64 protein-coding genes (1 of these 64 running past the window's edge) are annotated in these 53,870 nt (G+C 58.4%); 38 read left to right on the plus strand and 26 right to left on the minus strand.

Features of this window, described 5'->3' with window-relative positions; genetic code table 11:
* Positions 1-334 precede the first annotated feature (334 nt).
* Positions 335-817, plus strand: a complete 483-nt coding sequence (locus QQF73_RS04460; protein ID WP_285367377.1) for an FKBP-type peptidyl-prolyl cis-trans isomerase — start codon at positions 335-337, stop codon at positions 815-817.
* A gap of 20 nt (positions 818-837) precedes the next feature.
* Complete coding sequence (locus QQF73_RS04465) at positions 838-1,293, plus strand: metallophosphoesterase family protein (RefSeq protein WP_219866653.1); 456 nt, start codon at positions 838-840, stop codon at positions 1,291-1,293.
* Positions 1,294-1,365: 72 nt separating this feature from the next.
* Here the strand turns inward: QQF73_RS04465 and QQF73_RS04470 are convergent, their stop codons facing one another.
* The 3 genes from QQF73_RS04470 to QQF73_RS04480 all read right to left on the minus strand — a co-directional run bounded on the left by QQF73_RS04470 (position 1,366) and on the right by QQF73_RS04480 (position 3,417).
* Complete coding sequence (locus tag QQF73_RS04470; protein WP_219866652.1) at positions 1,366-1,794, minus strand: c-type cytochrome; 429 nt, start codon at positions 1,792-1,794, stop codon at positions 1,366-1,368.
* 225 nt (positions 1,795-2,019) lie between these two features.
* Positions 2,020-2,622: a DUF938 domain-containing protein gene (locus QQF73_RS04475; RefSeq protein WP_219866651.1), complete on the minus strand. Its 603-nt coding sequence runs from the start codon at positions 2,620-2,622 to the stop codon at positions 2,020-2,022.
* A 54-nt stretch (positions 2,623-2,676) separates the two neighbouring features.
* Complete coding sequence (locus QQF73_RS04480; protein ID WP_219866650.1) at positions 2,677-3,417, minus strand: NYN domain-containing protein; 741 nt, start codon at positions 3,415-3,417, stop codon at positions 2,677-2,679.
* 241 nt (positions 3,418-3,658) lie between these two features.
* Here QQF73_RS04480 and QQF73_RS04485 point away from each other — a divergent pair, with 241 nt between their 5' ends.
* Positions 3,659-4,423, plus strand: a complete 765-nt coding sequence (locus QQF73_RS04485; protein ID WP_285367378.1) for a hypothetical protein — start codon at positions 3,659-3,661, stop codon at positions 4,421-4,423.
* Positions 4,424-4,468: 45 nt separating this feature from the next.
* On the opposite strand, the gene QQF73_RS04490 is transcribed toward QQF73_RS04485, so the two are convergent.
* The 4 genes from QQF73_RS04490 to QQF73_RS04505 all read right to left on the minus strand — a co-directional run bounded on the left by QQF73_RS04490 (position 4,469) and on the right by QQF73_RS04505 (position 7,676).
* A complete protein-coding gene (locus tag QQF73_RS04490; protein ID WP_219866648.1) occupies positions 4,469-4,918 on the minus strand; it encodes a hypothetical protein in 450 nt (149 codons plus the stop codon).
* A gap of 315 nt (positions 4,919-5,233) precedes the next feature.
* Positions 5,234-5,773: a pyridoxamine 5'-phosphate oxidase family protein gene (locus tag QQF73_RS04495; RefSeq protein WP_285367379.1), complete on the minus strand. Its 540-nt coding sequence runs from the start codon at positions 5,771-5,773 to the stop codon at positions 5,234-5,236.
* A gap of 712 nt (positions 5,774-6,485) precedes the next feature.
* Positions 6,486-6,614 carry a hypothetical protein gene (locus QQF73_RS04500; protein ID WP_285367380.1) on the minus strand — a complete coding sequence of 43 codons (129 nt, stop codon included), beginning with the start codon at positions 6,612-6,614 and terminating at the stop codon, positions 6,486-6,488.
* A gap of 69 nt (positions 6,615-6,683) precedes the next feature.
* Positions 6,684-7,676 carry an MBL fold metallo-hydrolase gene (locus tag QQF73_RS04505; RefSeq protein ID WP_285367381.1) on the minus strand — a complete coding sequence of 331 codons (993 nt, stop codon included), beginning with the start codon at positions 7,674-7,676 and terminating at the stop codon, positions 6,684-6,686.
* Positions 7,677-7,861: 185 nt separating this feature from the next.
* On the opposite strand from QQF73_RS04505, the gene QQF73_RS04510 reads away from it, so the two are divergent.
* The 5 genes from QQF73_RS04510 (at position 7,862) to QQF73_RS04530 (ending at position 13,049) form a co-directional block, all read left to right on the plus strand.
* Positions 7,862-9,178 carry a ferredoxin reductase family protein gene (locus QQF73_RS04510; protein ID WP_285367382.1) on the plus strand — a complete coding sequence of 439 codons (1,317 nt, stop codon included), beginning with the start codon at positions 7,862-7,864 and terminating at the stop codon, positions 9,176-9,178.
* Between the two features lie 293 nt (positions 9,179-9,471).
* The gene (locus QQF73_RS04515; protein ID WP_219866645.1) at positions 9,472-9,630 is read left to right on the plus strand and encodes a hypothetical protein; all 159 of its coding nucleotides are present in this window, start codon (positions 9,472-9,474) and stop codon (positions 9,628-9,630) included.
* 323 nt (positions 9,631-9,953) lie between these two features.
* Positions 9,954-10,778: a substrate-binding periplasmic protein gene (locus tag QQF73_RS04520; protein ID WP_219866644.1), complete on the plus strand. Its 825-nt coding sequence runs from the start codon at positions 9,954-9,956 to the stop codon at positions 10,776-10,778.
* 96 nt (positions 10,779-10,874) lie between these two features.
* Positions 10,875-11,339, plus strand: a complete 465-nt coding sequence (locus tag QQF73_RS04525; protein ID WP_285367383.1) for an AtaL-like protein — start codon at positions 10,875-10,877, stop codon at positions 11,337-11,339.
* 138 nt (positions 11,340-11,477) lie between these two features.
* A complete protein-coding gene (locus tag QQF73_RS04530) occupies positions 11,478-13,049 on the plus strand; it encodes an inorganic phosphate transporter (protein ID WP_219866642.1) in 1,572 nt (523 codons plus the stop codon).
* On the opposite strand, the gene QQF73_RS04535 is transcribed toward QQF73_RS04530, so the two are convergent.
* From QQF73_RS04535 to QQF73_RS04555, 5 genes are all read right to left on the minus strand, one after another.
* On the minus strand, positions 13,027-13,272 hold the full coding sequence (locus tag QQF73_RS04535; protein WP_219866641.1) for a hypothetical protein: 246 nt from the start codon (positions 13,270-13,272) through the stop codon (positions 13,027-13,029). The two genes, QQF73_RS04530 and QQF73_RS04535, sit on opposite strands and share 23 nt — an antisense overlap.
* Before the next feature lie 42 nt (positions 13,273-13,314).
* Positions 13,315-15,123, minus strand: coding sequence for a Na/Pi cotransporter family protein (locus QQF73_RS04540; protein WP_219866640.1), 1,809 nt, complete (start codon positions 15,121-15,123; stop codon positions 13,315-13,317).
* Positions 15,120-15,611, minus strand: coding sequence for an MOSC domain-containing protein (locus tag QQF73_RS04545; protein WP_219866639.1), 492 nt, complete (start codon positions 15,609-15,611; stop codon positions 15,120-15,122). Before QQF73_RS04545 ends, QQF73_RS04540 begins: the two co-directional genes overlap by 4 nt.
* 23 nt (positions 15,612-15,634) lie before the next feature.
* On the minus strand, positions 15,635-15,838 hold the full coding sequence (locus QQF73_RS04550) for a hypothetical protein (RefSeq protein ID WP_219866638.1): 204 nt from the start codon (positions 15,836-15,838) through the stop codon (positions 15,635-15,637).
* 84 nt (positions 15,839-15,922) lie between these two features.
* Positions 15,923-16,108 carry a hypothetical protein gene (locus tag QQF73_RS04555; protein ID WP_219866637.1) on the minus strand — a complete coding sequence of 62 codons (186 nt, stop codon included), beginning with the start codon at positions 16,106-16,108 and terminating at the stop codon, positions 15,923-15,925.
* Between the two features lie 229 nt (positions 16,109-16,337).
* On the opposite strand from QQF73_RS04555, the gene QQF73_RS04560 reads away from it, so the two are divergent.
* The gene (locus QQF73_RS04560; protein WP_219866636.1) at positions 16,338-16,781 is read left to right on the plus strand and encodes a cupin domain-containing protein; all 444 of its coding nucleotides are present in this window, start codon (positions 16,338-16,340) and stop codon (positions 16,779-16,781) included.
* A gap of 29 nt (positions 16,782-16,810) precedes the next feature.
* Here QQF73_RS04560 and cls read toward each other — a convergent pair whose 3' ends face one another.
* The 5 genes from cls to QQF73_RS04585 form a co-directional block, all read right to left on the minus strand.
* Positions 16,811-18,223: a cardiolipin synthase gene (gene cls / locus QQF73_RS04565; protein ID WP_219866635.1), complete on the minus strand. Its 1,413-nt coding sequence runs from the start codon at positions 18,221-18,223 to the stop codon at positions 16,811-16,813.
* Between the two features lie 213 nt (positions 18,224-18,436).
* A complete protein-coding gene (locus tag QQF73_RS04570; protein ID WP_219866634.1) occupies positions 18,437-19,039 on the minus strand; it encodes an NUDIX hydrolase in 603 nt (200 codons plus the stop codon).
* 168 nt (positions 19,040-19,207) lie between these two features.
* Positions 19,208-19,414, minus strand: coding sequence for a cold-shock protein (locus tag QQF73_RS04575; protein ID WP_070964605.1), 207 nt, complete (start codon positions 19,412-19,414; stop codon positions 19,208-19,210).
* A 318-nt stretch (positions 19,415-19,732) separates the two neighbouring features.
* On the minus strand, positions 19,733-20,401 hold the full coding sequence (locus QQF73_RS04580) for a glutathione S-transferase family protein (protein WP_219866633.1): 669 nt from the start codon (positions 20,399-20,401) through the stop codon (positions 19,733-19,735).
* 123 nt (positions 20,402-20,524) lie between these two features.
* The gene (locus QQF73_RS04585; protein ID WP_285367385.1) at positions 20,525-21,046 is read right to left on the minus strand and encodes a hypothetical protein; all 522 of its coding nucleotides are present in this window, start codon (positions 21,044-21,046) and stop codon (positions 20,525-20,527) included.
* 257 nt (positions 21,047-21,303) lie between these two features.
* On the opposite strand from QQF73_RS04585, the gene QQF73_RS04590 reads away from it, so the two are divergent.
* A complete protein-coding gene (locus QQF73_RS04590; protein ID WP_219866631.1) occupies positions 21,304-22,896 on the plus strand; it encodes a BCCT family transporter in 1,593 nt (530 codons plus the stop codon).
* Positions 22,897-23,016: 120 nt separating this feature from the next.
* Positions 23,017-23,472, plus strand: a complete 456-nt coding sequence (locus tag QQF73_RS04595; RefSeq protein ID WP_285367386.1) for a GatB/YqeY domain-containing protein — start codon at positions 23,017-23,019, stop codon at positions 23,470-23,472.
* A gap of 17 nt (positions 23,473-23,489) precedes the next feature.
* Here the strand turns inward: QQF73_RS04595 and QQF73_RS04600 are convergent, their stop codons facing one another.
* Positions 23,490-24,452, minus strand: a complete 963-nt coding sequence (locus QQF73_RS04600; RefSeq protein ID WP_285367387.1) for a DUF6635 family protein — start codon at positions 24,450-24,452, stop codon at positions 23,490-23,492.
* A gap of 92 nt (positions 24,453-24,544) precedes the next feature.
* On the opposite strand from QQF73_RS04600, the gene QQF73_RS04605 reads away from it, so the two are divergent.
* Positions 24,545-24,904: a rhodanese-like domain-containing protein gene (locus QQF73_RS04605; protein WP_219866628.1), complete on the plus strand. Its 360-nt coding sequence runs from the start codon at positions 24,545-24,547 to the stop codon at positions 24,902-24,904.
* Positions 24,905-24,932: 28 nt separating this feature from the next.
* On the opposite strand, the gene QQF73_RS04610 is transcribed toward QQF73_RS04605, so the two are convergent.
* Both QQF73_RS04610 and QQF73_RS04615 read right to left on the minus strand, forming a co-directional pair.
* Complete coding sequence (locus QQF73_RS04610) at positions 24,933-25,826, minus strand: patatin-like phospholipase family protein (RefSeq protein ID WP_219866627.1); 894 nt, start codon at positions 25,824-25,826, stop codon at positions 24,933-24,935.
* A 47-nt stretch (positions 25,827-25,873) separates the two neighbouring features.
* The gene (locus QQF73_RS04615; protein WP_285367388.1) at positions 25,874-26,758 is read right to left on the minus strand and encodes a hypothetical protein; all 885 of its coding nucleotides are present in this window, start codon (positions 26,756-26,758) and stop codon (positions 25,874-25,876) included.
* Positions 26,759-26,867: 109 nt separating this feature from the next.
* On the opposite strand from QQF73_RS04615, the gene QQF73_RS04620 reads away from it, so the two are divergent.
* The 14 genes from QQF73_RS04620 to QQF73_RS04685 all read left to right on the plus strand — a co-directional run bounded on the left by QQF73_RS04620 (position 26,868) and on the right by QQF73_RS04685 (position 38,952).
* Positions 26,868-28,004, plus strand: a complete 1,137-nt coding sequence (locus tag QQF73_RS04620) for a 4Fe-4S dicluster domain-containing protein (protein WP_219866625.1) — start codon at positions 26,868-26,870, stop codon at positions 28,002-28,004.
* Positions 28,001-28,471 (plus strand): cyclic nucleotide-binding domain-containing protein, encoded by a 471-nt coding sequence (locus QQF73_RS04625; RefSeq protein ID WP_219866624.1) that lies wholly within the window; start codon positions 28,001-28,003, stop codon positions 28,469-28,471. The genes QQF73_RS04620 and QQF73_RS04625 overlap by 4 nt, the downstream gene beginning before the upstream one ends.
* Positions 28,471-29,298, plus strand: a complete 828-nt coding sequence (locus QQF73_RS04630; protein ID WP_285367389.1) for an FAD/NAD(P)-binding protein — start codon at positions 28,471-28,473, stop codon at positions 29,296-29,298. Before QQF73_RS04625 ends, QQF73_RS04630 begins: the two co-directional genes overlap by 1 nt.
* A 1-nt stretch (position 29,299) precedes the next feature.
* Entirely contained in the window at positions 29,300-30,082 is a 783-nt protein-coding gene (locus QQF73_RS04635) for an NADH-quinone oxidoreductase subunit B family protein (protein WP_285367390.1), read from the plus strand.
* Positions 30,072-31,361, plus strand: coding sequence for a Ni/Fe hydrogenase subunit alpha (locus QQF73_RS04640; RefSeq protein WP_285367391.1), 1,290 nt, complete (start codon positions 30,072-30,074; stop codon positions 31,359-31,361). The genes QQF73_RS04635 and QQF73_RS04640 overlap by 11 nt, the downstream gene beginning before the upstream one ends.
* Complete coding sequence (locus QQF73_RS04645; RefSeq protein ID WP_285367392.1) at positions 31,354-31,833, plus strand: hydrogenase maturation protease; 480 nt, start codon at positions 31,354-31,356, stop codon at positions 31,831-31,833. The genes QQF73_RS04640 and QQF73_RS04645 overlap by 8 nt, the downstream gene beginning before the upstream one ends.
* Positions 31,826-32,107 carry a hydrogenase/urease maturation nickel metallochaperone HypA gene (locus QQF73_RS04650; protein ID WP_285367393.1) on the plus strand — a complete coding sequence of 94 codons (282 nt, stop codon included), beginning with the start codon at positions 31,826-31,828 and terminating at the stop codon, positions 32,105-32,107. Before QQF73_RS04645 ends, QQF73_RS04650 begins: the two co-directional genes overlap by 8 nt.
* Positions 32,104-34,443 (plus strand): carbamoyltransferase HypF, encoded by a 2,340-nt coding sequence (hypF, locus tag QQF73_RS04655; RefSeq protein ID WP_285367394.1) that lies wholly within the window; start codon positions 32,104-32,106, stop codon positions 34,441-34,443. Before QQF73_RS04650 ends, hypF begins: the two co-directional genes overlap by 4 nt.
* Entirely contained in the window at positions 34,416-34,682 is a 267-nt protein-coding gene (locus QQF73_RS04660) for a HypC/HybG/HupF family hydrogenase formation chaperone (RefSeq protein ID WP_219866617.1), read from the plus strand. Before hypF ends, QQF73_RS04660 begins: the two co-directional genes overlap by 28 nt.
* Positions 34,679-35,785: a hydrogenase formation protein HypD gene (hypD, locus tag QQF73_RS04665; RefSeq protein ID WP_285367396.1), complete on the plus strand. Its 1,107-nt coding sequence runs from the start codon at positions 34,679-34,681 to the stop codon at positions 35,783-35,785. The genes QQF73_RS04660 and hypD overlap by 4 nt, the downstream gene beginning before the upstream one ends.
* Before the next feature lie 25 nt (positions 35,786-35,810).
* Positions 35,811-36,824, plus strand: coding sequence for a hydrogenase expression/formation protein HypE (hypE, locus tag QQF73_RS04670; protein ID WP_345782957.1), 1,014 nt, complete (start codon positions 35,811-35,813; stop codon positions 36,822-36,824).
* A 117-nt stretch (positions 36,825-36,941) separates the two neighbouring features.
* Complete coding sequence (locus QQF73_RS04675) at positions 36,942-37,637, plus strand: vWA domain-containing protein (protein ID WP_219866615.1); 696 nt, start codon at positions 36,942-36,944, stop codon at positions 37,635-37,637.
* A gap of 715 nt (positions 37,638-38,352) precedes the next feature.
* Entirely contained in the window at positions 38,353-38,445 is a 93-nt protein-coding gene (locus QQF73_RS19260) for a hypothetical protein (RefSeq protein ID WP_425607950.1), read from the plus strand.
* A gap of 129 nt (positions 38,446-38,574) precedes the next feature.
* Positions 38,575-38,952 carry a DUF1622 domain-containing protein gene (locus QQF73_RS04685; protein WP_219866613.1) on the plus strand — a complete coding sequence of 126 codons (378 nt, stop codon included), beginning with the start codon at positions 38,575-38,577 and terminating at the stop codon, positions 38,950-38,952.
* Here the strand turns inward: QQF73_RS04685 and QQF73_RS04690 are convergent, their stop codons facing one another.
* The gene (locus QQF73_RS04690; RefSeq protein ID WP_219866612.1) at positions 38,953-39,576 is read right to left on the minus strand and encodes a TetR/AcrR family transcriptional regulator; all 624 of its coding nucleotides are present in this window, start codon (positions 39,574-39,576) and stop codon (positions 38,953-38,955) included.
* A 208-nt stretch (positions 39,577-39,784) separates the two neighbouring features.
* Between QQF73_RS04690 and QQF73_RS04695 the strand changes: the two genes are divergently transcribed.
* Positions 39,785-40,735 carry a homocysteine S-methyltransferase family protein gene (locus tag QQF73_RS04695; RefSeq protein ID WP_219866611.1) on the plus strand — a complete coding sequence of 317 codons (951 nt, stop codon included), beginning with the start codon at positions 39,785-39,787 and terminating at the stop codon, positions 40,733-40,735.
* On the opposite strand, the gene QQF73_RS04700 is transcribed toward QQF73_RS04695, so the two are convergent.
* Positions 40,712-41,683: a ribonuclease Z gene (locus QQF73_RS04700; protein ID WP_285367401.1), complete on the minus strand. Its 972-nt coding sequence runs from the start codon at positions 41,681-41,683 to the stop codon at positions 40,712-40,714. The genes QQF73_RS04695 and QQF73_RS04700 overlap by 24 nt on opposite strands.
* A gap of 183 nt (positions 41,684-41,866) precedes the next feature.
* Here QQF73_RS04700 and ybiA point away from each other — a divergent pair, with 183 nt between their 5' ends.
* Positions 41,867-42,352, plus strand: coding sequence for a riboflavin biosynthesis intermediates N-glycosidase (gene ybiA / locus QQF73_RS04705; RefSeq protein WP_219866609.1), 486 nt, complete (start codon positions 41,867-41,869; stop codon positions 42,350-42,352).
* Here ybiA and codA read toward each other — a convergent pair.
* The 3 genes from codA to codB are packed head-to-tail and all read right to left on the minus strand — an operon-like array spanning position 42,341 to position 45,534.
* Positions 42,341-43,597, minus strand: a complete 1,257-nt coding sequence (codA, locus tag QQF73_RS04710) for a cytosine deaminase (protein WP_285367402.1) — start codon at positions 43,595-43,597, stop codon at positions 42,341-42,343. The two genes, ybiA and codA, sit on opposite strands and share 12 nt — an antisense overlap.
* A 29-nt stretch (positions 43,598-43,626) precedes the next feature.
* A complete protein-coding gene (locus tag QQF73_RS04715; protein ID WP_285367403.1) occupies positions 43,627-44,250 on the minus strand; it encodes a PucR family transcriptional regulator in 624 nt (207 codons plus the stop codon).
* A complete protein-coding gene (gene codB, locus QQF73_RS04720) occupies positions 44,251-45,534 on the minus strand; it encodes a cytosine permease (RefSeq protein ID WP_219866606.1) in 1,284 nt (427 codons plus the stop codon).
* A 282-nt stretch (positions 45,535-45,816) separates the two neighbouring features.
* On the opposite strand from codB, the gene QQF73_RS04725 reads away from it, so the two are divergent.
* Positions 45,817-46,464, plus strand: a complete 648-nt coding sequence (locus QQF73_RS04725) for a DUF1294 domain-containing protein (protein ID WP_219866605.1) — start codon at positions 45,817-45,819, stop codon at positions 46,462-46,464.
* A gap of 20 nt (positions 46,465-46,484) precedes the next feature.
* Here the strand turns inward: QQF73_RS04725 and QQF73_RS04730 are convergent, their stop codons facing one another.
* Positions 46,485-47,399, minus strand: coding sequence for a DMT family transporter (locus tag QQF73_RS04730; protein ID WP_219866604.1), 915 nt, complete (start codon positions 47,397-47,399; stop codon positions 46,485-46,487).
* 123 nt (positions 47,400-47,522) lie between these two features.
* Here QQF73_RS04730 and QQF73_RS04735 point away from each other — a divergent pair, with 123 nt between their 5' ends.
* The 9 genes from QQF73_RS04735 to QQF73_RS04775 form a co-directional block, all read left to right on the plus strand.
* The gene (locus QQF73_RS04735) at positions 47,523-48,419 is read left to right on the plus strand and encodes a LysR family transcriptional regulator (protein ID WP_219866603.1); all 897 of its coding nucleotides are present in this window, start codon (positions 47,523-47,525) and stop codon (positions 48,417-48,419) included.
* A 135-nt stretch (positions 48,420-48,554) separates the two neighbouring features.
* A complete protein-coding gene (locus QQF73_RS04740) occupies positions 48,555-48,779 on the plus strand; it encodes a hypothetical protein (protein WP_219866602.1) in 225 nt (74 codons plus the stop codon).
* A complete protein-coding gene (locus QQF73_RS04745) occupies positions 48,779-49,405 on the plus strand; it encodes an NAD(P)H-dependent oxidoreductase (RefSeq protein ID WP_285367406.1) in 627 nt (208 codons plus the stop codon). Before QQF73_RS04740 ends, QQF73_RS04745 begins: the two co-directional genes overlap by 1 nt.
* Positions 49,406-49,473: 68 nt before the next feature.
* On the plus strand, positions 49,474-49,623 hold the full coding sequence (locus QQF73_RS04750; RefSeq protein ID WP_285367407.1) for a hypothetical protein: 150 nt from the start codon (positions 49,474-49,476) through the stop codon (positions 49,621-49,623).
* 81 nt (positions 49,624-49,704) lie between these two features.
* Positions 49,705-50,700 (plus strand): NADP-dependent oxidoreductase, encoded by a 996-nt coding sequence (locus QQF73_RS04755; RefSeq protein ID WP_219866600.1) that lies wholly within the window; start codon positions 49,705-49,707, stop codon positions 50,698-50,700.
* A gap of 150 nt (positions 50,701-50,850) precedes the next feature.
* On the plus strand, positions 50,851-52,152 hold the full coding sequence (locus QQF73_RS04760; RefSeq protein WP_285367409.1) for an MFS transporter: 1,302 nt from the start codon (positions 50,851-50,853) through the stop codon (positions 52,150-52,152).
* Positions 52,153-52,219: 67 nt separating this feature from the next.
* The gene (locus tag QQF73_RS04765; RefSeq protein WP_285367410.1) at positions 52,220-52,675 is read left to right on the plus strand and encodes a DUF4112 domain-containing protein; all 456 of its coding nucleotides are present in this window, start codon (positions 52,220-52,222) and stop codon (positions 52,673-52,675) included.
* A gap of 121 nt (positions 52,676-52,796) precedes the next feature.
* On the plus strand, positions 52,797-53,237 hold the full coding sequence (locus QQF73_RS04770; RefSeq protein WP_219866597.1) for a universal stress protein: 441 nt from the start codon (positions 52,797-52,799) through the stop codon (positions 53,235-53,237).
* 106 nt (positions 53,238-53,343) lie between these two features.
* A protein-coding gene (locus tag QQF73_RS04775) for an alpha/beta fold hydrolase (protein WP_285367412.1) crosses the window boundary here: on the plus strand, positions 53,344-53,870 show its 5' end (the start). It continues 1,399 nt past the right edge of the window; 527 of the gene's 1,926 nt are visible here — the first part of the coding sequence; it begins with the start codon at positions 53,344-53,346; the stop codon falls past the right edge of the window.

Below are 53,870 nucleotides of genomic sequence, written 5' to 3' on the forward strand. Positions count from 1 at the left end.
AAAGGATTCTGTGTTCTTCAAGCAAGGAGAGGCTGATTGCCGGAGTGCGAAATGATTAAGCCTAGTTGTTACAGCTGTCGGAAAAAATTTGAGCCATCGGCGCTGAGGGTTTCCTACTCCAAAAACTACTGTGAGGGCTGCGGGGTGGGGTTGTTTGGTGAGGATTACTTCAGTTTCACCAGAAAGCCCTCCCCAACTACCCGGAAGAACCTGGCTGTCCATTTTTCAGTGCTGCTTTTCGGGGTTGCCTGCTTTTCGTTATGGTTTTTTCTCCCCTGAAGTCGGCGCCGCTGCCGGCTATAATGGCGTACTTTAAACCGTCGCAGAGAACCCTATGCCAATCGAAAAGAACCAAGTCGTCATGTTTCACTACAGCGTCCGTGATGATCAGGGCAACGTCATTGAAGACTCCCACGGCGGCGAGCCGAACGCCTACCTGCATGGCCACGGCGGCGTTATCCGGGGCCTGGAAGAAGCCCTGGAAGGTCGCGATGCCGGCGATACGTTCAGCGTTACCGTCACTCCGGAAAAAGCCTACGGTCCGCGCAAGGACGATGCCCTGCAACGTATGCCAATCAAGCATCTGGTCGGTGCCAAACGCTGGAAGAAGGGCATGATCGCCCAGGTGCAAACCGAGTACGGCCCTCGCCATGTGGTTGTCGTTAAGGTCGGCCACAAGTTTGCCGATGTCGACACCAACCATCCGATGGCCGGTAAAACCCTGACCTTTGATATCGAAATCCTTGAAGTCCGCGCTGCCGATCCGGAAGAGCTGGCGCACGGCCATGTGCATGGGCCGGGTGGGCATCATCATTGAGGAATTAAGGGGGCGTAAACATGCAAATCGGCGTCATCGCAGACACCCACAGCAAGATGCGCCCCGAAGCCCTTGAGGTATTGAAGGGCGCGGACGTGATTCTTCACGCCGGTGACGTCGGGCGCGACGAGGTTATGGAAGCGCTGGAGTCCATCGCGCCGGTGGTGGCGATTCGCGGCAATATCGACACAACAGGCCGTGCCGCGAAGCTTCCCGATGTTCAGGATCTGGAATTCCTCGGCCACGCTTTCTACATGCTCCACGACGTCAAAACCCTCGACATCGATCCGCAAGGCCGTTATCGCGTGGTGATCGCCGGCCATTCCCACAAACCCCGTAACGAGTGGATCGGCGACGTGCTTTATTTCAATCCCGGTGGCGCCGGGCCCCGGCGTTTTACCCTGCCGATCACGGTAGGGCGGCTGGAAGTGAGCGAAGACGGCGTGGCGGGTGAAATCATCGAACTGCCGGTTTGATCAATCCGGCCCGCAGCGTCAGTTCAGTTTCGATCCAGATTTGTCTGCACTCTCAATCAGCCAAGCAGCGGCTCAATGTGAATGTTCACCGAGCAGATAGTGAACCAGCGCATTCAGGCTTTCTTCGGACATTCGCCACCGTGGCATCGTATCGTCTAATGGCTCCCCGTCGGGACCGATGCCGTTCACGATGGCGTCTTTAAGCGATGATTCGTCGTAGGATGCATGGTCGTGGCCGTCGTTATGCTCTTGCTCCAGTGCCTCTTCCGTTAAAGCCGGAGCCACCACCCAGAATCGAGGCCACATGATTGCGCCGCCTTGCTTGTCCGCACTGTGGCATGTGGCACAGCTGCCACCATGCATCTGCATATGATGGTGCCCACCCACAGGACGGATCCGCTCACCGGAGTTTGAGACGCCGGTAAAATAGAGGCGTTCCCCTTCACTAGTAAAGCTACTGGGAGCGTTCTCGACGCTGTCCCAACCGCGATTGGTATCCATGCATCCGGAAACTCCCACTGCGACCAGGGCAAGCCCCACGAAACTCCCGATCCAATTGTATTTCACTGTTTCAGTTACCCCTTTTGCCTAAGGAAATGCTCGATGCCCAAATTTTTGCGTATCGTAACTCTGGACTGGGCGTGATAGAGAGCAGAAGTCGTGAATCGGGCCAGGTCTGTGGTGCGACAACAAGGAGAACCTGAAGATCAGCCAATGGCTGTAATCTCATGGCATTCGTTGAAACACGAGTAGCCGGTTGTTGGCAGGCATGGGGTGATTTTCGGCAAGCGTCATCCCGGCCGATTCCGCCAGAGCGCTGAGGTCCAGCAGGTCCCGGATGCCCATATGAGCGGCCTGGGATCTCAGGTGCTGATCAAAACGGCGGTTGCTGTCACTCGAGTATTCGCCACGGTTATTGAACGGGCCGTACAGGCAGAAGGCACCGTCCTCTGGCAAGCGCTCACCGATACCCCGGAACATCTGTTCGACTTCGCTCCAGGCCATGATGTGCGCGGTATTTGCGGAGAAGGCCCAGGTGAAGGATTCAACGGGCCAGTGGTCAGTACCAACGTCCAGATCAATGATCGGTAGAATATTGGGTAGTGCGGCCCGTTCCAATCGAGGGCGACTTATGTGTGTAGCATCGGGATGGTCGGTCGGTTGCCACTGCAGGTGGGGCATGGCCTTTGCGAAATGCACGGCGTGCTGTCCAGTGCCTGTCCCCACCTCCAATACTTTGCCCGGTGCCTCAAAAACCTCACGCAGTCTTCCCAGGATCGGGGCTTTGTTGTTCTCGCAAGCTTGAGAGAAGGGCAGGTTGGTCGTCATCGAGTCATACTCTCCTTTCTTTGAACGCCATGAAAACCGGGACAGATCTGCTTTCTAGGGGCTTTTGATGTAAAAAACGTTCTTGTCCCGGACGCTCATCTCGAATAATTCACTGGCGCGAATGAGGTCACTCAGCTTTTTGTACCCGTAGTTCACGGGGGAGAAAGAGCTGTTGTTGGAAATGTACTGGCCAACCTTGCCGAGATGCGCCCAGCCATCGTCATCAGCCGTTTGTTCCACCGCCGTTCTGAGAGTCCGCACCAGAATGGTGTCACCCCGCAATTTGTTGCGGCCCCATTTGGTTTCCACAGTTGGTTTGGGCGCACCTTCGTCGCTGGCGCTATCGGTTTCCTCACTGCTTTCGCGCAGGTTCTCTGTGTAAATAAATTGGGAGCAGGCGTTCACAAAGGGCATGGGAGTTTTGCGCTCGCCGAAACCGAATACCGGTAGCCCGGCCTCGAGAATGCGCATGACTAAGGGCGTAAAGTCAGAGTCGCTGGTCATGAGTGCGAAGGCATCGACATTTCCGCTGTAGAGTAGATCCATGGCGTCGATGATCATTGAGGCGTCAGTGGCGTTTTTGCCAGAGGTGTAGGCAAATTGCTGAACTGGCCGAATGGCGTTCGCGTGCAGTTTTTCGATCCAGCCACCCAGTTGCGGACCATTCCAGTTGCCGTGGGCATGGCGTACGTTCACTGCACCGTACTTGGCAAGTTCCTGAAGCACTCCTTCAATCGATTGGTGGCTGACGTTGTCACAGTCGATGAGGAGGGCGATTTTGTAGTTAGTGTTCATCTTCTCTGAGCTGTCCCTGTCTTGGATGGTTCATTGCCATGTTAGCAGTAATAAAAACGGGACAGCTTTATTTTGGATCGAAAATCAGGAGTCGGTCTTCCTCGTTTACACCAAAAGCGAGAGTGGCATGAAATTTCTGAGCGCCTTATTTTTACCTCAGGCAAAAACGCGGAAGTGAAGATGAGCCGGTGTTTTGGTGTTAAATTGATAGAGCAGAAACCCTTTTGGGGGAAGGTCTGTCATGTCACTCCAGAACAAAAAAATGAGTTTGCTGAACCGGACATTTATAGGTGGCTGCAAAAGGATCTTTAAGCCAATTTTTCGCCGATCCGCCCGTCAGGTTCTGAAGGGCCGGCTACTGGATCTTGAAGAGCCGGAAAGGGGGCGGTGGCTTGAGTCAGATGTAAAAGAGTATCTCAAGCAAACATGGACTCGGTCTGACTTGCTGATGCCAATTGCCGAACTCGATCATTTGCCTACCTTTGGCAACCGTCTTACCGTATTTCTCTCAGTAATCACGACAGCCGCGTACCAGGAGATGATGGCCCGCGGAGTGCCTTCGGAGTATGCCAAAACACTGGTGGGCGATCTGGGCTGGAAGGTTTATAACTGGATGCTAACGGCCGTATCTATGCCTTTTCGTGTCACTAGCCGCAATCCTGCAAGGCGCATGGAGAGGGTTCTCCGGGCGCTAATGGTTTTCCCGTTCAGCGCGCCGGGTGCTCCAGGTTATGAAGTGAAAGTATGGACGGAAGGAAGCAATACCCATACGCACTGGACCCACTGCCCACCGCAAACCTTTGTTCGTCGCGTCATCGAATTGAATGGCGACCAGGGCGAGCTCGATGCCTTCTTTAAGTCCTGGTGTCTTTATGATTGGCCGGGCGCGGATGTAATCGCCAACGACGGTCAGCACGGACATTACACTCGCCTGCATACCCTCTCCAGAGGCGGTTCGGTTTGCGATATGTGCTGGCATGGTTGTGCGAAGTCTGGAAAGGAGTGAACGTGAAAAGCGGGCTGATCGACTCAGCCCGCTCTCAGCTTTACCTTACTTTACGGGAAGCAAGGGACACTGGAAGTAGACCGGCGGGCCGTCCGGAAAAGATCCCGGAGTGATGACCAGGTGACCCATGGCTTCGTGATAGTCGATGTCCTCATCGGAGGTCAGAACCGGCACGATGCCATGATACATAAACCCGGGTCCGGTCCATTCTACAGTGTGTGTGAACCAACGGCCCCCATTATAGGCCGGATTGCCAGGCGCTGCTTCGGAGACTGGCAGCTGACCTTCCGGGTTATTGGAATTGGTCACCACATAGAGGGCGTCAAAGGATTGAACGTTGTTGGTCCCGGGGGCCGGCAAGGTGGTGGTTCCTTTGGTGCCCCAGACTTCGCCATCACCCCAAAGGGCGGGCATGAAATTCGGCTGGCCGGGGTCTGCGTGAGCCAGACTGGTCATGAGAAAGCTTCCCAGTAAAAGCAGAGCGATACGTGACATGGTGGATTCTCCTTGGCAGTATATTTGTCGCGTTTTGCCTTCCAGCCCGCAAGATTTCCAACGGACTTAGTTTAGCTTCTGCCATCCCTAACGAGAGTTCCTCATATAACGATAACGACATGATCACCATTTCATAACGACGATGGTGTTTGCGGCATGCAAGCCCTGAAAAAGGAGATAATGGACAATCAGAACACCAGCTGTTCCATCTTGGCCAGAAACCGTTCACGTCGGGGATTCGATTTTGCCAAAGCATGGACTCAAGCCGAAGTAATCAGCGTTTCCTCAGATATCTCCGGCTACCCGATTAATAGATTACTTGAGTAATCCCGTAGGCTTGCCGTCAAGACTCAAGGTGTTGTTCTCTTCCTGATACTCCCTCATTCCCTCTGAGCCAAGGCGATCAGCCCATTTAATGAGTGTTTTGCGCTGACCAATAAAATCATAAAGCGGCACCCCATATCCGCATGATGTCAGCACCAAATCTACAGAAAGGTCATGGATTTGTCGCAAACCAGGCGTATCGGGGAAAAGCCTATATAGTTCATCCCATTCTGAGTTTCTAGGGTGTACCGATGTTGCTTTCCCGTATGCCCTTAAAATTAAAGGTTTCCGATCAAACGAGCACCACATCAAAGTCATGCGAGGGTTTTCAAGAAGGTGTGCCGCTGTCTCATTCTCAGCGCCCGTAAGATTGAGCCAAACAATTCGATTGGGGCCTAACACTCTGAGCGAATCCATTCCTTTCGGAGCAATATTCACTCGTCCTTCGTGAGCAGCAGTTGCTACGAAAAACATCTGTTGCTTCTCAATAAAACTACGATGTCTCTCGTCAATCCCTTCAAATCTCACCACCTAGGTCTCCTTTTTGCCACTACTTTTAACGCCAAGGGCATCCGCCTGCCGCGCTTGCGATTTATTATTCGGGGTTAAGCGTATCACGGACGCAGCCCTGGTCCGGCCACGCCGTATCATTCTGCGAACCCAGCTTGGCTTTCAATATGCTATCCAATTAATAGCGCTATTTTTAAGATAGTGGCAGCGTCTTAACAAAAGACCAAAACACCTTTACCGACTCAGGCACCTCCTGTTTCTGCAACCTTGGAAATGATGGATTCGGGCGGCGTGGATAAATGCCTCATTTCCGCATGGGCGGCTCCGGGAAAAATTATGATATCCAACGACGAGGTCGCATCTTTTGTGGAAGAGGCACCAGAACGGCTAGTAAGGGTTCTACCCTGGTTGTGGGATTTGCCTCTTACTGATCGCAGGTTTTATCCGGTGTACACAGCCTGCGCCGAACTGGGCATACCCTTCTGCACACAGATCGGCCACACCGGCCCCCTAATGCCCAGTGAAGTAGGGCGTCCGATTTATTTGGACCAAGTGGCACTGGATTTCCCTGGAAATATCCAAGGAAGAACAAAACGTAAAAATGCGAGAGCAGTACATTTCGCAACGCTGCCATCACCGGTGACAGAACTGCAGCGAAACGGAGGTGACCTGCGCGCCAGCTTGGCCAGGGAGTTGCCCGCCAGAGCGGTGCCATGAACCAGGGGCAGGTCAGTCAGTGGCTGCAATCGAAAGCTATTGCCTGAAAACCAGCAGCCGGTTGTTGGCTGGCATCACGCAGTCTCTCCGGGATCGGCGCTTTGTTGTTCTCGCAAGCTTGAGAGAAGGGCAGGTTGGTCATCATCGGGTCATACTCTCCTTTCTTTGAACGCCATGAAAACAGAGGAAGCCAGCGCGGTGTTTTTCACGCCAATTATTGCGGCGACCACACTTCCCCGTGGTGCATCACCCGGAAAGCCGACTCACTGATGCCCTTGCTCTCCAACGCCAGCCGCAGTCGCCGGGGTGGCTCGTCCATGGGTTCATCGGTCAGCACGAACGTGCCCCAGTGCATGGCTACCGACTGGCGGGCGCCGATATCCTGGTGAATCTTCACCGCCTCTTCCGGCGCCACGTGCACCGGGGCCATGAACCAGCGCGGGTCGTAGGCGCCGATGGGTAGCAACGCCAGATCAATGGGCGCAAACAGCTCGCCGACGTCGCGAAAGACCTGGCCATAACCGGTATCGCCGCCGAAATAGAACCGAAAGCCGTCCAGTTCGAGGAGCCAGCTGCACCAGAGCGAGGTGTTGGTGTCGGTGGCGGTGCGTCCGCTGAAGTGCTGGGTCGGCAGGCAGAACACTTCGTTTTCGGAGGCCAGGGGCGTCGATTGCCACCAGTCCAGTTCCACCAGGTTGTGGACGCCGCGCTTCTCGAACCATGGTCGAAGCCCCATGGGAATACAGAAGCAGAGGTCATCCCCGAAGCGTCGGTGCAACTTGCGCACGGTTGCTTCGTCGAGATGGTCGTAGTGATTGTGGGAAATCAGTACCAGGTGGATCGGCGGCATTTCGGCCACCGTCAGGGCCGGCGGCGTGAAGCGCTTGGGCCCAACCAATTGGAAGGGACTGGCACGGTCTGACAACACCGGGTCGGTCAGTACGTTCAGGCCCCGATACTGGAACAGAAATGATGCATGCCCCAGCCAGGTCAGTTGTGGCTCTGCCGGCGGGTTCAAGAGTAAGTGGCCATCCGGACGCAGCAGCGTGTAGCGTTTACCCTGCGGGAAACGGCGGCCGGGGGCCAGTTGCCAGCGCAGGAAATCCCCCAGTCCATGGCGGGGCACGGGCTCCAGGTTTCGATACCTGCCCCGGTGAAAGTGGGGCTCCGCGGCAAGGGCGGCGAGGCGTTCACGGTCGATGGTCATGGCTGGAACTCATCTTCATTTTCGGGTGCCGGGAGGCATGCGCCAGGGAAGTTGCCTCTGATGATTGAGGGCTACAGTAAAACACATCCTGCAGGGTCAGGGGCGGTGTTCGTTGCGGCCGCGTTGCCAAGGGCTCAGGGGAGAGCTAGATTGAATGGCCAGAGGACGTGAAACAGGCTGGAAGGATGAAGCCACTGTTTTTGATCGTTGTTTACCTTGTCGCTGTCACATTGCCGTTGGTTTTGTCCTCCTGGGTCGGAGGGCCGCCACGCCAGTTCCACCAGGAACTGGCATCGGGCCTTGGCATTCTTGCCTTTTCGATGGTCCTCGTGGAGTTCATTCTGTCCGGCCGTTTCAAGACCATTTCAAATGGCGTCGGACTGGATGTGACAATGCGGTTTCACCAGATCATGGCGCGCACGGCACTGGTTTTTGCCCTGTTGCACCCGTTTCTGTACCAGGGGACGCCGTCAGGTGGTCTACGCCCGTGGGACCCCACGCGCGAACTGACGCTCACGAGCGATTTCTCCGCTCTGTCGACAGGCATTGCCGCGTTTCTGCTTCTTCCAAGCCTTGTGCTACTGGCGATCGGTCGCACCCAACTGGACTACAAATACGAGACATGGCGCCTGTTACATGGTATCGGCGCGCTCCTGATCGCGGTTCTTCTGTTGCATCACACCGTGTATGCAGGGCGTTACGGATCGCAGCCTGTGATGACCTGGGTGTGGCTGGCAATGACTGGAGTGGCGGTCGGGTCACTCCTGACGGTTTACCTGCTGGTTCCCCTTCTGCAGAAGGCCCGACCCTGGCGCGTGACCTCCGTGGTCCGGTTGACGCCAAAGCAATGGGAAGTGACGGTGGAGCCAGACGGTCATCGTGGTCTTGATTACAAGGCCGGCCAATTCGTCTGGCTAAATGTGGGGCACACCCCCTTCTCGATGAAAGAAAATCCGTTCTCCATCTGCTCAGCGCCGGCGGCTGGACCCGAAATATCCTTCATGATCAAAGAGCTTGGCGACTTCACACGAACAGTTGGCCAGATAAAAGACAGAACGGTCGCCTATCTTGACGGCCCTTATGGCAATCTTTCTGTCGATGGTCGCGCAGAACCCGGGGTCGCTCTCATCGCGGGTGGCGTTGGCCTTGCTCCCCTGCTGGGCATACTCAGGCAAATGCGCCTGACCGGCGATTCGCGCAAGGTGAAGCTGATCTACGGAAATCGGATCGTTGATCAGATTGCCTATCGTGAGGAATTGGATGAGGAGCTGGGTGCGGAGGACGTAGTCTATGTGCTGTCAGAACCGCCAGAAACCTGGCACGGAGAGACAGGCTTCATAGATGCAGCGCTGATAGATCGCGTCTTTTCAGAGAAAGAGTTCAGCGAATGGGTCTTCGTGATGTGCGGACCGGCGATCATGATGGATATCATTGAAGATCACCTGATTAAGAACGGTACGCCCTCTCACCATATCCTATCGGAGCGGTTCAACTATGACTAATCCAATCAGGCGGTTGAGCCAGCGGCAACGGGTTTCTTTGATAATCTGGGTTCTGAATATCACGTTATGCCTGAGCCTTTTCGTTTTTGTGTTGCGCTGATTCATGGCTTTGCATTTCCCCGTAACATTCAGGCATCCGATAAAAAGGTTTTTCAGAAATATATTGTGGCTGGCAGATGAGGCAGAGACTGCCTTTCCAGCTTGCGACGCTTACGCCAAACAATTTAATTCTATTTCGGTTATTATGGTTGTTTGAAGTTGGTGAATAAGCCGACAGTTACCTGGAGATCATAATGAGCAAGAAACTCGAAAAAGTTACGTTAACGTCTGCCGCAATTGAGGAGCAGACTGCTGCTTATTTAAAGTCGGGCGGTGCCGTTGAGTATGTAGGCAAGGGTAAAAGTGGACAGTTCGCGTCCCAGAATTCAAAGCAGGTTAACGCGAAAAAGTAACAGGGGCAGATTGATCTGGCCCCGATTTAAATTAAAGATTATCCCGAATATCTTCTGGTGCATTCGAGTCGTGTCGGACAAAACGAAGACGACCCTTTTTCAAGAAAGGGTATAAGACTCGAACCTGGCCGATCAACCGAAACCGCTCTATCTTGCGAGGGTCTCCCCGGCCTTCGGTTTTCGGATTTTCCCCACTTATTGTCGGATTCAGCGATGTGACTTAGTCTGTCGGTGAATTGAACCCTGGCCTTACAGTACTACCCTTAGAGATTCGAGGGGTGTTTGGCTTTTAATTGCGTGCTCCAAGGAGAGGCAGCAAAGTAATGAGAATTGCCGCTAAAACTCTCATATGGACGTTATGGGCAGTGGCGGTTTCGCCTGCCTGGCCTGAAACTCAGGCGAGGGGATCACTTACCGTCTCGGTTGCTGCACCCGCCTACTGGTGTCCGTACGCCTGTGACGTCACAGGACCACGTTCTGGCTTCACAGTGGACATCGCCCGTGCCGCGCTTGAGTCCGAAGGGTACAAGGTCGTGTACGAAAACCTGCCCTATGACCGGGCACTTTTTGAGGCAAAGCGGGGGCGTGTTGACGCCATAGTGCCTGCGTTCAGGGCGGAGGCCCCCAGTTTTATTTTTCCCTCCTACGCGGTTTCTCTGACCGAATATTGCTTCTACGTCCCGCAGAACGAACCACACCGCTATCACGGCCTGGCTTCACTCGAGAACATGCGGTTCGTGGCCACTTCGGGCTACAGCTACGGCGCCGAGATGGATGCTTATATTTCTGATAATCAGGGCAAGCGCGTCACCCTGATAGGAGGCGGTGACGTATCCAATCGCCTGCGAGAGCTGGTAAGAAGGGAACGCTTCGATGCATTGCTCGATGATCGGCTTCTGTTCGAATCCAGTCAGAACCGCGAGGGTCTTCTGAATGCCGGCTGTCTCGACGAACGCCATGCCGGTTACCTGGCACTCTCCCCGGAAGACCCGGACCGATCAAGTGCCATTGCCCAGGCCTTCGAGCGCGGTTTCAAGAAGCTCCAGGAGAACGGGCAGCTTTGCAGGATTCTGGAAAATTACGGGTTAGGCAGCGATGCCGTGCCCGGCCTGGGCGGGGAGTACTGCCCACCCACCCATCGTCGTTAGTCGTTTGTTCCACGATGGTAGGCGAGCTGCATCTTTTCGAAAGGTCTTGTGGCTGGCACGGTGTCTGATAGATGGCATCACCAAGCAGGAGGCCAAATGACGTTTGAGCACATCGTTCAGATAAACGACCTGACGAAGCCAGAGCTGCCGATCCTGACCCGATTCCAGATCTGGGAAGGTTTGGTACTCAGAGCCCGGCGCCCGGACAAGTTCCTGGTAGGCGTTGACGAGTATGAGATTCTTGAGCAGGAACCGGCTTACATGAAACGGTGCCTGCAACTGCCAGGGCTGCAGATAGTCGACGAAGTAAGGTTTTTACCGGAGTCGAGAATCGAGTACCGAACTCTGCCAACCGATGCGGTTCCGGCGGCAACGCTTGTCATGGATATTGAAGAGCCCGAACCGGAATCGATTTTTATCCGTTTTCGATATTACTCAGCCAGCATCGAGAACGAGGGCGATTCGATGCCGTATGACCAGTTTCTCCAGCAGGCCTATGTGCTCACCGATATTGAAACGGTTCAGATCATCCGGGAGCTGGCGGGGACTGGCGCGTTCTGAAGCTAGCTGGGCACCGGTTCCTCTGATTTGCGCAAATCCTTTCGGGCCTGAGTACCCTGGGCCGAGCCGGCCCCGATTGTGTGGCTTTGGGCTACATTGTATTGGGGTGAACGGTTACTCACGGATGGCAGCGCAATCATGGAACTGGAACAACTCAATGCCATAGAAAAGGCGACTCGTTACGGGCGTGCCGAGGTTTTTCGGATCGGCGTGGCGGTGATTTTCCTTGCAGGGGTCATGTTGTATGTCCGCTCGATCGGGGCTGATGCTCCGAACATGGTCATCCTGGTGGCGGCGGCGATGATCGGCGGGTACATGGCGATGAACATCGGTGCCAATGATGTTGCCAATAACGTGGGGCCTGCCGTCGGGTCCAAAGCTCTGACCCTGGCCGGGGCTATCGCGATAGCGGCGATCTTTGAGGCCAGTGGTGCGCTGATAGCGGGCGGCGATGTCGTCAGCACCATCAAGAAGGGGATTATCGATCCTGCGCTGATCGGAGATCCCGATACGTTCATCTGGCTCATGATAGCCGCGCTGCTTGCCGCGGCGCTCTGGCTGAATGCGGCCACCTACGTCGGGGCGCCTGTCTCCACGACCCACTCGATCGTCGGCGGTGTGATGGGCGCGGGTATAGCGGCGGGCGGTGTGGACATAGTGGATTGGAGCCAGTTTGGCCAGATCGTCGCCAGTTGGGTTATATCGCCGGTACTCGGTGGGGCCATCGCAGCACTTACCCTGTACCTGATAAAACGCCGGATCACCTACAAGCGTGAAATTGCTCAGGCCGCCAGATACAACGTGCCGCTGTTCGTCGCAATAATGGCGGGGGTCTTTGCTACGTATTTAGTGATAAAGGGGCTGGGCAAGGTCGTCGACATCGGGTTACTGCCTGCTATCGGATTCGGCGCGCTCATTGGCATCATCGTATGGCGGCTCACAAAATGGCTTGTTACCCGTCCTTCGGTCGAGGTGGAAAACAGCAAAGCGGGAGTCGACAGTCTGTTCACCTCACCGCTTATTTTTTCGGCTGCACTTCTGAGCTTCGCGCACGGGGCGAATGACGTTGCGAACGCGGTAGGCCCGCTGGCGGCGATCAATGAAACCATCCTTCACGGCGGCGTGGTGGCACAGGCGGCGATCCCTGGCTGGGTGATGTGGGTGGGGGCACTCGGGATTGCCCTCGGCCTGGCACTGTTCGGCCCCAAGCTCATACGCACTGTCGGATCGGAGATAACGGAGCTCGACCGCATGCGTGCCTTCTGCGTGGCCATGGCTGCGGCGGTTACTGTCATCATCGCAAGCCAGCTGGGCCTTCCCGTGAGCTCGACCCACATTGCCATAGGGGGCGTGTTCGGCGTGGGCTTCCTGCGCGAGCATCTTAAAACTACCTATCGCGAGAAGATTGCCGAGATTGAGGTGCGCCATGCCGGAGAGGACCGGGAAAAAGTAGAGCGCGTGCTGAAGGAATTCGAGGAGGCCTCATTCGAAGAAAAAGGAGAAATCCTCAAGAAGCTCAAAAGCACAGATGGCCGCTACGCACCGATCTCGAAAAGCGAACGTAAGAGTCTGAAAAAGCTTTACAGGCAGGATCTCGTCAAGCGTTCCGCGGTTTTGAAAATAGTGGCTGCCTGGCTGATCACGGTTCCGTTATCGGCACTGCTGGCGGCTATGCTGTTCTTTACCATCAGGGGGATGCTTCTGCCATGAGCTCCCGCAGCTTGGCCAGTTGTGCCTCGACCACGCGCAGGCGAACCTCGGTCTGGGCGGGGGTTTCCTCGGGTGAGCCGGAGCTCAGTCGTTCGCGGTATTTCGCCTGCTTTTTTTCCAGCGCCTGTTCGAGTTGCGTCAGGTCCTTGAGCTTCAGGGCCTTGCCCTGGTCGTGTTCGCCCAGAACATCATCGAGCTTTGCTACCAAGTCCTTGAAACCCATTGTCCGACTCCGCCTTGGTCCGGGAGGCATTCCCGTGATGCGTCAGATGTTAACCCCCGCCTGACCCTCATCGCTCACTGACAGTGCCTCGGTGGTTCGGGCAGCGTCCACATCCGTGGCCGTAAGGAGCTCGCGTGTACCTGTCAAAATAGCATCTACGGTTTCGCTGGCATAGGCAGAATCATTGAGCAGGGACGTCGCCATGGCGGAATCAATCTGCTTTGTGCCCAGAAGTTTCGTAACCCGCGCGACCATGGATTCGCGGTCCACTCGCGCACTCACAGCAATCTCGTCGAGCTCCAGTATGGCCGTGCTGGCGTCGTCAAATTGGCCTTCGTAAAGTCGATGGGTTTCGCGCAGTACAATCGCGACCCTGAGGCGCAGATCATTGTATTCCCGGCGGATCGCCGCGTTATTGGCAGCCAGGTAGGTCGTGAGGTTCTTGCGCAGGTGTTTGACGTGCTTGATGGCTTCCACCATCTCGGCAGCGGCGTGCTGCAGGCGGTAGAGTGATTCGGTGGAACTGCCCGGGGACATGCGCGTCATGCACCCGGAAATGAAGTCGAGGATGGCATTGTAAAGACGTTTGACGCGCTGCCGGTATAGCAGGTCAATGTCGATGTCGATGCGCTCCCGGTTATTGTTGATCATCGCCCGCAGGTCATCGCAGTTGCAGATCTGTTCGCGGTGAAGGTGAAGGCCATGGGCGAGGATGACGAAGGCCTGGTCGAACAGGTGCCAGACCTCCCTGCGAACTGCCACGTTGGCGCTATCGGGGGAGTCCATCGCAGCGGGGTTCAGGTATCTCGGCTCGGCCGCAGCCTCTTCCGGCCCCTCCGGCAACCAGCGCTCCAGCGCGCGCGCCAGCTGGGAAATCCGTGGCAACATGACGGCGACACCCAAGCAGTTGAACAGGGTGTGGAAGACGGCGAGCTTGACGGTATAGTCATCGTCGGCGATCGACATGAGCGCCGACAGACCGTCGACGGACCAGCGCAGGGGCTCGACCAGCACCAGGGCCATCGCCGCCGTCGCCAGGTTGAAAAAGAGGTGGGCGCCTGCCAGGCGCTTGCCGGCGATGTTTGCGCCTAGGCCGCCGATCAGGGCGGTTACTGTCGTGCCGATGTTGGCACCGATCGCCAGGGCCAACGCGTTCTCGTAGGTAATCTGGCCTGTGGCCAGGCCGGCCAGGGTGAGGGCCAGCGTTGCGTGGCTCGATTGCATGATGACCGTCGCGAGAATTCCGAGCCCCGTATAAACAAGCAGTCCGGTTATACCCGTTATCGCGTATGCGCGCAGATCGACTGCGGCCTGGTAGCCTTCGAACCCGTCCTTCATGAAGTCGATGCCGAGAAACAGAAACCCGAGGCCGGCCAGAATCGCACCGGAGGCTTTCAATACGCGGGAGCCCTGGAAATTCAGCACCACGCCGAAGACGAGCATTGGCAACGCGAAGGCCGAGAGACTCATTTTCATGCCGATGGTGGCGAACAGCCAGGCCCCGGTTGTGGTGCCCAGGTTGGCCCCGAAGATGATGCCGATGCCGGTGATCAGCGGGAGCATGCCGGCGCTGAGGAACGATATGGTGATCACCGATACCAGGGAGCTGGACTGCATGATCGCGGTGCTGACAATGCCGAAACCGAGACTTTTCGGAATCGTGTCCGTGGTCCGACGCAGCACGCTCTCCAGGAATCCGCCGGTAAACTGGCGAAACCCGTTCTCGAGCGACAGCATGCCAAACAGGAAGATCGCCACCCCGGCCGCCACCTGCTTGAACTCGGGGCTGGCCCAGAGCGCAAGGGCCAGAAGTCCGAGTAGGGCAGCGAGGACGAGACGGCGGTAGTTCATGGCAAGGCCTGCACCAGGTCACCAAGAGTCAGCTCGCCGCCTTCAACCACCCGCGTCGTAATCCCTCCATGGCCGCGCATGGCGTTGTAACCGCCCGGCCCAAGCGTCGTCTCCATCTTGCTGCAGGGGTGACAAAGCCCCGTGTACTCCAGGATCACCCCACCGATCCGGAAGGTTTTGCCTTTCAGGGCATGCAGGTTCAGGCCGGAGACTACAATGTTGCGCCGGAAAACCTCGGGGCCAATGGCCTCCCGATGCAGGCAGGAGGCAATCGCGTGCAGGTGTTCTTTCTGGATCAGGGTTACCTGTCGTTTGCTGGTTTCGCGGCCCTTGAACCGATCGCCTTCGAGGCCCTTGCCGGGGCTGACTGTCACGCCGTCGAGTGACTGCATGGCCTCACCACGGGCGGGGCGGATACCAATCCATTCCACCCGGCCGCATTGGGGGAGGGTGTCCAGCAGAGTTTGAAGGGGAGTCGCGTCGGGCATGGGAGATCGCTTTGAAGAATTGCTCAAAGTTCAATGAACCGCGGGGTCAACATGAGCGCAACCCCGACAGCCACCATGGCCATGGTATTGGTCACGAGGTACGGATAAAGAATCAGCGCGAGACCGCACCAGCGGGCGACCATATTCGACTGCCTTCGCCCGTAAATGAAATAACCGATACCGATGGAGCTGAAAATGAGCCCCCAAATCAGGGTCGCAGTTTCCATAGCGTGAATGTCTCCGGCAGAAAAGGCCCTACCTTAATCCGTTACGGGCCTACTTCACAGACGTTTAACTGACCCGGAATCAATTCAGTGACGCGGATTATTTTTATCAGGGGATGACTTATCGTCGGATGCGTTGTCGTTCGATGTGAGGTAGAAATCTTTTTCCTCGAAGGTTTTCATATCCGGATCTTCGATGTTGTTCCTGCGCCGGCCCTTATTAAGCCAGTAGGCCAAGCCAGCGATAATAATGATCAGTATGATCCACTTCATGCCCGATTCCTCCGCACGGTGATGTATCTCCTATTCAGGCCTTGGCGGGGCGATTCGTCAACCAAACCGGGATAGATTTATGTACGTTTTATCCGCTACCCGGCCTAAACTGAAACTATGGCGAGTCGCCTTTGAGTGAGATTTTCTGAGGCGTCATGGCCCTGACATCACTTCCAGGCTCAGCGCCATGTCCCGAGAGGGCGATAGGTGGCCGAGAAGGAGCACACCCATGAACCGACACTCCATTATTGTTAAACCGGGTGATTATGATCGTGCGTTGAGTGTTGTCGGCACGAACATAACCGTTCTGGCGACCAAGCAGGATACGAAAGGGCAAGAGTTTACCTATCAGTCCGGAGAGAGCGGCATGGGGCCGCCCCCGCACAGTCACGAATGGGACGAGGCGTTTTTTGTGATCAAAGGGAGTGTTGATTTCACTTGCGATGGGAAGCAGGAGACGTGTTTGCCGGGTACCCTGGTTTTTGTACCTGGCGGATCGGTTCACTCGTTCCAGTACGGGCCGGAGGGCGGCGAAATGCTGGAAGTCACCGGAGCCGGCAGCCTGGCAACCCAGATGTTTACAGCTGTCGACAGAGAGGTTTCTCCGGGGCCGCCGGACATTGAAAACATCACGGAGGTGCTGGCCAGGAACGGGGTTTCGTTGCACCTGTAGAACAGCCGGGCCGGAATTTTCACTATTCCCTACAGCACGGGCGACGCCAGCCTCGATAGCTTAACGCCCAGCCGCCACCACAGGGGCCGATCGTCCAGACTGTCGGGATCGATCGGCTCTGCGTGGGCAAAGTCTTGTTCGAACATGGCTTCCATCTGGGTGGCGAATCCCTCATCCACGATCACGGCAGCCACCTCGAAGTTGAGGCGGAATGAGCGGTTGTCAAAATTGTGGGTGCCGACGCTCGATACGCGGTCGTCGACCAGCATGACCTTTTCGTGAAGAAAGCCGGGCTGATAAGCGTAAAAGCGAATGCCGAGCCCGCGCAGTTCCTCGATGTAGTGGAATGCCGCGAGGTAGACGGGCAGGCTGTCGCCTTTGCCGGTGGTGATGATCCGAACGTCGACGCCGCGAAGGGCGGCCAGCTGCAGCGCTTTCATGACTGCCTCATCCGGAACGAAATAGGGAGCCGACAGCCAGATGCGCTCTCGGGCGGCGCTGAGTGCCGAGACAAAAAACAGGCTGGCCTTCTCCAGGTGCCCGGTGGGCGCAGTGGGGAATATCATCACCTGCTGATCGGCGTTGGTGGCCGGTGTCGGTGCCCATTCCAGTTCCGGGATTTCCCGGGTGGCCCAGTACCAGTCGGAGAGGATCGTCAGTTGAACCTGGACCGCTGCGGGCCCTTCGATCTTTACGTGTGTGTCGCGCCAGGGGCTTAACTCCGGGTCGAGCCCCAGGTATTCATCACCCACGTTGTGGCCGCCAACCCAGGCCTCGCGGCCATCGACCACCACCATTTTCCGGTGATTGCGGAAATTGAGCTGGAACCGGTTTCGCCAGCCCTGGTTGGGTTTGAACGAGCTGACCTCAATGCCGGCGGCGCGCATGTCGGCCACGTATGTGTCGGGCAAATCGGAACTGCCGACTTCGTCGTACAACACCAGAACTTTTACGCCCGCACGGGCCCGTTCTGCCAGTGCGTCCTTGACCCGCCTTCCCAGGCCATCGTCGTGGATCATGTAGAACTGGAACAGAATATAACGTTCCGCCCCGGCGATTCCCTCAAGGATACTGTCGAAGGTGGCCTCGCCATTGACCAGCAACTCCACGGCGTTGCCTCTGACGAGATAAAGTTCTGATAGCCGGTGAACGGCGTTATACCAGGACGGGGCCTGACTCTCGGGGATCTTCCACGCCGCGAGTTCCTTGCGGTACCCCTCAACAATCTGGTCGATTTCATCGGCGCGTGCTTCGTACGCCTCTGCCATGCCCTCGAACTGGTTCCTGCCGAACACCGCATACGCCGGAACGGCGACAAAGGGCATGGTGACCAGAGATACAGTCCAGGCCACCGCGCCCGTGGATGTGCGGGTCGTCAGGGCAGCATGCATGGCCATGATGATGCCCACGACATAGAAACTGGTTACCAGAAGTCCGATCATGCTCTTTCTTGATAGTCTCACTTTGGCTGCTGCTTAAGTGTTGGCGAACGCCGGGTGTTTCGGCCCGAAGGCGCATGGAGTGGAGCAATGTGTTGCTTTGCCTGCTGCTTTCACGTTCATTGTGGGGCAGGTCAGGGCGGGCGGTGCTAATTACGAGTTAAGTCCATAGGGCTGAGGAATGCCAACCAAAGCCGGGGGATAATCTGTGCCCTTTTATTCTTGTTTCGATGTGGTCACAGCGTTGTGCGAACGGTCCCATGCCAGGAGTTCCTGCAACATGCTGTAACTCAGCCCCCAGATGCAGTAGCCCTGATATCGGCAACAGGGCATTTTCAAGGTGCCGAACGGCGTGCGCCAGGGCAGTCGGCTCTGGTTCTCCCTGGCGGCGAGGTAGTTGAGGGGCACCCACACCGTTTGTTCGACTTCGTGGTTCAGCAATACAGATTGCGGTCCCCGCCATTCGTAGACGTAGGGTGTGACTACCATCGGTCGCCAGCGGCTGTGTTGGCGGGTAACCAGGTCAGAAAGCCGGGCCTGGAAGCGGCCATGGCGTACCAGGTCGACTCCGGTTTCTTCGAGGGTTTCCCGTTCGGCGGTGGCTCGGGGTGTGGCATCCTCCGGTTGCATGCGGCCTCCGGGAAAGGCCATGTCTCCGGACCAGGGATCACCTTCCCGACGGGCCCGCTGGATGAACAGCAGCTCCACGCCACCATCGTCAGCCTGTCGGTAGATCAAGGCCACGGAGGCGCGGGCGAGGCGACGACGGAGAGGTAATTTGTGAGGGCGCAGGGAATTCGCCCAGTGTTTGGAGGCCACGGCGGTTTGTCCTTTGCTGTCAGTCGGAAGTCTACTCTGGCTAGAGTAAACCCGATCCGATCATGTCAAAGCAAAACCGGGACCTGTTTATTTCTCGTGTGCCATAAAATCTGGCAATAAAAAAGGCAGCCCAGAGGCTGCCTTTTCAATCACGTTTTTACCTGTTAATTACAGGCCAATAACGTTCTCTGCCTGTGGGCCTTTCTGGCCCTCGGTCACGGTGAACTCAACTTCCTGGCCTTCGGCCAGAGTCTTGAAACCGCCACCCTGAATAGAGCTGTAGTGAACAAAAACGTCCGCACCGCCTTCACGAGTAATAAAGCCAAAACCTTTTGCTTCATTGAAGAACTTAACGTTGCCTGTAATGGTAGACATAATATATATCCTGATATTGATCATTAGTGTGCCGCCAAGAGATCGTTGTGATCTTTGATCAGCGATATGCGGGAAATAAAAAAACTGGCAGGATCAAAAACAGGACAACAGGTGTGAAACACAAAAGGTCTTATTCGTGAAATGCTTTGCTAAATCTTTCCAACGAACGAGACAGTACGCTAATTAACAGGTACTGCATAGCTAAGTTTTTAATTATTTTTATAACTCCTTACAATCCCGGCGAACCGGGGCATATTTATTCGTTGCTTTTCAGGCTCTCCCATCCGGGAGTTGGTATTTTTTGATACTTTCAAAGACTCAGGCGAAGTCGTATCCCCCACCTTTCTCAAGGCCCCTCTGGTACGCCGGCCTGGCGTGTACCCGCTCCACCCAGGCGCTGATGTTCGGCCGGTCCTTGCCGACGATACCCCGTGCCACGGAGGCTTCCAGCGGGAAGCTCATCTGGATATCCGCCGCGCTGAGGTTATCGCCGAGAAACCAGGTGTTTTTCGCCAGGTGGTCTTCGACGAAATCCAGGTGCGTCTTGATCATCGGGCCGATGAAGGTTTCCGTGGTTTTGTCGGCAATGCCCTTGGCCACCGGTTTGATAAAGAACGGCATCGGGCTGGTTTTTACCTTTTGGAAAACGAGGCGCATCACCAGCGGCGGCATCAACGAGCCTTCGGCGTAATGCAGCCAGTAGGTGTAGTCCAGCCACGCCTGACCACCGGTTTCCGGCAGCAATGTGTCCTTGCCATAGGTGTGGGCAAGGTATTCGATGATGGCGCCGGACTCCGCTACCACCAGATCACCGTCGGTGATCACCGGGGATTTGCCCAGCGGGTGAACCTTCTTGAGGCTTGCGGGCGCCAGCATGGTCTTGGGGTCACGCTCGTAGCGCTGGATCTCGTAAGGCACACCCAGTTCCTCCAGCATCCAGAGAACGCGCTGTGAGCGGGAATTATTCAGGTGGTGAACCGTAATCATGAAGAAATTCCTTTGGAATCAGAAAAATGAGCAGGTTAGCAGAGTCGTCTGCAAATGGCTCCTCGGTTCAGGACCATCATGCTATATCTGCGGCCTCACTCCCTCGGGTTCGCCATGCCGTAGTCACTCCATATGGTTCCGTCTGAACCAATGCTGAATCTCTACTGCCTCTAATTCCAGTCCAGTCATGTCGAACACACCAATATTGACATGTTCATACTGTACTTGAACGAAGTGCACCAACTCGTGCGCAAGACTGTCGAGTCTGCTCGTTCCAAAAACCACGATTATATTTTCTCTGGGGAAGTAGCAGGAGCAAATGATATGGAACCGTTCTTCATTTTCTCCCAGCCATGAGTTGAACATACTCGCTGTCACGTCAAGGTCGGTTAGTAGCAGTGGCGCCGGAACTTCATCGCTGAGCCTTACCCCCATTTTTTTTGCGACAATCAGTAATATGTCGTGACTGTACTGCCTGAAGTCTGAAATCTCCCTGATCTGCATGCCCGGGAAGCGCTCTGCCACGTCGTCATTGAAATCAGCTTGTTCCGGGGCTTTGTCTTCCGCAAAAACAACAGCCGTCAGCAGAATAAGGGCAATCCCTAAGGCAATAGAGAGCTGAATTCTTTTGTCATGCTGTGACATAGCGCTGGTGAGAGCCTCGCAACGATAATTGCCCAGAGATAGCGGGCAGATGGAGATCGCGTAAAGCGTGATCGGGTTGGGGCCTTCTAGAGTATAGGCCTGGATTTGCGGTCACTGATTTGGGGAGAGTCAGTCGCCTATCGACGAGGTTCGGGCGGAGGGCGCCTTTGATTCTTAGAGGTCAAAATATTAGGGTGGCATCAGGGAGGTTCACTTTCAAACAGGCTGCCAGACCATGCGGCCGAGGAGGCTTCACATTGGGTGACGTCGCTATAGATGATTATCAGACCGATTACGTGGCGGGACAGGACAATATCGCCCGGTTCGGTTTCGATATCCACAACATCGTGTTTCCGTTAACGGCGCTGCTGATCGTTGCGTTTGTTGTGGCAACGCTGATTTTCCCGTCCGGAGCGAAAGAGCTCCTTGATAGTGCCAAGAATGGTGCGATCGCGATCTTTGACTGGGGGTTCCTCCTCAGTGCAAACCTGTTTGTTCTTTTCTGCCTGGCGCTGATTTTCATGCCGGTGGGCAAGATTCGAATTGGCGGTGTCGACGCCAAGCCTGAGTTTTCCATGATGTCCTGGTTTGCCATGCTGTTTGCTGCCGGTATGGGCACGGGGCTGATGTTCTGGTCGGTCGCCGAGCCGGTTGCCTATTACACCGACTGGTATGGCACGCCCCTGGGGGTGGAGCCAAACACAACTGAAGGCGCCCGTCTGGCGATGGGGGCGACTATGTATCACTGGGGTCTTCACCCCTGGGCGATCTATGCCATTGTTGGCCTGTCGTTGTCGTTCTTCGCCTACAACAAGGGGCTTCCGTTGACGATCCGCTCGGCCTTTTTCCCCATCCTGGGTGATAAAGTGTGGGGCTGGCCCGGCAATGTGATTGATACCGTGGCCGTTCTTGCGACCATCTTCGGGCTTGCCACCTCGCTGGGCTTCGGGGCCCAGCAGGCCGCATCCGGACTGTCCTACCTGTTCGATATCGAGGGTGGCCTCAGTGCTCAGATAGGCGTAATCGCGGGTGTAACCGCGGTCGCAACCTTTTCCGTCATCCGCGGTATCCATGGTGGTGTGAGGTTGCTGAGTAACGCCAACATGGTAATGGCAGGTCTGCTGCTGGTGTTTGTGATATTTGCCGGGCCCACGCTCGCCATCTTCAACTGGCTCTGGGACACCACGGTTTCCTATGCCTCCAACATGGTGGCGCTGAGTAATCCGTTCGGGCGTGAGGAAGATACCACCTGGTTCCATGGCTGGACGGTGTTCTACTGGGCTTGGTGGATTTCCTGGTCGCCGTTCGTGGGCATGTTTATCGCACGGGTGTCGAGGGGCCGCACGGTGCGTGAATTTGTTACCGCGGTGCTGATCATTCCCACGATTATTACCGTTTTCTGGATGAGTGCGTTCGGCGGCAGTGCCCTTGACCAGGTCCGCAACGATGTCGGGGTGTTGGCGTCCGAGGGGCTGACCGAGGTGTCTCTGGCGATGTTCCAGGCACTGGAGAACATTTCGCTCTCGGGGCTAACCTCGTTCATCGGTATTACGCTGGTCCTCACGTTCTTCGTGACGTCTTCGGACTCCGGTTCCCTTGTCATCGACAGCATCACATCGGGTGGCAAGATTGATGCCCCGAAAGCCCAGCGTGTCTTCTGGGCGGTTACCGAGGGCTCGATTGCCGGTGTCCTGCTGTTTGTGGGCGGTGAACAAGCACTGAATGCCCTTCAGGCAGGTGCCCTGAGTGTCGGCCTACCGTTCACCCTGGTCCTGCTGGTGATGAGTTACAGCCTGTTCAAAGGCCTGCACCACGAGCGCGGCCTGCTGGTTGCCGAAGGCAAGATGTGATCCGGGAAAACCGGAGCGGTTTATCGCCTCCCCGATTGAACCTGCTCCGGTTTTCCGTTAAATCTACCGCCTCGCACACTGCGAAGTCAGTCCCTTTAACTCACGAACAGGAGCTCGGCCATGGCGGAAGCATCACTCAAGGAACAACTGAACGCCGCGGTTAAAGACGCGATGCGGAACAAGGATAAACCCCGGCTTGTCACTCTGCGCATGGCCCAGGCTGCGGTCAAACAGATCGAGATTGATGAACGCCGGGATTTGTCTGACGAGGACGTTCTGAAGGTGCTGGAGAAGATGCTCAAGCAGCGCCGCGATGCCGCCAGTCAGTACGATGATGCCGGCCGTGAAGAACTCGCGGATAAGGAACGGGCGGAGATGGTGATTATCGAGGAATTCATGCCGGCCGCGCTGACCGAGGATGACCTCGACGCCCTGATCCGCATGGCCATTAGCTCAACCGACGCCCAGGGCATGCAGGACATGGGGCGCGTGATGAACGAGCTGCGTCCCCAGGTGACTGGTCGGGTTGATATGGGCCATCTGAGCAAGAAGGTGAAAGCGGCGCTGGCGGGCTAAGTAAGAGCCGGCGCAGGCTAGCTCAAGCCCGATTTGATCATATCGAAGGTGTCCAGAATGCGCGCCACAAACTGGTCTTTCGGGCGGAAGCTGCTTTGGGTGCTGAGGGTGACGTCCCTCTGCAGGTGATCCAGTAGTTTGTTCAGGCGCCGCCGATGCAAACCGACCGCCGCCTGAACGGGATCGAAAATAACCCCGGATAAAGCCGCAAAGGCTGCCAGTGCGGCCATGACCGCGACCATCACGCTGGCCGTGGTGGCCAGCGAAGGCTCGGGTGGAAAGAAACTGTAGTACCACCCGCCAATGGTTTCCCCGAGGATAAAGTCTCGGGCGGCCAGGGTTTTTGCGAGCATGGACGCGAGCACCACCCCGAGCCCGATTCCCCCCGGAGTGAACTTCTGGAACGCAAACGCACCCAACACGGTGCATGAAATGCTGTTGGTGATATCGGCAGACGCCGTCCGGCTCACCCGGTACTGGCCGAGGGCATCCGCGACCAGCGGCTCAATCAGTTTGCTGAACTTCTGGTGGTCGACGGGGCCCAGGGTGTGGCGCGCATAGGCCGCCCCCAGGGCCTCAACCAGGTAGCTCTCCAGCAGCGGGCCTTTCTGGCCATTGTTCAGCAGTTCCACCTGAATCAGGTCCGAGATGTGCTGTTGTACGCGGGTGGTAAAACCGGCAGGTACACGATCTGCCGCATGGTGCAGCCACTTCAGGCCGGTTCGTTTGGGGACCAGAACCCTGACCAGACAGGCCAGGGCGTATATCGGCGCCCAAAGCAGATTGGCGGGTGCCCGCAACATGTCCCATCCCAGAGCCATGCGATTGGTGGCGATGGCGCCCGGGTAGTGGAAATGGCGGTCAATAAATGCCGGGATCCGCGCCCGGCAGTCGTCAAAGTAGCGCTCAATGCCGGAGCGGATTGCCTGCTCGATCTCAACTTCGGAGACGTGTTGCTCGGGCGATGTGACAATGGGCATAGTGACAGGCGCATCTGCAGGCAAGTGAGTGTCTGGCGCATTAAACCGCAATTGAGATCAACGGGCCACCGGTCCAAACGGAGTAAATCATTATGAGTTTGAAAACCCTGCAAGAAATCGTCGCAGAAACCAAGGCCTCTCTGCATTGCCTGACGCCCGAAGCGGCGAAAGCGCTGATGTCCGAGCACAGTGATGCCCTGGTGATCGACGTGCGTGAGCCCGGTGAAGTGGCTGAGAAGCGCCCGGCCGGTACGGTCAATATTCCACGGGGTGTGCTCGAGATGAAAATCACCGATCACACCACGGATCCGGACCGGACCATCCTCTTGCACTGTGCGACCGGTGGTCGTGCCGCGCTGGCAGCGGCGGCCCTGGAGCATATGGGCTACCGGAACGTCAGGGTCATTGACTGCAGCAGCGATGAATTGATCACGCATCTCGGCGCCGGGTGACAGCGCCTCTGAAAACCGGGGTGTCCGGTCAGCTTCGATTACGGACTGCGAAGGCCTGGCGTTTAAGGTCTTTGATAATCTCGGGCACCTTGAGCGGCAGCAGGGCCCCGGCCGTTTTCAGCAGGGAAATAATGAGATTCATCCGTTTGTACCAGAGCAAACTCTGAATCTTTTTCTTCATCGGGTGGTAGCCTTCCAGGTACAGCTCATCCACACACTTGGCGTTGTTGGTGAGGCTGTAGGCGCTTAAATCCAGCGGCACCGCAATGTCCGCCTTCTTCAGCTGCTTACGGGTATTGAAGTCGATGCCAATGTTGATGGCGTTGCTGATCACATCAAAGGTGTCTTCCGGTTTCGGGTACCGGCTGACATGGCTCAGATCAACGGCCACGGTGATACCCGCGCCCATTTTCGCCAACGGCGAGATCGGGACATTCTCCACCAGTCCACCGTCCACCAGAATCCGGCCGTTCACCTCCACCGGCACAAACAGCCCGGGCACGGCCATGGATGCGCAGACGGCGTCTGCCAGATTCCCCTCCCGGAAGACCAGCTGCTCGCCCGTCTCGATATCCGTGGCGCAAATGGCCAGCGGAATCTCGGCATCTTCGATCCGGCAATCCCCAAGGTCCCGGTGGATCATCTCCCGAATGGCGTTGGTGCTGAACAGCCCGCCGCGCTCGAAGGTAAAACTGATGATCTTTGACAGGTTCAGCGTTGAACAGATGGACAGTATGGACTCAGCCGGTCGGCCGAAGGCGTAGTAACTGGCAACCAGCGCCCCGGCACTGGTGCCCGAAATGCAATGAATCCGGATCTGCTCTTCCTCGAAGGCCTTCAACACGCCGATATGCGCTATGCCCTTGGCAGCACCGCCGCCCAACGCCAGACCGATGCGGGTATTAAAGGGATTGAGTTTCATCCAAGAGCGCCTGTTAATTTGTCAGAGAGGAATAATCTGGAGCGATTCTACCAGTCGAGCCGGAAACTACCCAGCAGGGCGTCGCCCAAACGCACATCTCGAGTCCCTGCCTGCAGGTCCCGATACCGCACCCGGGTATCGACACTCACGCCGAGTCCCAGAACCACGCCTGGCCATATCGCTCCCCCCGAGCTTATCCGGTAGCTCAGCTCCGCCCGCCACTCACGCAGATAGAGCGCGCCTTCGACCTCACGGGCCGCATCGAGCGTGGCCCAGCGATCCCCGTCCCGTGCCAGGTGAAGTGCCCAGCGGTTCCCGGGGCTCTGCCAGCGCAGGAGGACCGGCAAATCCGCCAACCAGTGGCCGCTCTCGCCGCTGTGTGTCCAGCGCACTCGGGGGAGCCAGCCGAAGGAGCCGAAGCGATGATCGCCACCGACGCCCAGGCTAAGAGGTGAGTCCTTTCTGACTTCCCGGAACAGCGCTACACGCCCATTCACCACGTCGTCGTGGAAGCTCTGGTACTTGAACATGTTGGACGTACCGGCCAGGCCCGCACGGGCTTCCACGCGGTAAAGCCGATGCTGCCACTGGCCGCCGACCATCAGCCGATGCAAATGACCGTTGTGCGCCGGCTCACCGGTGTCGATGCCCAGGATCTGGTAATCGTAATCAAGGCCGATGTCCCCTGCGGTGCCCTCGGGGCGCCAGCCAAGCCCGCGCTGGGAACGGGTCACCTCCGTGGCCGCGGGCATCTCGCCCGGCCAGTCGTAAGGCTGCCACTGTCGGTACGCCAGGTAAAAGTCGCTGGAGGCCCGAACAGCAGGCGCCAGCGCCAGGGCGATTAGCAGGAGGACCGCCAGGGGCAACAGCCAGAGGGCGGCGCGGCCGGTGTTTCGATATCGGTGGCCCTTGAACACAATCCTGTCTCTCATTGGGATTAGCTTATCCCATCTTTGACAAAATGCCCGGCCTTGCCAAAGCTTCTACTGGGGAGTTAATGGATTTTTTATTCCCTGGTTTTCAAGCAGGGAAGGTCGGTCTATGGACAACGTTGACGATGCCTCTGTCATCACTCGGGAAGGCTTGCAGTGCTTGCTGGATGCTTTGTCCGGACGGGGGTATATGGTCGTCGGGCCAACTGTTCGCGACCACACCATTGTGTACGAGCAGCTCACCCGAACGGACGAACTTCCCACCGGTTGGACGGACGAGCAGGATGGCGGTCACTACCGGTTGAAACGTCGCCCGGATGACGCACTGTTCGGCTATGCCGTGGGCCCCCATAGCTGGAAACGTTTTCTTCACCCCCCCAGGGTTTCCTTGTGGCAGGCGACTCGCGACGGCGACGAACTGCGCTTCGTACCCGCCCGGGATGATCCGCCCCGTTACGCGTTCTTTGGCGTACGAGCCTGTGAGTTGGCGGCCATCGGCATTCAGGATCGTGTGCTGATGGGCGACGACTATATCGACCCTCACTACCGGTCCCGTCGGGAGCAGGCTTTTCTGGTGGCGCTCAACTGCTCCGTGGCTGGCGGCACCTGCTTCTGTGATTCCATGGGGACCGGGCCGGACGTAAAGCACGGGTACGATCTGGTCCTCACCGAGCTTCTGGACGACAACAGCCACCTTTTCCTCATTCGATCGGGCTCGGCCGAGGGCGCAGAGATTCTCGCCGAATTACCCCGGACACCGGCAACAGCGACCCACCAGGCAGCCGCCACGGCGATTGTCGAGAAAACCCGCAGTCAGATGGGGCGGAGCATGCCACAAACCGCCATCCCTGCCTTACTGATGGATAACCTGGAGCATCCTCGCTGGGCCGACGTGGCCGACCGGTGTTTGAGCTGTGCCAACTGCACCATGGTGTGCCCCACGTGCTTTTGCTCAACGGTAGAAGACACCTCGGACCTGGAGGGCCATACTGCGGAGCGCAGCCGGCGCTGGGATTCCTGTTTTACATCGGATTTTTCCTATATTCACGGCGGCAGCGTGCGCAACTCGACTCAGTCCCGCTACCGCCAGTGGATGACCCACAAACTCGCTACCTGGGTCGATCAGTTCGGAACCTCAGGCTGTGTGGGGTGCGGCCGTTGCATTACCTGGTGCCCGGTGGGCATTGATATCACGGAGGAAGTGCGCGCCATCCACGATGATGTTTCATCGGGAGCAAAGGAATGAAAGACATTGCCCAGATCGTGGGTGAGCATCCGTTCTTTCAGGGGCTGGAGAGCGATTTCTGCAATCTGGTGTGCGGCTGCGCCCGCAATGTCAGGTTCAATCCCGGGGAATACCTTTTCCACGAAGGCGGGGACGCCAATCACATGTTCCTTATCCGCTATGGTCAGGTAGCTCTGGAAGTTGCTGTGCCGGGGAAACCGGCGGTCAGTTTCCAGACGCTTCATGACGGCGACCTGGTGGGGGTGTCCTGGATTCTGCCCCCCTATCATTGGGCCTACGACGCACGCGCGATCACGCTCACTCGAGCCATCGCGATGGACGCCCACTGCCTGAGGAAGAAGTGTGATGATGACCCGGTTCTGGGTTACGAAGTCCTGAAACGATTGCTGCCCATTCTGACCAGTCGACTTCATGCCACACAAATGCAGATTCTGGATGTTTATGGGGCTCCGGAGCCGCCCGAGTGATGTCAGACGATCTGATGGTACCTGAACCGGTGCGGGTTCTAAGCCGACAACAGGAGTTGGAAACGACCTGGACACTTGAACTGGAGTCGGGCCAGGCGAGTCGCGGGCCCTGTTTGCCGGGCCAGTTCAATATGCTCTATGTGTTCGGCGTGGGAGAGGTTCCCATCAGCGTGAGTGGCGATACCGTTCAGTCAGAGACCCTGGTTCATACGGTGCGGGCCGTGGGGCCGGTGTCCAGGAAGCTGGCGGCTCTGAAGCCGATGGAGATCGTTGGCCTGCGTGGCCCCTTTGGTGTCGGATGGCCGATGACGCAAAGCGAGGGCTCGGATTTGCTGATCGTGGCCGGTGGGTTGGGTCTGGCACCCCTGCGCTCGGCTGTTTACCACGTATTGCGTAATCGGGAGAGGTACGGGCGGATTATCCTGCTCTACGGAACGCGTAGCCCCAACGATATTCTCTATGCCCCACAACTGGAGGAATGGAACCAACGTCCGGATTTTGAGGTCCACATTACCGTGGATCACGCCGATAGTGACTGGCAGGGCATGATAGGTGTGGTTCCTGCCCTGGTGCCGACGCTGGGTTTCGACCCTGAAGACACCGTGGCGATGGTGTGTGGCCCGGAAATTATGATGCGTTTCACGGTCAACGCGCTGCGGGATGCCGGTGTTGAGGACGAGGCGATTTTTCTGTCTATGGAGCGAAACATGAAATGTGCGCTCGGACACTGCGGCCATTGCCAGTTTGGAGCGACGTTTGTGTGCAAGGATGGCCCGGTGCTGCCCTTTGACCGGGTCCGCGGATTACTGAGCCTCAAGGAGTTCTGACATGGCGCGCCCGGATCATAAACCGCGCCTCGGCGTCTGGAAGTTCGCGTCCTGCGATGGCTGCCAGCTGAGTTTGCTCGATTGTGAGGATGAATTGTTGCAGGTCGCCGGTGCCGTCGATATCGCCTATTTTCCGGAGGCCACCCGCGGCGGTATTCGCGGTATTTACGATCTGTCCCTGGTGGAGGGCTCCATCACGACAGCTCACGATGCCGAGCGTATCCAGGACGTGCGCCGGCGCTCTCGAACGCTGGTAACCATCGGTGCCTGCGCTACGGCCGGGGGCATCCAGGCGTTGCGTAACTTCGCCGATATGGATGACTTCATGGCGGCGGTCTACGCCCGTCCCGAATATATTGAAACCCTGTCCACGTCGACGCCGATCTCCGACCACGTGGCTGTGGATTTTGAACTGCGTGGCTGTCCGATCAGCAAGCACCAGTTACTGGAAGTGGTATCGGCGTTTCTGTGCGGTCGGCGGCCGGTCACGCCGGCCCACAGCGTGTGTCTGGATTGCAAGCTCAGGGGCAATGTCTGTGTGATGGTGGCTCATGGAACCGCCTGTCTGGGGCCGTTGACCCACAGCGGCTGCAATGCCTTGTGTCCGTCCTATAACCGGGGTTGTTACGGCTGTTATGGGCCGAAGGAAAACCCCAACGCACCAGCGCTGAGTGAGCGACTGGAGCAGCTGGGTATGGGCCGGGCCGAGCGGTTGCGCTTCTACCGGAATTTCAACGCCTGGGCCGCCCCGTTCCGTGACGAGAGCGAACGCCATGAGCCGTAAGACCATCAAGGTGGATTATCTGGCGCGGGTCGAGGGTGAGGGTGCCCTGAATGTGACGATCCGCGACGGCCAGGTGAGCAAGGCGGAGCTGCGCATCTTTGAGCCCCCACGGTTTTTCGAGGCTTTCCTGCGTGGGCGCAATTTTGCCGAGGCACCGGATGTGACCGCCCGCATCTGCGGAATCTGCCCTGTGGCTTATCAGATGAGTGCGGTGAGTGCGATGGAGAACGCGCTGGGTATCGAGGTCGAGGGGCCGCTGAGAGCCTTGCGTCGACTGTTGTACTGCGGGGAGTGGATCGAAAGTCACGCCTTGCACATCTACATGCTCCACGCCCCGGACTTTCTGGGCTACGCCGGGGCAGTGGACATGGCCAGGGATTATCCAGACATTGTCAAACGGGGGCTGTCCCTGAAGAAAGCGGGCAATGCCATCATGACCCTGCTGGGAGGGCGGGAGATTCACCCCATCAATGTGCGCGTGGGGGGATTCTATCGAGCTCCGACCCGCAAGGAGTTGGAACCGCTGGCCGAAACCCTGAAACACGCCCGCGAGGGTGCCCTGGCGACTGTACGCTGGACAGCTGGTCTGAACATGCCGGAGGCCGAGCGGGACTATCATCTGGTCGCTCTGCACCACCCGGATGAGTACGCCATGAACAGCGGACGCATCATGTCGAACCGTGGGCTGGATATTGCTGTCGAGGACTACAATCGTCACTTTGTGGAGTCCCACGTTCAGCGCTCGACGGCGCTGCACTCGCACTTGCGCGAGCATGACTGTTATCTGGTCGGGCCGCTGGCACGCTACAGCCTCAATTTTGCCCAACTCTCTCCACTGGCCCGGGAGGCGGCGAAAGAAGCGGGTTTGGGGATCACCTGCAACAATCCGTTCCAGAGCATTGTGGTGCGCAGCGTCGAGGTTGTGTACGCCTGCGATGAAGCGCTGCGGATAATCGACGAATACCGCGAACCTGAGCGACCGTTCGAACCCGCCGAGCCGAAGGCGTCGGAAGGCTTCGGTTGTACCGAGGCGCCGCGCGGTCTGCTGTTTCACCGTTACCGACTTGATGACAACGGTGGCATTCTCGAGGCGCAGATTGTGCCGCCCACAGCACAGAATCAGCCCAGCATCGAAGCCGACCTGAAAGAACTGGTGGGCGGCTGGCTTGATTTGCCAGCCGATGCCCTCCGCGAACGCTGTGAGCAGACCATTCGCAACTACGATCCCTGTATCTCCTGCGCCACGCATTTTCTCAAACTGGATGTCCGCCATGAGTGATGCTTCCCGGCCGATCAGGGTCATTGGTATTGGCAACCGGGACCGGGGAGATGATGCTCTCGGACCGCTGGTTGCGGACGCCCTTGATGAACGCCTGCCGGAAACCGTCGACGTGGTCGAGCACAGCGGGGAAGTGGCCGGACTCGTGGACATGATGACCGGTGCCCGGGCGGTGTACCTGGTCGATGCTGCCGTCATGGGTCTGGAGCCGGGGAACCTCCGCGTGTTCGATGCCAGCGCCGTGCCACTGCCAGCTCTGGGAGGCGCGTTTTCGTCCCATGCGCTGGGGTTGTCTGAAGCGATCGAACTGGCCCGCGCGCTCGATTCACTGCCGCCGGTATGCCAGGTGTTTGCGGTGGAGGCAGCCAGTTTCGGGGCGGGCGAGGGGTTGTCCCTGCCAGTGGAGGACACACTTCCCCGGGTGACTCAGGCTGTGATGGATAGCATCCGGCAGGAGAATGAAGATGCATGAAACGGCGCTGGTCAGGAATCTGGTTCAAAGGGTCGAGAAGCTGTGCGCGGATGAACAGGCCCAGCGTGTAGTGGAGGTGGCGGTATGGCTGGGCGCGCTGTGTCATATGTCGCCGGAACATTTCACCGATCACTTCCGTCAGGAGGCAGCTGGCACCTGTGCCGACCAGGCTCAGCTCCGGATCGAAACGTCTGACGATATCAATCACCCCAATGCCCAGGATGTATTGTTACGGAGTCTGGACGTGGAGACGGAGGATGAAGCCAGCCCATGACCGACGAATGCCGGGTAGAAGCTCAGCCAGTGCGTTGGCAGGTTCGTGTCCAGGGCCTGGTTCAGGGCGTGGGTTATCGGCCGTTTGTCTATCGTTTGGCGACCGGCCTGGGCCTGTCGGGCTGGGTTGGCAATACCCCGGATGGCGTGACTATTGAGGCCGAGGGGCAGCCGGAGGTGTTGCAGAGCCTGGTCGAATCGCTGAGGGTGCAGGCTCCGGCGAACGCCCGCGTCGAAGAGGTTCATGCGGAGGTGGTTGCCCGGTCTCCTGTGTTTCAGGCATTCCAGATTCGCCAGAGTCAGGAGGAGGGCGCTGCCTCCACCCGGCTGCCTGTGGATCTGGCGCCCTGCCGGCAATGCTCCGAGGAACTGCACGATCCCATCAACCGGCGTTACCGGTACCCGTTTATCAATTGCACGGACTGCGGCCCGAGATACAGCTTGATCGAGGGGTTACCGTACGACCGCGCCCGCACCGCGATGAGACACTTTCAGATGTGTCCCCGTTGCCTGGCGGAGTACCACGATCCGGCCAGCCGGCGCTTTCATGCCGAACCCAACGCCTGCCCGGACTGCGGTCCGCGCACTGTGTTGTGCCGCGCCGATGGCACGGTGCTGGCAAAAGATGAGGCCGCCCTGTCTGAGGCGGTCAGTCGTCTGGCGGCCGGAGACATCATTGCGCTGAAGGGCCAGGGCGGGTTTCAGTTGCTGGTCGATGCCCGCAATACCCGGGCCGTGCAAGCTCTGCGCGAACGCAAGCACCGGCCACGAAAGCCCCTGGCGGTGATGTTCGATTCGCTGGCCTCTGTGCGGCAGAGGTGTGCGGTGTCGATGCCGGAAAGCCAACTGCTCACCGGTCCGGAGCGTCCCATCGTCCTGCTTCAAGCGCTTCACCATGGTCTGGCCGCCAACCTGGCGCCCGGCCGGGCAGAGCTCGGTGTGATGTTGCCCTGCACACCGTTGCACGAACTCCTGCTCGATGATCTGGGGTTTCCCGTGGTTGCCACCAGCGGCAACCTCAGCGGCGAGCCGATTGCTGTCGATAATCAGGAAGCGTTGGCGCGTCTGGACGGGATTGCCGACGGGTTTCTGATGCACGATCGGCCCATTGTGCGCCCTCTGGACGATTCCGTGGCTCGGGTGGTGGCAGGGCGGGCACAACTGCTCCGGCGCGCCCGTGGCTTCTCGCCGAATCTGTCTCTGCCCCTTACGTTGCCCCCCGGCTGGGGGGCGACCGGGGGTCATCTGAAAACCACCGTAGCCCTGAGCACGGGCCACGGGGCGGCGGTGCTCAGCCAGCACCTGGGTGATATGGACAATGCCCTGGGGCGGGAAGGCTTCGCTCGCACGGTCGATGATCTGCAGAGGTTGTTTGCGAGTGTGCCCTGGCGTTGGGCCCACGATGGCCATCCAGACTATTACACAACGCACTTCGCCCGGGCCCGTTGTGATGCTCCGTGTGCGGTTCAGCACCACGTGGCACACATTGCGGCGGTGATGGCTGAGTATGGAATCACTGAGCCCGTGCTTGGGGTGGCCTGGGACGGCAGTGGGCTTGGCGATGATCATACGTTGTGGGGCGGAGAATTCCTGCGTCTGGATTCGCAAGGGTACGAGCGGGTGGCGCATCTGCGGCCGTTCCGACTCCCGGGTGGCGAAGCGGCCATGAAAGAGCCCCGTCGCTCAGCCCTCGGGCTGCTGCATGCGTTGATGGCTGAACAGGCTGACGAGTGGGAAACCCTCGCCCCGGTGAACAGCTTTACCAAAGCCGAAAGAAAGCTGTTGATGCAGGCCCTCAAGGCCGGCCTGAACGCGCCGGAAACGTCGAGTGTGGGGCGACTGTTTGATGCCGTGGCCGCACTATCCGGCGTCTGCTTGCGGGCCAGTTATGAGGGGCAGGCCGCGGCCGAGCTGGAGGCAGTCCTGGGACGCACCGACACCACATCCCCCTACCGCTTCGAGCTGCCGGAGCCGGAGGCTGCTCGACCCTGGCAGGTTGATTGGGCGCCGGCGGTTTTCGCATTGCTGGACGACATGGAGAGGGGGGAGCCGGTGTCCGGGATTTCGGCAGCTTTCCACCAGGGGCTGGTCAACGCCATTGTGGCGGTGGCGAAACAGACTAAGCTGTCGAGAGTGGTGCTGGCTGGCGGATGTTTCCAGAACGCCTGCCTGCTGGAATCGACCATAACAGCACTTGAGGGTGCCGGATTTCAGGTGTTCTGGCCGTGCCGGCTGCCGCCCAATGACGGCGGCCTGGCGGTGGGTCAGCTGGCCTGGGCAACCGGTGCTCTGCAGGGCAGGGAGGGGCCATGTGTCTGGCCGTACCGGGACGCGTGATAAGCATTGAGGGCGACGATCCACTCACCCGTCAGGGGCGCGTCGATTTTGGCGGTATCGTCAAGTCGGTCAATCTGGCCTATGTGCCGGATGTGCGAGAGCAGGAATACGTGCTGGTGCATGTGGGGTTTGCCATTACCGTTGTAGACCCGCGGGAGGCAAAGCGTGTTTTCGAGTATCTCGACACCCTTGAACAGGAGGCGGGCGAGTCGGAATCAGGGGGGCCGATGCCGCGATGAAGTATCGTGACGAATATCGCACGCCTGATGCTGCCCGCGAGTACGCCGATGTCATTGCCCGCATTGTTACTCGCCCCTGGACGCTCATGGAGGTATGCGGGGGGCAGACCCACGCCATTGTGCGCTTCGGGGTCGATCAACTGCTGCCGGACGCCATTTCCCTGATTCACGGGCCGGGATGCCCGGTGTGCGTGACGCCCATCGCCTACATCGACAAGGCCCTGGAAATGACTGCGCTGCCGGGCGTCATCCTCTGCACCTTTGGCGATATGCTGCGAGTGCCCGGAACGCAATCGGACCTGTCCGTTGCAAGGGCTCAGGGAGGGCAAGTCCAGGTGGTGTATTCGCCGCTCGAAGCGCTGACGGTGGCCCGACAGAACCCGGAGCATGAGGTGGTGTTCTTTGCCGTCGGATTTGAGACCACAGCCCCGGCCAATGCCATGGCGGTCTACCAGGCTCATCGCGAGGGGCTTGGGAATTTCTCGGTGCTGGTCTCGCAAGTGCTGGTGCCACCGGCCATCCGGGCCTTGCTGGAGCGCCCGGGCAACCGGATTCAGGGTTTCCTGGCGGCTGGTCATGTCTGCACGATTACCGGATATGAGGAGTACGAACCCATTGCCCGTGAGCACGGTGTTCCGATTGTCGTGACCGGCTTTGAACCCCTGGACATCCTCGAGGGAGTCTACCGCTGTGTCCGTCAACTGGAGCGGGGCGAGAGCCGTGTTGAAAACCAGTACAGCCGGGCCGTCCGCCGCCCGGGTAACGCCATGGCCCAGCAGGTGATGCAGACGGTCTTCCAGGTGGTGCCCAGGCAATGGCGGGGCATGGGAGGCATTCCTCGCAGTGGTCTGGGGTTGTCACCCGCCTACCAATCCTACGACGCCGAAACCCGTTTTGGTGCAGTAAGCGGCGGGGCCGAGAGGCAGGGAGAATGCCTCAGTGGAGCGGTGTTGCGGGGCGACATTCGCCCGAACCAATGCCCCGCCTTCGGCACCCGCTGCACTCCGGAACGCCCGATGGGAGTAACGATGGTCTCTGAGGAGGGCGCGTGCGCCGCCTATTACCGGTACCGACGACCGGCGGGAGGTTCAGCCCGTGAGTGACCGTTGCGACAATCATTGCCCGCCGATGAACGATGACCATGACGTGGTAAAAATGGCCCACGGCGGCGGTGGCCGGGCGATGGCGGAGTTGCTTGATGGTATTTTCCGTCCGGCGTTTGAAAATCCCTGGCTGGCAAAGCAGCACGACGGCGCTGTGGTGGACATGCCCGGTGCCATGGCGTTCACAACGGACTCCTACGTGGTGCGGCCGCTGTTCTTTCCGGGCTCGGATATCGGGATCATGGCGGTGCATGGCACGGTCAACGACCTCGCCATGTGCGGGGCGAGGCCGCAATACCTGAGTGCCGGTTTTATTCTCGAAGAAGGTTTGCCGCTGGCCACGTTGCGCCGGGTTGTCGATTCCATGGCCGGTGCGGCAGCGGATGCGGGTGTGCGGATCGTAACCGGCGACCTCAAGGTGGTGGAGCGCGGCAAGGCGGATGGTGTCTACATCAATACCGCCGGAGTCGGACAGGTTGTGGCACCCCAGCCGGTAGAGCCTTGCCGGATTCAGGCCGGCGACCGCATTGTGCTTAGTGGCGATATTGGACGCCACGGCGTCGCAGTGATGACGGCGCGGGAGAAGCTGGATCTGGAATCGGCGATCGAGAGCGACTGTGCTTCCGTTGCGCCGGCTGTTCTGGGGTTGTTGGCAGAGGGCATAGATGTCCACTGTCTCCGCGATCTTACCCGCGGGGGCCTGGCCAGTGCCCTGGTGGAAGTCTCGGAAAGCGCTGGCCTGGCAGCGGAGATCCGTGAGGCTGATATCCCGGTCCGGGAAGACGTCTCCGCGTTTTGCGAGCTTCTGGGGCTGGACCCTCTGCATGTCGCCAACGAGGGCCGCTTTATCGCTATTGTGGCCGAAGAGGATGCGGCCCATGCCATGGAGGTGCTCGGACAGTATCCGGTCACCGAAGCGGCTGTTGAGATCGGCCGTTTCGTGCAGGGGGCCGCCGGCGTGGTTACAGCCTCCAGCATAATTGGTGCGACTCGGGTCATCGACAGGCTCTCTGGAGAGCAGTTACCCCGCATTTGCTAAGGTAAAAGGCCGGGAAGCAGCTCAAAATTCCGGCATTGGCGGTGGCCTGTGAATCGGGTTGCCTTTGCCCTAGGATTCCAGAGAGGGTCAGATTAATCGAGACGGTTTAAGACATTTATGTCCGACAAAGAGCTACGCCCCAAATCCGATAAACAGGCCATTGACCAGTTTATCCACCAGGTTCAGAAACTGCCCAGTCAGGGTGGTGGTCAGGGGCGGCTGATCTTCGCCCTGGACGCCACAGCGAGCCGGGAGGCAACCTGGGATCAGGCCTGCCACCTGCAGAGTGAGCTGTTCATGGCAGCCAGGGACCTGGGCGGCCTGGCCATCCAGCTGTGCTACTACCGGGGCTTCGGTGAATTCAAGGCCACGAAGTTTGTCACCGAGACCGGTCAGCTCCTGAACCTGATGAACGGCGTGTCCTGCCTGGGTGGCCACACCCAGATCAAGAAGGTGCTGGCGCACGCAGTCAAGGAGACCCGCAAAGAGTCTGTGAAGGCCGTAGTATTCATTGGGGACTGCTGCGAGGAGCCGGTGGACGAGCTCTGCCACAGTGCCGGCGAGTTGGGCATGCTGCGCACGCCGGTGTTCATGTTCCATGAAGGCACCGATGCCCACGCCCGGGCGGTGTTCCAGCAGGTGAGCAAGCTGTCCGGAGGTGCCTATGCTCCCTTCGATCGCAACAGCCCGCAAATTCTGAAGGATCTTATGGCGGCGGTCGCTGTCTATGCGTCCGGAGGCGCCAAGGCCCTGGAGGATTTTTCCAGCCGGAGTTCGGCGGAAGTGAAGCGCCTGACCAAGCAGATCCGATAAGATAACTGCCAACACAACAGTGGGCCGACTAGCCCGGAGTTCTGAGTGCACATAACACTCCTATTTCTCGTGGTGTCACTATTTGCGGCTTTATGGCTGCGCAGTTTGCCGCGTCGCCAGCGCGGGCCGGCTGCGATCAGGTTGGCGCTGTTCGTCGGGATCGGGATTGTGGTGGTGCTGGCCGTTACCGGCCGATTGCACTTTGTCTTTGCCTTGTTGGCGTTTCTTTACCCCCTGCTGCGCCGTGTACTGCCGCCTCTATTGATGGGGCGCATGGCGGGTGCGGGCGGAAGGAACGCAAAGGCCAAACCGGGCAATCAATCCCATGTGACCAGCGACATTCTCGAAATGACTCTGGACCACGACTCCGGCGCCATGACCGGCAAAATACTTAAGGGCCCCATGGCCGGCCGGGAACTCGCGGATCTGGGCGAGGGCGAATTTCTGGAATTGTTACGCTACTGTCGGGCCCATGACGAGGACTCGGCCCGGCTGCTGGAAACCTACCTCGACCACCGGTTCGGAGACTCGTGGCGCACGGACGACGAGGCCGATGCCGAAGGCGAGGAGTCCGGCGAGCGCAGCAGTACCGGCAGCGCCGGCGGTCCTCTGACCGAAAGTGAGGCCCTGGACATCCTCGGGCTTCAGCCTGGTGCCAGCCGAAAAGAGATCATCCAGGCGCACCGCCGGATGATGCAGAAACTGCACCCGGACCATGGCGGAAGTAACTACCTGGCGTCGCGTATCAATGAAGCCAAGGAACGCCTTCTGGGCTGACGTTTCCTTGTTTCGCCCTGGAACCTGTTGATTTATCTTTCGCGTGGTAAAGAACTTGGAAGAACCGCGCCGGCGTCGACTATGATTTGAGAACCGGTGGCGTGGAGAGATCCATGCGGATCGAAAACAACGGACACTCGCTTCACGCAGGCGGTCGCAGTTGGATACCTTCCGGGATGATGAGATGCAAACCAGTTTCCTTGAAGTAATAACCGTGGTGGGCTTTGGGATTGAGGCCTTCGGAATCCTGGTGATAATAATCGGGTCCGGCATCTCAACCACGACATTCGTTCGCACCTATCGCAGCGTTGAAGAGGGCGTGGCCTACAAAAAATACCGGAAGGGTTTGGGGCGCTCCATCATCCTTGGCCTGGAGTTTTTGATTGCTGGGGACATCATACGGACGGTGGTCGTGGCCGATTCCCTGGAAAACGTCGGTATCCTTGCGCTCATCATTTTAATCAGAAGTTTCTTGAGCTTGACGTTGCATCTGGAAGCTGAGGGGCGTTGGCCTTGGCAAAAGGACAGTGCGCCGTAGTTAACGACTGGGATCCGGGCTGAATATCATCCGCAAAAAGTTCCGGTAGAGCAGAACCTGTCTTCCCAGGTGTTTGTTGTGATCGAAAACCCGGGTCAACAGGATTCCACCCTCGACGACGGTGGTAAACATGTCTGCCAGTTCCTCCAGATCAACTTCCAGGCGCGGGGGATAGATTTCGGCAATCGTTGCCAACCGCTGTGCGATCAATTGCCGCCAGGTCAGGACGCCCTGACGCACCATGTCCGCAACCTGTTCATCAGCCTGGTAGCGTTCATAGGTAAAGGTGACAACCAGGCAGCCCGGGTGCGTCATCTCCATCCTGGTCATGGTTTCGGCAAACAAATGCAGGAATATCAGCAGTTGTTGGAGGGGATCTTCCGAGAGGGAATCGGCGCGGGCGAACAGATCGGTGAAGACCTGGTTGTCTTTTTCCAGGTATCGCTTGACCAGCGCCCTGGCCATCTCGTTTTTATCAGCGTAGTGGTAGAAGAAGCCGCTTTTGGTGATGGCGGCGGCATCCACGATTTCGTCGATGCCTGTGCTCGAAAAACCCCGCCCCAGAATCAGGGTTTCCGCGGCAGCCAGGATTCGTTCCTGCGTAGCATGGGACCGGTTTGACATGGTGGCCTCGCTCTCATCGATGAAACTGCACCCGGGGTACAGTTTTCCGCTCAATGATCAGATGAAATGCCCCAAGAAACTGCTTATACCTTTGATTTAAAGCCTGTCGACTGAAATTTCAATTCCCACCTGAAGTGCTTACCTGCACCTGCCCTGGTGCCTACTATAAAAGACTCACAACAACCCCAAGCCCAGGAGGGACCAGATCATGAGCGCCTACAGACAAGCACTTCCACAGCTGGGCGACCAGCTTTTCATTACCGACGGCGGCCTCGAAACCAGCCTGATCTTTCATGAGGGAATCGAGCTTCCCGAATTCGCTGCCTTCGTGTTGTTGAATGATCAAGAAGGTCGAGATGCGTTGAAAAAATATTATCGGAGCTACGCGCGGATAGCAAAGCAGGCGGGTCTTGGCTTCATTCTGGAATCTCCGACCTGGCGTTCGAGCCCGGAATGGGGGCAAAAGATCGGCTACACAACGGCGGAGTTGCATGACCTGAACACGGCGGCGATCGGACTGATGGAATCGATTCGTGAGGAATTCGAGAGCGCCGATCAGCCCTACGTTATCAGCGGATGCATTGGGCCGCGGGGGGACGGTTATCGGGCCGAGAACCGGATGACCGAGACCGAAGCCCGTGACTATCACGGGGAACAGATTGGCAGTTTTGCGTTGAGTGCGGCCGATTGTGTTACCGCAGTCACGATGAATTATGTCGAGGAAGCCAGTGGCATTGCCCTGGCTGCCCGTGATCGGCGCATTCCGGCGATTATTTCCTTTACCGTGGAAACCGACGGTCGACTCCCGAGCGGTGAAACCCTGGATGAGGCCATCGCTCTCGTTGATGCGGCGAGCGATGGCTATCCGGCCTATTACATGGTCAATTGTGCTCACCCCAGTCATTTTGAATCGAGCCTGGCGGCGATGGAGCGTATTGACCGTGTACGCGGCATCCGCGCAAACGCCTCCCGGTGCAGTCACGCCGAACTGGATGAGGCCGACGAGTTGGACGATGGTAACCCGGAGGAATTCGGGCTGGACTATCGGCGCCTGCTAGATCGTTTTCCCAGCATAAACGTGGTGGGCGGTTGTTGCGGGACGGATCAGCGTCATATTGAGCAAATAAGCCTGCGATTAGTCAGCCAGGATGCGGCTTAGGGACAGATCCTTTTCCAGGCGGTAGCTGTCGAAATCCCGGGCCAGGAAGAGCTGCCCCTGGTAGTGCTGCATGGCTTCTGCTGCCAGTTGGTTGATGTTGGGTGTGCCCTCGGGCCGGGACTGGTACCGGGAACTGAAGTGGGTCAGCACCAGGTTGGGCAGGTGCACCTGCTGGGCAAACCGGGCCACCTGTTGGGCGGAGCTGTGTTGCGGCCACGGGCCGACCCGGTCGGCCACCTCCTGGGTGTAGGTGGCCTCATGAACCAGCACGTGGCTGCCCGTGCAGGCATCGGCCAGCAAGCCCGGGTCGTCGTTGTCGCCGGCTACGATCAGCCGGCGGGCAACCCGGGGAATGTGTGTGTAGTCCTCGCTCCTGAGTACTCGGCCATCCGCAAGGGTTACGTCATGGCCTTTCTGCAGCTCGCCCCAGCCAGGTCCGGCGTTGATACCATCCTCCCGCAACTTGTCCACCAATAGTTGCCGTTCCAGATTCCGCTCGGTGAAAACATAGGCCCGACAGGGTACCCGATGGGACAGCGCCACGTTGGTCACCCCGAGGTGCTCATCCTGCCAGTGGAAGTCCGGCGCTTCGGAATCGATGAAGTTCAGGGGGTAGCTCAGGCTGGAGTCGCTGTTCTCGAGCACCGCGTTGATGAAACGTTCAACCTGGGCAGGGGTGATGATGTCCAGTGGTTCCGTCCGTCCCAGCATGGATGCGCTGGTAAGAAGTCCTGGGAGGCCAAAGGTGTGGTCGCCGTGGATATGGGTGATGAATATCGCCCGCAACTGCATGACCGAGTAATGAACCCGCAGCAACTGGTGCTGCGTGCCCTCGCCGCAGTCCACCAGGTACCAGGGCTTGTGGCCGGACCGGGAAAGCGCGAGGCCGCTGACATTGCGCGATCGTGTCGGTGTTCCGGCGGATGTGCCCAGAAAGGTGAAGTCCATGGATCCTCGTTTTGCGGTCAGGTTGCCCCGGGAAATTTTAATGAAGTCAGGTGGAACAGGGTATATGCCATCTTATCTGTTAACCTTTCCCCAGTAACGCTCGCTTGCGTGAGTCCGCCGCCGGAGTGATATGGGCGAGAGGCTTCTGTAAGCTCATTATTCATTTCCCAGGCGGTAGCAACTATGTCTCTTTTCCCGGCAGACAACGGTGAGAACGATCTGTTCCTTTCACGAACCGATCCAGAGAACCCATTTGGAACCCACGCCGCGTATAGCTTCGAGCTGGAGGGCAAGGTCTGGCCCACCGTGGAACACTACTTCCAGGCCATGAAATTCACCGATGAAAACCGGCAGGAAAAGATCCGAACGGCAACCACACCCGCTCGCGCGGGAAAGCTGGGCCGCAAGCGCCATAAGAGCTTGCGGCCAGACTGGAAAAAGGTCCGTGAAACCGTCATGACGCGCGCGGTGTATACCCGCTGCCGCACCTATCCCGACCTGGCGCAAGCGCTGCTTGAGACCGGCGACCAGAAGATCGTCGAAAACAGCAATTACGATTACTTCTGGGGTTGTGGCCGAGATCGGCGTGGCCACAACGGTTACGGCAAAGTTCTGATGAACGTCCGGGCCAAATTGCGTCAGGAGCAGGCGGAAGCTTCAGAGCAGTAGGCCTGCCTCGTAATCTGTGGCCTCCCGCCTTACCAATACTTTCCCATCCCGAACGGAGGCCAGCACCGGTCTCTGGCCCAGCAATACTTCGTAGGGTGTCTGTCCCTGCTGCACGATGCACCGCGCCGGCATGCCCTTGGCAATGCCGTATTCCTTGAGGTCCAGGGCGGCAGCGCCGTTGTCGGTGATAAGTTCGAGCGAGCGGTTGATCTGACTCATCCCCAGCATGTGGCAGGCGTGCAGGCCGACATCGAGGGTGCGCAGCATGTTGCCGTTGCCAATCGGGTACCAGGGATCCCGGATGGAGTCCTGGCCGAAGGCGACTTTCAGGCCGGCATCCAGTAGTTCGGGTACGCGGGTAAGGCCCCGCGGCTTCGGGTAGCCATCAAAGCGCCCTTGCAGGTGCAGACTTTCGGTGGGCATGGACAGGAACCGCAGGCCGGATTTTTTCAGCAACCGGAACAGCCGGCTGCAATAGGCATTGTTGTAGGTGCCCATGGCGCAGGTGTGGCTGGCAGTGACCCGGGAACCGTAGTCCAGCCGCAGGGCTTCGGCAGCGAGCACTTCCAGGAACCGGGACTCCGGATCGTCGATTTCGTCGCAGTGTACGTCTACGAGGCGATCGTGTTTGTAGGCCAGCTCTACCAACCATCGAACCGATTCGGCGCCGTAGTCCCGGGTGAATTCGAAATGAGGGATGCCGCCCACCACGTCAGCGCCCAGACGAATGGCCTCTTCCATCAGATCCCGGCCGTTCGGGAAGGACCAGATGCCTTCCTGGGGAAAGGCGACGATCTGCAGGTCTACATAGCTGGCGGTTTGCTCCCGCACCTCCAGCATGGCCTTGAGCGCCGTCAGGCTTGGGTCAGTCACATCCACGTGGGTGCGCACGTACTGAATGCCATGGGCGGCGAAGAGTTTGAGGGTTCGGGTGGCCCGGCTGATGACATCCTCGTGGTTCAGGGTGGCCTTGCGCTCGGACCAGCACTCGATGCCCTCGAACAGGGTGCCGCTCTGGTTCCAGCGGGGCTCACCGGCCGTCATGGCCGCGTCCAGGTGGATGTGCGGTTCCACAAAGGCCGGGGTGACCAGGTTGCCGTCTGCATCCAGTTCATTGGCCCGGGCCGCCACACGATCCGTCTGTGCGGTAATCTCGGCGAAGCGGCCCCCGGTGATGGTCAGGCGATGCAGGCCGTCATGCTTGGGTAAGCGGGCGTTTACTATGGCATCCAGGTGTTCGGTCATGTTGTCTCCTTTACGTGGCTCTCGGATGGTTAGGGCTTTAACAGCAGGTGAGCCAGCAGCAGTGTCTTGAAGTGCTCGGCCGGGTCGATGCCCTTGGGCAGCGATTCGGTCATTTGGTTCATTCGGTTGCGAACCGTATTACGGTGGCAACCGATGGTGTCGGCCATGGCGCTCTGGTTGCCGCGGCAGTCGATCCACGCCTCCAGCAGGTCGGCCGAGCCGGCCAGGGTTGCGGCCTCCAGCGCCTGCCCGTCGGTGTGTTCAGACCAGACAATGGCGCGGCCGATGGTTTCGGTCACCTCGATCATCGGCAGGGAATAGGGCTGCTCGAACAGCGGGATCGACAGCTCGTCCGCCAGGCGGCACAGCGTGTTCGGCAACTGTCCGATGTAGGCATCTCCGGTGAGCACCACCAGCCCGGAAATGTTGCACTCCTTGCCCTCGTACAGGCATTCGGCGAGGTTCTGTGGGCTGCGATGCCGGCTGATCCCGGTGACGAACACCAGCTCGCCACCCTTGACCCAGACCTTGAACGAGCGGTTTTCCGCCACGTAGGGCCATCGGACTGCGTTGTCCGCGGCGGCGCTTCCGCCCCGCAGCCGGATGGCCTCGAGGCCGGGCAGGCGAAGCATGTCCCGGCATCGCAGTGGCACTTAAAGGGCTCCTATTACCTGGGCTCTGCGTTCGCGCACGGCCTGGCTGATCAGAAGAACGAGGCCGTAACTCGCGGCGGCAACAACCACACCCACAATGGGCGCGATCCACGGTGAAGTGTAGGCCGCCGCCGAACCAATGGCATAGGCCGCAAGGCCGGGAACATTGAAGGCCGGCAGGGTTACTTGGGTCAGATCCGGGTACTGGCGTTTGTAGCCGACAAAGTAGCTGGCCATGATCACGCCGCCGATTGGCGGGATAAAGGTACCAAGGAGTACGAGAAATGGAATTAGCCATTCGTACATGCCCATCACGGCGAGCATGGTGCCGATGGCCGCGCCGGCGATGGTGACCAGTTTGCGGCGACGGGTGCGCAGCAGGTTGCAGCCGGCGACGGCGAAGTTGTAGACGGTGTTGTCCTGGGTGGTCCAGAGGTTCAGGAACAGCATCAGGATGCCGAGCGTTGCCAGTCCCTGGGCGACCATGATGTCGACGATATCGGCCTGCTGGTATACCAGTGCCCCAAAGGCGCCGATCAGGGTCATCAGGCCATTGCCAAGAAAGAACGCCAGCAGTGTCGCGATCACGGCAGTCTTGCCGGTCCTGGCAAACCGGGTCCAGTTGGTGGCCTGGGTGCCACCGCTCACAAAGGTGCCGAACACCAGCGTGATGGCAGCGGCGATGGTCATGTCATTCGCCGGGGTAATCGCCAGCAACCCGGACAGGCCACCGGCATCGGAGGTGGCGATGGTCATGCTGACGGCAACCAGAATAATCATGGCGGGCACCGCAAACCGGGACAGCAGTTCCAGCCCCCGATAGCCGATGAAGGCGGTCACGCAGAAACCGAACCCGAACACCACCATCAACGGTGTGGTCAGGCTTTCTGGCATGCCCGTCAGCTTGACCAGGAGGATGGCCATGGTCGCAGTGCCCCAGGCGTACCAGCCGATCTGGGTGAAGCCGAGAATGATGTCCGAGAGTTTGCTGCCCACTTCGCCGAAAGTGAACCGGCTCATCAGGGCCGTGTTCAGGCCGGTTTTCGCGGCAATATAGCCGAGCACGGCGGCGTAGGTGCCCAGCAGCAGGTTTCCGATGGCCAGCACCATCAGCATGGTCGGGAAATCAAATGCGACACCGACACTGCCACCGGCCCACATAGTGGCGGTGAAGAAGGTGAAGCCAAGAAGCACCAGGCCCATGGACCAGACGCTTTTGCGTTGATCCATGGGGACGGGGCTCAGGGGATAGTCCTGTTCTTTCGGGGTTACCTGGGTGGTCATGACGATCTCTCCGTATCGTGAGTAAACACGTTGGGAGATGGCAACGTTTGTGCCATGGGTGGGTAAAAGCGGTGGTAGGCTCCGGAATCTCGAACGTCGCTTGTGCACAATGCACAATACAGGTTGGTTGCCGGGATGGGGGCAGGGTGGCGTGCGTTTCCCTGGTGCGATTTTCGGGGAGAGTCCCGGAAATGGTGCACACATTTCGGTCATGGTGGTTCATGGCTATCGAGCGCGGCTATAATCCCCGGGAAAATTCAGGCATTGAAGGGAGAACGCCCCTTGCATCATAAAGGATTACTCACGGCGTGGAGCGACGATAAAGGCTTTGGCTTCATCACTCCTGCCGTTGGTGGTGAGCGCGTTTTCGCTCACATCAGCGCCTACGCAGGCCGTGGCCGGCCGTCGGCAAACCGGGAGGTGAGATACTCGCTCACGGAAGATTCCCAGGGCCGCATTCGGGCCGGGAAGTTCCAGTACGCCGGTATTGGCAGGCTCAGCGCGAGTGTAGCGCCCGGTTTCTGGCTGGCCTTGCTGGTGGCGATTGGAGTGATCGGTGGGTTGGGCAGTGCCTACCGATTCGGATACCTGCCCGTGATCGTGCCGGCGGTCTACGCGGGTATGAGCCTGCTGGCGTTGGCGATGTACGCTGTAGACAAGGCAGCGGCCGTGAAAGGTCATCGGCGGGTACCGGAGAACCGCCTGCACCTGTTGGAATTGCTCTGTGGCTGGCCCGGTGCCCTGGTCGGCCAGCAGTTTTTCCGCCACAAAACCCGCAAGGGGGCCTTTCAGTTTGGCTTCTGGCTCTGCGTTATCCTGAACGTCGGTGCGCTGGGCTGGTTGCTGCTCTGGCCCGAGGCCGAGTTTGCGCGGCGGGAACTCGGCATTGACCATGCCCTCTCCCTCAACCCCCTTGGCGGTATCTATTGAGGGCCGTGGCGGTTATCCACTCATGCCGAGTGCCGCGGTGTGCGATTGCTCAGGCGCAGGCCGGCAATTACGATCACCGCCCCCAGCCAGATGGTTAGCGAGTATCGCTCGCTAAACCACACCACCCCGATGATTAACCCAAACATTGCCGCCACAGCACCAAGCTGACTGTAGAAAACCGGGTTGGAACGCTTCTGAAGTTCGAACCCGCAATAGTAGGTCAATGCTGTGACAAGGCCCTGCAGGAAGATGATCGATATTACTCTGGGCCCGAACTGCAATGCCATCAGTTGGGTTCCGGACAAGACGGCCAGTACGCCAAGCAGCGTGGCCGCTGCGAGCAGGGTGCCCGCAGCCAGATTCATCGGTTTGGCCCGGTCGGGCCAGGCCACCGACCGGTATACATTACCGATCGACAGCGCGGTCGGGATCAATAGGCCGAGGGCGAACCAAAAACCGTTTGACTGGCTCATCTCGGAATGTCGCTGAACAACAATCCAGGCACAGGCGGACACCGCGACCGACAGGCCTGCAAGCTTCATCCAGCTTCGTTTTTCCAGGCCCATCGTGGTCGCGATCAGGAAGGTGAATATCGGGGGCAGCGCATACATGATGGCGGTAAAACCTGCGCCCAGTTTGGTCACGAGGTAGAAGGCAATGGCATTGGGAACGGCGATGCCTGTTAGACCACTGATGACAAAGTAGATGGTCAGCCGTTTCTCCGGGGCCCATGCAAACTTCGGCGAACACAAGAACAGAACCAGGCCTGCGATCAGTGTTTGCCAGAAGGCGTAGGTGAGGGCGGGAACACCCGACGCTGTTGCCGTTTTCGCCAGCGCCAGCATCAGAGCGATCAGAAATCCATTGGCTATCAACAGTCCCCAGACGACGGTCTGGGATGGCAAGGTCAGGCGCTGTTGTATCGATGCGAACATTTGGTTTGCTCCAACGTGAAACCGTGAACGTTATGGGCCTCAGTGTGTCGGAGTTCATTGGATTGATAATCGGAGCGTTTCGAACAATACTTGTTCCAATTTGGAAATTATTAGGAAGTGAGTGTGGCTACGGACAAGCTCAATGCCATGAAGATCTTTCGGCGCGTCGCGGAACTGGGTAGTTTCACGAAAGCGGCAGAGGATCTGGACATTACTGCTGCGACGGTCAGTAAACACATCGCGTTTCTCGAGCGAGACGTCGATACCCGCCTGATCAATCGCACGACACGCCGGATGAATCTCACGGATGCTGGCCTGGTCTTTCTCAAGCGTACCCAGGCCCTTCTGGATGACCTCGAGGATGCCGAGCTGGAGGCCCGGGGCTTTCAGGCAGAGCCAAAGGGCTCGATCAGAATCAACGTGCCTATGTCCTTTGGCCTGACCCATATTACGGAGGCCATCGACAGCTTCCTGAATCGATACCCGGAGATTGAGGTCGACCTGCAACTCAGTGATCGCATGGTCGATCTGGTCGAGCAGGGAGTAGACATTGCAATCCGGGTACGCAGTTCGCTCTCTGATTCGAGTCTGCTTGCCAAACCGCTCAGGAGGTCCAGAAACATCGTCTGTGCCTCGCCACGCTATCTGGAAAGCGCGCCAGCGATTCGCTCACCTGCCGACCTTGAGCGGCATAACTGCCTGGCCTTCACCTTTCACGACCGGCCCAGAGTCTGGGAACTGGGGGGAGAGGAAGTCACCGTGAACGGCAATTTCCGGACGGACAGCAGCCTCGCGATCCGCCAGAGCCTGCTGAGAGGCATGGGGGTGGGGTTGCTGCCGCGTTTTCTGGTGCAGCAAGATATCGAGAACGGCGCGTTGATTCCTCTTCTCGAAGCCTTCCCGCCCAGGCCCTACACCGTCTTCGCGCTTTTTCCCCCTGGCCGAAAGCAGCCGACGAAAGTACGGCTCCTGCTGGAACATCTGGATCAGCATCTGGGCGACAGGCCTTATTGGGAATAGCGCGGTTAGCTCAGGTCTGATCAATTCGTGGGTTTTATTGTTACCATATTGGAAATTATATAGTTCCATTCCATCCATTTAAGCATCTCTGGCGGTTTCATAAAGTGGCGACTCCAACCTGAAGGAGGCACCGTTATGCATCGCCAAACCAAACTCTACCATTCCATTGTTCTGTCCCTGTTTCTGGTGCCGGCATCGGCCAGTGCAGCCGATGTGGCTGCAAGCCCCTGGGGCCCTGCTGACGAGATCGGTCGTTTGAACTTGATAACTCCTGAGTCCAGGCAAGCGCCACTGAAGATCCGTGGTGGAGATGCAGCTCCGTTGCGGTCGATCGCAATTCCTTCCGCGGAGGTGAAATAATGGACATTCATGCAGCCTTGGACTGGCGTTATGCAGTTCGTGAATTTTCGCCGGAGAAGCTGAGCACCCAAGCCGTTGAAACGCTGATCGACGCGGCCCGGAAAAGTGCCTCTTCATACGGCTTGCAGCCTTACAAGATGATCATTATCGAATCCGACGCGGTACGCAGAGACCTCTTGCCGCACTCGTTCGGGCAAGAGAAGGTATTGGGCTGTTCCCATCTGGTGGTCTTTGCCGTGTACAACCGGGTCGGTGATCAAACGGTGGATCGTTACGTCGAGCAGTATTTGAAGGTCCGAAGGGTTCCCTTCGAGGACATTGCAGGCTATGCCGGTCATATGAAGCAAGCGCTGGCCTCCATGTCATCCGCCGAAAAAAGGGAATGGGCGCACCAGCAGGCCTACATTGCGCTTGGGACTTTGCTGACCGCAGCGGCCGCACTTCAAATCGATAGCTGCCCGATGACCGGCTTCGACCGGCAGGCTTACGATCAGGTTCTGGGGTTGTCTGAACGTGGGCTCGAAACCTCGTCAATTGTCGCCCTGGGACATCGAAGTGCGCGGGATCACAGCGCCGCAATGGCGAAAGTGCGTTTTGAATACGAGGATGTCGTCATTCGGATGTAGCGCCGCCATGACGACGAGAGAGGCATGGTTGTGGGCGCCGGTGGCACAAAACGTATTGTGGGGAGGAAGTGATTCTGACGGTCGCCAGGTGGGAGTCTCTGGATTCCTGGCGGGAGTTTTGGCAGGGCCAGAATCCGAAGCAGATGGAGGGAATGCGACAGCTTGGCAAGCGCCTGTCTGTTGAATGTTACGAAGAGGTTGAGGACCACACCCGCTGACCGCCCTTTAACTAAAGCCTTCGTCCCTCCATAGTGGTACCTGTCAGCGGTTCGATGAAATTCCACAGGAGGCAACTACCGATGAGCACCTACAAAGCAATTAATCTCGTGAAGCGACCTGCCGGGACAATCGGTCCGGAACTGTTCGAGGTGGTGGAGAAAGATGTACCGGAGCCCGCCGATGGCGAAGTGCTGGTCCGTCAGACCTACATGTCCCTTGATCCGGCGATGATGGGCTGGATGAGTGAGGACACCGACAGCTACATTCCACGAGTGGAGCTGGGTGACGTCATGCGCTCCTCGGGCATTGGCGAGGTCGTTGCCTCCAAACACCCGGATTTTGCCGTTGGCGATCAGGTCATCGGGATGTTTGGCTGGCAGGAGATGGCCCTGACCGATGGCTCGGGTGTGAGCAAGGTGGATAAGAGCCTGCCCCCGGAAATGGCGCTGTCAGTTTTTGCCCTCCCGGGGCTGACCGCTACCCAGGGCCTGTATGGCTATGGTCACCCCCAGAAGGGCGAGACGCTGGTGGTGTCCGGTGCCGCCGGTTCGGTCGGCTCCATTGTGGGTCAGCTGGCCAAGGCCGATGGCCTTCGGGTCATCGGTGTGGTTGGCAGCGATGAGAAGGCGGACTGGATCATCAATGAACTCGGCTTCGACGGTGCCGTCAACTACAAGACGGACGACCTTGGCGCGAAACTGGACGAATTGGCGCCGGACGGCATCGATGTCTATTTCGAGAACACCGGTGGCCCCATCCAGGACTATGTGTTCGAACGGATGAACGCCCATGGTCGCATCGTGGTGTGTGGCATGATTGCCGACTACACCTCAGCCAACCCGCGCCCTGGCCCCAACTGGATGCGCATCATCAAGAAACGCCTGTCCATTCAGGGCTTCACCATGCCCGACCACAGGGACAAGACGAAAGAGCTGCATGCCAAGCTAACGCCCTACGTTCAGAGCGGACAAATCAAATACCGGACACACGTCCTGGAGGGGCTGGAGTCGGCCATGAGTGGGTTGTCTCTGTTCCTGACCGGTGAGAACAAAGGCAAGCTGATGGTAAAGCTCTAAGGCCCGAGTTCCCTGTGCAAGATGTGTGTTCACGCATCGATCAAGGGTGACGACAAAACGTAACACGATGATATGATTCTGAACGTCAGACAGTAGGCGGGCCGCCATTGTTGCTGGGCCGATCTTCTTTTCACCGGTTGTGGAGATGCAATGGAACAGCCCACCGAAGTCCAGCCGTCGGGCGCGCAGGAAGACAAGCGGGCACTCTGGTCCTGGGCGCTCTATGACTGGGCCAACAGCGCCTTTTTCACCATCATTCTCACCTTTGTCTTTGCCCAGTATTTCAGCGTATCGGTGGTGCAGGACGAGGTCGCCGGCACCAATGCCTGGGGCAACATTGTGGGGATCTCCGGCGTGTTTATCGCGATCCTGGCGCCGATGCTCGGGGCCATTGCGGACCAGACCGGCCGTCTCAAGCCCTGGCTGATCAGCTTTACCCTGCTGTGCGTGGTCTCATCCGCCATGCTGTGGACCATTACGCCGGATCAGGACCAGTTCTGGAGCGCTGCACTGTGGGTGGGCCTGGGCACCCTCGGTGCCGAATTTGCCTTCATTTTCTACAATGCCCTGCTGCCGGACCTGGCCAGCCAGGAGCGCACCGGCCGCTGGTCAGGCTGGGCCTGGGGTCTTGGCTACGTCGGAGGTGTAACCAGCCTGGTTGTCGCGTTGTACGGGTTTATCGAGGCTGACGCCAACCTTTTTAACCTGGATCGGGATCAGGCCGAACACGTTCGTGCGACTTTCGTTCTCGTCGCTGTCTGGTATCTGGTATTTGCCCTGCCGGCGTTTTTCTTCATCCCGGACCGGCCCCCAACCGGTCTGGGCCTGGCCAAAGCTACGCGCGCCGGGTTCGTCCAGTTGAAAGAATCCATCGCCCATGTCCGCCAGTACAAGGACATCGTCCGCTTCCTGATCGCTCGCATGCTGTACACCGACGGCCTGGCTACGATCTTTACGTTCGGGGGCGTGTACGCCGCCGGTACCTTCAACATGGGGCCCACCGAAGTCCTTCAATTTGCCATCGCCCTGAACGTGACGGCAGGTCTGGGCGCGCTGGGCTTTGCCTGGATCGACGACGCCCTTGGCGGGCGAAACACCATCCTGCTGGCGCTGGTGGGGCTGGGCAGCAGCGCGCTGGCCATCCTGGTGGTGGATGGTGCGACGGCGTTCTGGGTGTGGGGGATGATCCTGGGGATTTTCGTGGGGCCGCTGCAATCGGCCAGCCGGTCTCACCTGGCCCGGGTTGCCCCGCCACATCTCCAGACCCAGATGTTCGGCCTGTTCGCGTTTTCCGGTAAGGCCACCGCCTTCGCCGGCCCGTTGCTGGTGGGATGGGTGACTGCGATTACCGACAGCCAGCGCTGGGGCATGAGCACCATTCTGGTGTTCCTGCTGATCGGCTTCGTGCTGATGTGGAAGGTGCCGTCCACGGAGGCCAAGGAACCTGACTAATGCTGATTCAGGACCGATCCCCTAATCACGGGTGGGAGTGCATGCCTAACCTGCTTCTGGAGATGTGATGGCAAAGCCTATTGAAGCCCGGCAACGGGCAATACTCCAACGGCTGGAAAAGTTCAGCCGGTTTACCGACAGCAGCATCCCGATTCCATTCACCCGCGTGACGATCGGTGTGGACGCTGTTATCGGCCTGTTACCGGGGATTGGCGATCTCGCCGGCCTGGTGTTGGCAAGCTACGTGCTCGTCGAAGCGCATCGCGCCGGCGCCGGCACGGCGCTCAAGCTACGCATGGTGCGTAACATGGGTATCGACTTTCTGGGTGGCCTGTTGCCGGTGGTGGGCGACGCCTTTGATGCGGTCTACAAAGCCAATACCCGCAACACCCGACTGCTCAAACACTACCTCGAGGAACAGCTTGCGGTCGAGCCACCAAGGCAGCCGTTTCCCTGGATGACCCTGATCGGGTTGTCTATCCTGTTTGCGGCTATTACGGTTGGTCTGACGCTGGTTTTTTAGGCAATCGCATGGAAGGGCTTCAAGAAGTGCGGCCCTCCTCTCGGCGTTGATCTGAATCAACCACGCCGATCCTCAAAGGGTGATAATTGAAAAACATACATCCTGCGAACGAGGTGTCGTCATGGACAAGGATTCTCCAAGTATCGTGGTTGCCTGTGATGAGTCAGTGCATTCCCTGAATGCGGCGAAAATGGCGGCGGAACTGGCAGACGCTATGGGCCACCCGCTCAAACTGTTAACCGTATATCCTGCGTCGAAGGAATCGGTGCTGGTGATTTCCGGTGTCGAGCACAGTGAGATTGAGGCTGGCAAGCACGATTACAGCCGGAAAGTGTTCGACGCCGCCAAGGATGCCATCCGTGGACGGACTGACGCTGCAGAAGAAGTTCTTCTCAGCGGAGACCCGGCGCACGAAATTCTGGAATACATGAACGCCCATCCGGGGACGCACCTGGTGCTGGGGCGCCGTGGTCATTCCCTGGTACGCAGTCTCACCCTTGGCAGCGTCAGCGAGAAGATTGTCAGGCACGCCCACGGGGCGGTTACGGTCGTGGGAGCCTGAGGCTTTTTGTCCTTTTGGGCCTTTGTTGAAACGGGACGGAACAGAGTGCGATCGAGTCCCGTTATTCCTTGTTGCTTTCTGAATGAAACAACAAGGAGAACAACAAATGCCTCATTCCATCCGCTCACGGATGCCCCTTCATCGCCTGATTCCATGGTTCCTCGCCCTGGCTGTTGCCGGATGCGGAGGAACCTCCTCCGACGATGCCACCGATCAGTCCGCCCAGAGCAACGCGGGACCCCGGCCGGCGTGTGAGAACCCCGGGGAGGGGGCGCCTCCCCAATGCCAGCTGCCGCCACCGGTGTCCTGTTCTGACGATGCGCCAGGGGAGGGCGGCCGCAGCTATCCGGTTATGCTGACTTCCGCCAGTGGTGAAACAATAGCCTTTCAGGTGCTTGAACCGATCGGTGGAATCGATTGCGCCCGGGGCCACCCGCTGGTCTTGCACGGTCACGGATTTGGTGGATCCCGCAGTACGGAAGGTTTCGAGAACTATCGCGAGGCCGGTTTTGCGGTCATTTCAGTGGATCAGCGGGGCTTTGGAGAGAGTACCGGTACCGTTCGGGTGATGGACCCCGAGTTCGAGGGCCGGGATCTCATCCAGATTCTCGATTGGGCCGAGGCAAACCTCGA

Origin of the sequence: Marinobacter albus, from assembly GCF_030238305.1 — a bacterium.
GTDB lineage: Bacteria > Pseudomonadota > Gammaproteobacteria > Pseudomonadales > Oleiphilaceae > Marinobacter > Marinobacter albus.

Coding starts and splice junctions, on each gene's coding strand:
- QQF73_RS04460 (WP_285367377.1), top strand. CDS start 335: ATGCCAATCGAAAAGAACCAAGTCGTCATGTTTCACTACAGCGTCCGT.
- QQF73_RS04465 (WP_219866653.1), top strand. CDS start 838: ATGCAAATCGGCGTCATCGCAGACACCCACAGCAAGATGCGCCCCGAA.
- QQF73_RS04470 (WP_219866652.1), bottom strand. CDS start 1,794: ATGGATACCAATCGCGGTTGGGACAGCGTCGAGAACGCTCCCAGTAGC.
- QQF73_RS04475 (WP_219866651.1), bottom strand. CDS start 2,622: ATGACGACCAACCTGCCCTTCTCTCAAGCTTGCGAGAACAACAAAGCC.
- QQF73_RS04480 (WP_219866650.1), bottom strand. CDS start 3,417: ATGAACACTAACTACAAAATCGCCCTCCTCATCGACTGTGACAACGTC.
- QQF73_RS04485 (WP_285367378.1), top strand. CDS start 3,659: ATGTCACTCCAGAACAAAAAAATGAGTTTGCTGAACCGGACATTTATA.
- QQF73_RS04490 (WP_219866648.1), bottom strand. CDS start 4,918: ATGTCACGTATCGCTCTGCTTTTACTGGGAAGCTTTCTCATGACCAGT.
- QQF73_RS04500 (WP_285367380.1), bottom strand. CDS start 6,614: ATGATGACCAACCTGCCCTTCTCTCAAGCTTGCGAGAACAACAAAGCG.
- QQF73_RS04505 (WP_285367381.1), bottom strand. CDS start 7,676: ATGACCATCGACCGTGAACGCCTCGCCGCCCTTGCCGCGGAGCCCCAC.
- QQF73_RS04510 (WP_285367382.1), top strand. CDS start 7,862: ATGAAGCCACTGTTTTTGATCGTTGTTTACCTTGTCGCTGTCACATTG.
- QQF73_RS04515 (WP_219866645.1), top strand. CDS start 9,472: ATGAGCAAGAAACTCGAAAAAGTTACGTTAACGTCTGCCGCAATTGAG.
- QQF73_RS04520 (WP_219866644.1), top strand. CDS start 9,954: ATGAGAATTGCCGCTAAAACTCTCATATGGACGTTATGGGCAGTGGCG.
- QQF73_RS04525 (WP_285367383.1), top strand. CDS start 10,875: ATGACGTTTGAGCACATCGTTCAGATAAACGACCTGACGAAGCCAGAG.
- QQF73_RS04530 (WP_219866642.1), top strand. CDS start 11,478: ATGGAACTGGAACAACTCAATGCCATAGAAAAGGCGACTCGTTACGGG.
- QQF73_RS04535 (WP_219866641.1), bottom strand. CDS start 13,272: ATGGGTTTCAAGGACTTGGTAGCAAAGCTCGATGATGTTCTGGGCGAA.
- QQF73_RS04540 (WP_219866640.1), bottom strand. CDS start 15,123: ATGAACTACCGCCGTCTCGTCCTCGCTGCCCTACTCGGACTTCTGGCC.
- QQF73_RS04545 (WP_219866639.1), bottom strand. CDS start 15,611: ATGCCCGACGCGACTCCCCTTCAAACTCTGCTGGACACCCTCCCCCAA.
- QQF73_RS04550 (WP_219866638.1), bottom strand. CDS start 15,838: ATGGAAACTGCGACCCTGATTTGGGGGCTCATTTTCAGCTCCATCGGT.
- QQF73_RS04555 (WP_219866637.1), bottom strand. CDS start 16,108: ATGAAGTGGATCATACTGATCATTATTATCGCTGGCTTGGCCTACTGG.
- QQF73_RS04560 (WP_219866636.1), top strand. CDS start 16,338: ATGAACCGACACTCCATTATTGTTAAACCGGGTGATTATGATCGTGCG.
- cls (WP_219866635.1), bottom strand. CDS start 18,223: ATGATCGGACTTCTGGTAACCAGTTTCTATGTCGTGGGCATCATCATG.
- QQF73_RS04575 (WP_070964605.1), bottom strand. CDS start 19,414: ATGTCTACCATTACAGGCAACGTTAAGTTCTTCAATGAAGCAAAAGGT.
- QQF73_RS04580 (WP_219866633.1), bottom strand. CDS start 20,401: ATGATTACGGTTCACCACCTGAATAATTCCCGCTCACAGCGCGTTCTC.
- QQF73_RS04585 (WP_285367385.1), bottom strand. CDS start 21,046: ATGTCACAGCATGACAAAAGAATTCAGCTCTCTATTGCCTTAGGGATT.
- QQF73_RS04595 (WP_285367386.1), top strand. CDS start 23,017: ATGGCGGAAGCATCACTCAAGGAACAACTGAACGCCGCGGTTAAAGAC.
- QQF73_RS04600 (WP_285367387.1), bottom strand. CDS start 24,452: ATGCCCATTGTCACATCGCCCGAGCAACACGTCTCCGAAGTTGAGATC.
- QQF73_RS04605 (WP_219866628.1), top strand. CDS start 24,545: ATGAGTTTGAAAACCCTGCAAGAAATCGTCGCAGAAACCAAGGCCTCT.
- QQF73_RS04610 (WP_219866627.1), bottom strand. CDS start 25,826: ATGAAACTCAATCCCTTTAATACCCGCATCGGTCTGGCGTTGGGCGGC.
- QQF73_RS04615 (WP_285367388.1), bottom strand. CDS start 26,758: ATGAGAGACAGGATTGTGTTCAAGGGCCACCGATATCGAAACACCGGC.
- QQF73_RS04620 (WP_219866625.1), top strand. CDS start 26,868: ATGGACAACGTTGACGATGCCTCTGTCATCACTCGGGAAGGCTTGCAG.
- QQF73_RS04625 (WP_219866624.1), top strand. CDS start 28,001: ATGAAAGACATTGCCCAGATCGTGGGTGAGCATCCGTTCTTTCAGGGG.
- QQF73_RS04630 (WP_285367389.1), top strand. CDS start 28,471: ATGTCAGACGATCTGATGGTACCTGAACCGGTGCGGGTTCTAAGCCGA.
- QQF73_RS04635 (WP_285367390.1), top strand. CDS start 29,300: ATGGCGCGCCCGGATCATAAACCGCGCCTCGGCGTCTGGAAGTTCGCG.
- QQF73_RS04640 (WP_285367391.1), top strand. CDS start 30,072: ATGAGCCGTAAGACCATCAAGGTGGATTATCTGGCGCGGGTCGAGGGT.
- QQF73_RS04645 (WP_285367392.1), top strand. CDS start 31,354: ATGAGTGATGCTTCCCGGCCGATCAGGGTCATTGGTATTGGCAACCGG.
- QQF73_RS04650 (WP_285367393.1), top strand. CDS start 31,826: ATGCATGAAACGGCGCTGGTCAGGAATCTGGTTCAAAGGGTCGAGAAG.
- hypF (WP_285367394.1), top strand. CDS start 32,104: ATGACCGACGAATGCCGGGTAGAAGCTCAGCCAGTGCGTTGGCAGGTT.
- QQF73_RS04660 (WP_219866617.1), top strand. CDS start 34,416: ATGTGTCTGGCCGTACCGGGACGCGTGATAAGCATTGAGGGCGACGAT.
- hypD (WP_285367396.1), top strand. CDS start 34,679: ATGAAGTATCGTGACGAATATCGCACGCCTGATGCTGCCCGCGAGTAC.
- hypE (WP_345782957.1), top strand. CDS start 35,811: ATGAACGATGACCATGACGTGGTAAAAATGGCCCACGGCGGCGGTGGC.
- QQF73_RS04675 (WP_219866615.1), top strand. CDS start 36,942: ATGTCCGACAAAGAGCTACGCCCCAAATCCGATAAACAGGCCATTGAC.
- QQF73_RS19260 (WP_425607950.1), top strand. CDS start 38,353: ATGGCGGAAGTAACTACCTGGCGTCGCGTATCAATGAAGCCAAGGAAC.
- QQF73_RS04690 (WP_219866612.1), bottom strand. CDS start 39,576: ATGTCAAACCGGTCCCATGCTACGCAGGAACGAATCCTGGCTGCCGCG.
- QQF73_RS04695 (WP_219866611.1), top strand. CDS start 39,785: ATGAGCGCCTACAGACAAGCACTTCCACAGCTGGGCGACCAGCTTTTC.
- QQF73_RS04700 (WP_285367401.1), bottom strand. CDS start 41,683: ATGGACTTCACCTTTCTGGGCACATCCGCCGGAACACCGACACGATCG.
- ybiA (WP_219866609.1), top strand. CDS start 41,867: ATGTCTCTTTTCCCGGCAGACAACGGTGAGAACGATCTGTTCCTTTCA.
- codA (WP_285367402.1), bottom strand. CDS start 43,597: ATGACCGAACACCTGGATGCCATAGTAAACGCCCGCTTACCCAAGCAT.
- codB (WP_219866606.1), bottom strand. CDS start 45,534: ATGACCACCCAGGTAACCCCGAAAGAACAGGACTATCCCCTGAGCCCC.
- QQF73_RS04730 (WP_219866604.1), bottom strand. CDS start 47,399: ATGTTCGCATCGATACAACAGCGCCTGACCTTGCCATCCCAGACCGTC.
- QQF73_RS04740 (WP_219866602.1), top strand. CDS start 48,555: ATGCATCGCCAAACCAAACTCTACCATTCCATTGTTCTGTCCCTGTTT.
- QQF73_RS04745 (WP_285367406.1), top strand. CDS start 48,779: ATGGACATTCATGCAGCCTTGGACTGGCGTTATGCAGTTCGTGAATTT.
- QQF73_RS04755 (WP_219866600.1), top strand. CDS start 49,705: ATGAGCACCTACAAAGCAATTAATCTCGTGAAGCGACCTGCCGGGACA.
- QQF73_RS04760 (WP_285367409.1), top strand. CDS start 50,851: ATGGAACAGCCCACCGAAGTCCAGCCGTCGGGCGCGCAGGAAGACAAG.
- QQF73_RS04765 (WP_285367410.1), top strand. CDS start 52,220: ATGGCAAAGCCTATTGAAGCCCGGCAACGGGCAATACTCCAACGGCTG.
- QQF73_RS04770 (WP_219866597.1), top strand. CDS start 52,797: ATGGACAAGGATTCTCCAAGTATCGTGGTTGCCTGTGATGAGTCAGTG.